Source organism: Thermomonospora catenispora (genome assembly GCF_006363815.1).
In the GTDB taxonomy this organism is placed as follows: domain Bacteria; phylum Actinomycetota; class Actinomycetes; order Streptosporangiales; family Streptosporangiaceae; genus Thermomonospora; species Thermomonospora catenispora.
The window spans coordinates 171,327-228,358 of the sequence record NZ_RRYT01000004.1; the positions used below are offsets into that span (position 1 = coordinate 171,327).

At 71.6% G+C, this 57,032-nt stretch carries 49 protein-coding genes, 1 pseudogene and 1 riboswitch (2 of these 51 cut by a window edge); of the genes and pseudogenes, 23 read left to right on the forward strand and 27 right to left on the reverse strand.

Annotated elements, in window-relative coordinates; all coding sequences use genetic code 11:
- On the reverse strand, window positions 1-1,013 hold the 5' portion of the coding sequence (locus EIO00_RS05360; protein WP_140175890.1) for a sensor histidine kinase. Its footprint begins 148 nt before the window's first position; the window shows 1,013 of its 1,161 coding nt (coding positions 1-1,013); it begins with the start codon at window positions 1,011-1,013; its stop codon lies beyond the left edge, outside the window.
- Window positions 1,014-1,334: 321 nt separating this feature from the next.
- Between EIO00_RS05360 and EIO00_RS05365 the strand changes: the two genes are divergently transcribed.
- From EIO00_RS05365 to EIO00_RS05390, 6 genes are all read left to right on the forward strand, one after another.
- Entirely contained in the window at window positions 1,335-2,729 is a 1,395-nt protein-coding gene (locus tag EIO00_RS05365; RefSeq protein WP_241661126.1) for an MFS transporter, read from the forward strand.
- A gap of 51 nt (window positions 2,730-2,780) precedes the next feature.
- Window positions 2,781-3,245: a cupin gene (locus tag EIO00_RS05370; RefSeq protein WP_206664039.1), complete on the forward strand. Its 465-nt coding sequence runs from the start codon at window positions 2,781-2,783 to the stop codon at window positions 3,243-3,245.
- Window positions 3,242-5,074, forward strand: a complete 1,833-nt coding sequence (locus tag EIO00_RS05375; protein ID WP_140175800.1) for an ABC transporter ATP-binding protein — start codon at window positions 3,242-3,244, stop codon at window positions 5,072-5,074. Before EIO00_RS05370 ends, EIO00_RS05375 begins: the two co-directional genes overlap by 4 nt.
- Entirely contained in the window at window positions 5,071-6,783 is a 1,713-nt protein-coding gene (locus EIO00_RS05380; protein ID WP_140175801.1) for an ABC transporter ATP-binding protein, read from the forward strand. Before EIO00_RS05375 ends, EIO00_RS05380 begins: the two co-directional genes overlap by 4 nt.
- A 314-nt stretch (window positions 6,784-7,097) precedes the next feature.
- Complete coding sequence (locus EIO00_RS05385) at window positions 7,098-10,145, forward strand: tetratricopeptide repeat protein (protein WP_206664040.1); 3,048 nt, start codon at window positions 7,098-7,100, stop codon at window positions 10,143-10,145.
- Window positions 10,027-10,425: a phosphotransferase gene (locus EIO00_RS05390; RefSeq protein WP_140175802.1), complete on the forward strand. Its 399-nt coding sequence runs from the start codon at window positions 10,027-10,029 to the stop codon at window positions 10,423-10,425. Before EIO00_RS05385 ends, EIO00_RS05390 begins: the two co-directional genes overlap by 119 nt.
- Window positions 10,426-10,664: 239 nt before the next feature.
- Here the strand turns inward: EIO00_RS05390 and hypF are convergent, their stop codons facing one another.
- The 7 genes from hypF to EIO00_RS05425 all read right to left on the reverse strand — a co-directional run bounded on the left by hypF (window position 10,665) and on the right by EIO00_RS05425 (window position 16,612).
- Window positions 10,665-12,911 carry a carbamoyltransferase HypF gene (hypF, locus tag EIO00_RS05395; protein ID WP_241661127.1) on the reverse strand — a complete coding sequence of 749 codons (2,247 nt, stop codon included), beginning with the start codon at window positions 12,909-12,911 and terminating at the stop codon, window positions 10,665-10,667.
- Window positions 12,912-12,954: 43 nt separating this feature from the next.
- Window positions 12,955-13,602 (reverse strand): D-sedoheptulose-7-phosphate isomerase, encoded by a 648-nt coding sequence (locus EIO00_RS05400; protein WP_140175804.1) that lies wholly within the window; start codon window positions 13,600-13,602, stop codon window positions 12,955-12,957.
- Entirely contained in the window at window positions 13,599-13,805 is a 207-nt protein-coding gene (locus tag EIO00_RS05405; protein WP_140175805.1) for a HypC/HybG/HupF family hydrogenase formation chaperone, read from the reverse strand. The genes EIO00_RS05400 and EIO00_RS05405 overlap by 4 nt, the downstream gene beginning before the upstream one ends.
- Complete coding sequence (locus EIO00_RS05410) at window positions 13,802-14,371, reverse strand: D-sedoheptulose-7-phosphate isomerase (RefSeq protein ID WP_140175806.1); 570 nt, start codon at window positions 14,369-14,371, stop codon at window positions 13,802-13,804. The genes EIO00_RS05405 and EIO00_RS05410 overlap by 4 nt, the downstream gene beginning before the upstream one ends.
- Window positions 14,368-14,760 (reverse strand): PadR family transcriptional regulator, encoded by a 393-nt coding sequence (locus EIO00_RS05415; RefSeq protein WP_241661128.1) that lies wholly within the window; start codon window positions 14,758-14,760, stop codon window positions 14,368-14,370. Before EIO00_RS05415 ends, EIO00_RS05410 begins: the two co-directional genes overlap by 4 nt.
- Before the next feature lie 554 nt (window positions 14,761-15,314).
- On the reverse strand, window positions 15,315-15,527 hold the full coding sequence (locus EIO00_RS05420; RefSeq protein WP_140175807.1) for a DUF397 domain-containing protein: 213 nt from the start codon (window positions 15,525-15,527) through the stop codon (window positions 15,315-15,317).
- 209 nt (window positions 15,528-15,736) lie between these two features.
- A complete protein-coding gene (locus EIO00_RS05425) occupies window positions 15,737-16,612 on the reverse strand; it encodes a helix-turn-helix domain-containing protein (protein WP_140175808.1) in 876 nt (291 codons plus the stop codon).
- A 1,130-nt stretch (window positions 16,613-17,742) separates the two neighbouring features.
- On the opposite strand from EIO00_RS05425, the gene EIO00_RS05430 reads away from it, so the two are divergent.
- Window positions 17,743-19,191: a Crp/Fnr family transcriptional regulator gene (locus tag EIO00_RS05430; RefSeq protein ID WP_161602655.1), complete on the forward strand. Its 1,449-nt coding sequence runs from the start codon at window positions 17,743-17,745 to the stop codon at window positions 19,189-19,191.
- A 356-nt stretch (window positions 19,192-19,547) separates the two neighbouring features.
- Here the strand turns inward: EIO00_RS05430 and EIO00_RS05435 are convergent, their stop codons facing one another.
- The 5 genes from EIO00_RS05435 to EIO00_RS05455 all read right to left on the reverse strand — a co-directional run bounded on the left by EIO00_RS05435 (window position 19,548) and on the right by EIO00_RS05455 (window position 25,225).
- Window positions 19,548-20,543, reverse strand: a complete 996-nt coding sequence (locus tag EIO00_RS05435) for a LacI family DNA-binding transcriptional regulator (RefSeq protein WP_206664042.1) — start codon at window positions 20,541-20,543, stop codon at window positions 19,548-19,550.
- Window positions 20,540-21,940 carry a GH1 family beta-glucosidase gene (locus EIO00_RS05440; protein ID WP_140175811.1) on the reverse strand — a complete coding sequence of 467 codons (1,401 nt, stop codon included), beginning with the start codon at window positions 21,938-21,940 and terminating at the stop codon, window positions 20,540-20,542. Before EIO00_RS05440 ends, EIO00_RS05435 begins: the two co-directional genes overlap by 4 nt.
- Before the next feature lie 89 nt (window positions 21,941-22,029).
- The gene (locus tag EIO00_RS05445; protein WP_140175812.1) at window positions 22,030-22,899 is read right to left on the reverse strand and encodes a carbohydrate ABC transporter permease; all 870 of its coding nucleotides are present in this window, start codon (window positions 22,897-22,899) and stop codon (window positions 22,030-22,032) included.
- Window positions 22,896-23,861, reverse strand: coding sequence for a carbohydrate ABC transporter permease (locus tag EIO00_RS05450; RefSeq protein WP_140175813.1), 966 nt, complete (start codon window positions 23,859-23,861; stop codon window positions 22,896-22,898). Before EIO00_RS05450 ends, EIO00_RS05445 begins: the two co-directional genes overlap by 4 nt.
- On the reverse strand, window positions 23,858-25,225 hold the full coding sequence (locus tag EIO00_RS05455; protein ID WP_140175814.1) for an ABC transporter substrate-binding protein: 1,368 nt from the start codon (window positions 25,223-25,225) through the stop codon (window positions 23,858-23,860). Before EIO00_RS05455 ends, EIO00_RS05450 begins: the two co-directional genes overlap by 4 nt.
- Before the next feature lie 241 nt (window positions 25,226-25,466).
- Here EIO00_RS05455 and EIO00_RS05460 point away from each other — a divergent pair, with 241 nt between their 5' ends.
- A complete protein-coding gene (locus EIO00_RS05460; protein ID WP_140175815.1) occupies window positions 25,467-26,918 on the forward strand; it encodes a carbohydrate-binding protein in 1,452 nt (483 codons plus the stop codon).
- 64 nt (window positions 26,919-26,982) lie between these two features.
- Here the strand turns inward: EIO00_RS05460 and EIO00_RS05465 are convergent, their stop codons facing one another.
- From EIO00_RS05465 to EIO00_RS05475, 3 genes are all read right to left on the reverse strand, one after another.
- Window positions 26,983-27,447, reverse strand: coding sequence for a four-helix bundle copper-binding protein (locus EIO00_RS05465; protein WP_241661129.1), 465 nt, complete (start codon window positions 27,445-27,447; stop codon window positions 26,983-26,985).
- A 203-nt stretch (window positions 27,448-27,650) separates the two neighbouring features.
- Window positions 27,651-28,373 (reverse strand): hypothetical protein, encoded by a 723-nt coding sequence (locus EIO00_RS05470; protein WP_140175816.1) that lies wholly within the window; start codon window positions 28,371-28,373, stop codon window positions 27,651-27,653.
- A gap of 425 nt (window positions 28,374-28,798) precedes the next feature.
- Window positions 28,799-29,833 (reverse strand): LacI family DNA-binding transcriptional regulator, encoded by a 1,035-nt coding sequence (locus EIO00_RS05475; protein ID WP_140175817.1) that lies wholly within the window; start codon window positions 29,831-29,833, stop codon window positions 28,799-28,801.
- 183 nt (window positions 29,834-30,016) lie between these two features.
- On the opposite strand from EIO00_RS05475, the gene EIO00_RS05480 reads away from it, so the two are divergent.
- From EIO00_RS05480 to EIO00_RS05525, 10 genes are all read left to right on the forward strand, one after another.
- Window positions 30,017-31,312, forward strand: a complete 1,296-nt coding sequence (locus tag EIO00_RS05480) for an extracellular solute-binding protein (protein ID WP_241661130.1) — start codon at window positions 30,017-30,019, stop codon at window positions 31,310-31,312.
- A 320-nt stretch (window positions 31,313-31,632) separates the two neighbouring features.
- Complete coding sequence (locus EIO00_RS05485; RefSeq protein WP_140175818.1) at window positions 31,633-32,574, forward strand: carbohydrate ABC transporter permease; 942 nt, start codon at window positions 31,633-31,635, stop codon at window positions 32,572-32,574.
- Window positions 32,571-33,515, forward strand: a complete 945-nt coding sequence (locus tag EIO00_RS05490; RefSeq protein ID WP_241661131.1) for a carbohydrate ABC transporter permease — start codon at window positions 32,571-32,573, stop codon at window positions 33,513-33,515. Before EIO00_RS05485 ends, EIO00_RS05490 begins: the two co-directional genes overlap by 4 nt.
- 40 nt (window positions 33,516-33,555) lie before the next feature.
- Window positions 33,556-34,986 carry a glycoside hydrolase family 5 protein gene (locus EIO00_RS05495; RefSeq protein WP_140175819.1) on the forward strand — a complete coding sequence of 477 codons (1,431 nt, stop codon included), beginning with the start codon at window positions 33,556-33,558 and terminating at the stop codon, window positions 34,984-34,986.
- 181 nt (window positions 34,987-35,167) lie between these two features.
- Window positions 35,168-35,323: riboswitch (cyclic di-AMP (ydaO/yuaA leader) on the forward strand.
- 2 nt (window positions 35,324-35,325) lie between these two features.
- Window positions 35,326-36,351: a CHAP domain-containing protein gene (locus EIO00_RS05500; protein ID WP_140175820.1), complete on the forward strand. Its 1,026-nt coding sequence runs from the start codon at window positions 35,326-35,328 to the stop codon at window positions 36,349-36,351.
- Between the two features lie 233 nt (window positions 36,352-36,584).
- Window positions 36,585-36,953, forward strand: a complete 369-nt coding sequence (locus EIO00_RS05505) for a DUF1330 domain-containing protein (RefSeq protein ID WP_140175821.1) — start codon at window positions 36,585-36,587, stop codon at window positions 36,951-36,953.
- A 393-nt stretch (window positions 36,954-37,346) separates the two neighbouring features.
- Window positions 37,347-37,988, forward strand: coding sequence for a nucleotide exchange factor GrpE (locus EIO00_RS05510; protein WP_140175822.1), 642 nt, complete (start codon window positions 37,347-37,349; stop codon window positions 37,986-37,988).
- Complete coding sequence (locus EIO00_RS05515; RefSeq protein ID WP_140175823.1) at window positions 37,985-40,465, forward strand: Hsp70 family protein; 2,481 nt, start codon at window positions 37,985-37,987, stop codon at window positions 40,463-40,465. The genes EIO00_RS05510 and EIO00_RS05515 overlap by 4 nt, the downstream gene beginning before the upstream one ends.
- Window positions 40,462-41,346: an OmpA family protein gene (locus tag EIO00_RS05520; RefSeq protein ID WP_140175824.1), complete on the forward strand. Its 885-nt coding sequence runs from the start codon at window positions 40,462-40,464 to the stop codon at window positions 41,344-41,346. The genes EIO00_RS05515 and EIO00_RS05520 overlap by 4 nt, the downstream gene beginning before the upstream one ends.
- 3 nt (window positions 41,347-41,349) lie before the next feature.
- Window positions 41,350-42,882, forward strand: coding sequence for a hypothetical protein (locus tag EIO00_RS05525; RefSeq protein ID WP_140175825.1), 1,533 nt, complete (start codon window positions 41,350-41,352; stop codon window positions 42,880-42,882).
- A 159-nt stretch (window positions 42,883-43,041) separates the two neighbouring features.
- Here EIO00_RS05525 and EIO00_RS05530 read toward each other — a convergent pair whose 3' ends face one another.
- The 7 genes from EIO00_RS05530 to EIO00_RS05555 form a co-directional block, all read right to left on the reverse strand.
- Window positions 43,042-43,407 carry an STAS domain-containing protein gene (locus EIO00_RS05530; RefSeq protein ID WP_140175826.1) on the reverse strand — a complete coding sequence of 122 codons (366 nt, stop codon included), beginning with the start codon at window positions 43,405-43,407 and terminating at the stop codon, window positions 43,042-43,044.
- A gap of 42 nt (window positions 43,408-43,449) precedes the next feature.
- Window positions 43,450-44,148: an ABC transporter ATP-binding protein gene (locus tag EIO00_RS05535; RefSeq protein WP_140175827.1), complete on the reverse strand. Its 699-nt coding sequence runs from the start codon at window positions 44,146-44,148 to the stop codon at window positions 43,450-43,452.
- Complete coding sequence (locus EIO00_RS24740; protein ID WP_241661132.1) at window positions 44,142-45,086, reverse strand: ABC transporter ATP-binding protein; 945 nt, start codon at window positions 45,084-45,086, stop codon at window positions 44,142-44,144. The genes EIO00_RS05535 and EIO00_RS24740 overlap by 7 nt, the downstream gene beginning before the upstream one ends.
- Window positions 45,083-45,976, reverse strand: a complete 894-nt coding sequence (locus EIO00_RS24745) for an ABC transporter permease (RefSeq protein ID WP_206664044.1) — start codon at window positions 45,974-45,976, stop codon at window positions 45,083-45,085. Before EIO00_RS24745 ends, EIO00_RS24740 begins: the two co-directional genes overlap by 4 nt.
- On the reverse strand, window positions 45,973-46,947 hold the full coding sequence (locus EIO00_RS05545; RefSeq protein WP_206664045.1) for an ABC transporter permease: 975 nt from the start codon (window positions 46,945-46,947) through the stop codon (window positions 45,973-45,975). Before EIO00_RS05545 ends, EIO00_RS24745 begins: the two co-directional genes overlap by 4 nt.
- Window positions 46,944-48,488, reverse strand: a complete 1,545-nt coding sequence (locus EIO00_RS05550; protein WP_206664046.1) for an ABC transporter substrate-binding protein — start codon at window positions 48,486-48,488, stop codon at window positions 46,944-46,946. Before EIO00_RS05550 ends, EIO00_RS05545 begins: the two co-directional genes overlap by 4 nt.
- Before the next feature lie 645 nt (window positions 48,489-49,133).
- Window positions 49,134-49,769: an alpha/beta hydrolase gene (locus EIO00_RS05555; protein ID WP_422100028.1), complete on the reverse strand. Its 636-nt coding sequence runs from the start codon at window positions 49,767-49,769 to the stop codon at window positions 49,134-49,136.
- A 139-nt stretch (window positions 49,770-49,908) separates the two neighbouring features.
- Between EIO00_RS05555 and EIO00_RS25045 the strand changes: the two genes are divergently transcribed.
- The 3 genes from EIO00_RS25045 to EIO00_RS05565 all read left to right on the forward strand — a co-directional run bounded on the left by EIO00_RS25045 (window position 49,909) and on the right by EIO00_RS05565 (window position 51,784).
- Window positions 49,909-50,055 (forward strand): hypothetical protein, encoded by a 147-nt coding sequence (locus EIO00_RS25045; protein WP_241661144.1) that lies wholly within the window; start codon window positions 49,909-49,911, stop codon window positions 50,053-50,055.
- Between the two features lie 20 nt (window positions 50,056-50,075).
- The gene (locus EIO00_RS05560; protein WP_241661141.1) at window positions 50,076-50,468 is read left to right on the forward strand and encodes a PaaX family transcriptional regulator C-terminal domain-containing protein; all 393 of its coding nucleotides are present in this window, start codon (window positions 50,076-50,078) and stop codon (window positions 50,466-50,468) included.
- Window positions 50,469-50,632: 164 nt separating this feature from the next.
- A complete protein-coding gene (locus EIO00_RS05565) occupies window positions 50,633-51,784 on the forward strand; it encodes an acyl-CoA dehydrogenase family protein (protein WP_140175830.1) in 1,152 nt (383 codons plus the stop codon).
- 42 nt (window positions 51,785-51,826) lie between these two features.
- On the opposite strand, the gene EIO00_RS05570 is transcribed toward EIO00_RS05565, so the two are convergent.
- On the reverse strand, window positions 51,827-52,780 hold the full coding sequence (locus EIO00_RS05570) for a DUF5996 family protein (protein ID WP_140175831.1): 954 nt from the start codon (window positions 52,778-52,780) through the stop codon (window positions 51,827-51,829).
- 127 nt (window positions 52,781-52,907) lie between these two features.
- Entirely contained in the window at window positions 52,908-54,152 is a 1,245-nt protein-coding gene (locus EIO00_RS05575; protein WP_140175906.1) for a PP2C family protein-serine/threonine phosphatase, read from the reverse strand.
- Window positions 54,153-54,314: 162 nt separating this feature from the next.
- Between EIO00_RS05575 and EIO00_RS05580 the strand changes: the two genes are divergently transcribed.
- A complete protein-coding gene (locus EIO00_RS05580) occupies window positions 54,315-54,935 on the forward strand; it encodes an L-threonylcarbamoyladenylate synthase (RefSeq protein WP_140175832.1) in 621 nt (206 codons plus the stop codon).
- Between the two features lie 25 nt (window positions 54,936-54,960).
- Here the strand turns inward: EIO00_RS05580 and EIO00_RS05585 are convergent, their stop codons facing one another.
- Window positions 54,961-55,254: a hypothetical protein gene (locus tag EIO00_RS05585; protein WP_140175834.1), complete on the reverse strand. Its 294-nt coding sequence runs from the start codon at window positions 55,252-55,254 to the stop codon at window positions 54,961-54,963.
- 1,098 nt (window positions 55,255-56,352) lie between these two features.
- On the opposite strand from EIO00_RS05585, the gene EIO00_RS24750 reads away from it, so the two are divergent.
- Complete coding sequence (locus EIO00_RS24750; RefSeq protein ID WP_206664047.1) at window positions 56,353-56,631, forward strand: hypothetical protein; 279 nt, start codon at window positions 56,353-56,355, stop codon at window positions 56,629-56,631.
- A gap of 378 nt (window positions 56,632-57,009) precedes the next feature.
- Here EIO00_RS24750 and EIO00_RS05595 read toward each other — a convergent pair.
- Window positions 57,010-57,032, reverse strand: a pseudogene (locus EIO00_RS05595) (epoxide hydrolase family protein); it runs 1,147 nt beyond the window's last position.

Sequence of the window (57,032 nt, forward strand, 5' to 3'; positions counted from 1 at the left end):
GCCGTGCCGTCGTCGTCGACCTGCACGATGAGCTCCTCGTCGGTGTAGTCGATGCGCACCGTCGCGGCCGCCCCGCCGGCGTGCCTGGAGACGTTGGTGAGCGCCTCCTGGACGATCCGGTACGCGGCCCGGTCCACCTCGGCGGGCAGCCTCCGCCGCGCGCCGGAGATCGTCACCGTCGCCGGCAGCCCGGCCGAGCGCGCCCTCCGCACCAGATCGTCGAGCCGGTCGAGCCCGCTGGCCCGGGCCTCGCCGCCGGAGCCGTCGGGATCGTCGTCGGAGCCGTCGGGGGCGCGCAGCACCTCCAGGGTGGCGCGCAGTTCGCGCATGGCGTCGCCGCTGGCCTCCTGGATGGCCAGCAGCGCGGGAGGCACCTCCTCGCCGCGGCTGCGCGCCAGATGGACGGCCACCCCGGCCTGGACCTTGATGACCGAGATGCTGTGGGTGAGCGAGTCGTGCAGCTCCCTGGCGATGCGCAGCCGCTCCTCGCCCGCGCGGCGCAGGGCCGCCTCCTCGCGGGTGCGCTCGGCCTCGGCGGCCCGCCGCTCGGCCTCCTCCAGGTACGCCTGCCGGTGCCGGGACACCGTCGCCGCCACCCCGGCCGCCACGAACCAGCCGAGCAGCAGCGAGGCGTACTGGAGATCCTCCAGATCCTGCGGGACGCCGTCGCCGGGCGGGCTCACCGCCAGCTCGACCCCCAGGTAGACCGCGCCCGCCAGCGCCGCGGCCGCCCGGTGACCGGCCCTGACCGCGGCGAACACCGACACCAGCACGGGAAAGGACGCCGGCGGGCCCGGCTGGACGCGCACCGCGACGACGAGCATGCAGGCCGTGCCGACCACCAGCGACACCAGGGGCGCCCGCCGCCAGGCGACGAGCGCGAGCGAGCCGGCGAGGGCGGCCGCGAGATCCACCGCGCCCGCATGCGGGACGACGGCCACGACGACCGACAGCCCGAGGGCCATCGTCACGGCGAGCAGGCCGTCCTGGACGAGCGGCCGTTCCCGGAGCATTGACCTCACCCGCGTAGGTTAAGCGGCTTTTCCGGCGGGATCCTCGGCACCGAGGCGGAGAAGCGCACTACTCCCCGCGTAGTAGCCGGACCGTTCCTACTCCGCGGGTGCCGGGCGAAGGTGTCTTCCCCTGCACGACGACCGCAGGCCGGAGAGGACCCCACGATGTCCGGCATGCGCACGATGCGAATCGGAAACGGGCCCCGCCGCACGGGCCCGGGAAGCCGCCGCCCGTCGCCCGCCGCACACGGGCCCGCGACGAGCGGAGAGACGTCGGCCGCCGACCCGGCCGCCGTCCGGCCGGGCCTCACCCTCGCCGCGGTGGCCGTCGTCCAGTTCATGGTGTCGCTGGACCTGTCGGTGGTGAACGTGGGGCTGCCGCAGATCGCCACCGGTCTCGGCTTCGGCGCGGTGGGGCTGACCTGGGTGATCCACGCCTACGCCCTCACCTTCGGCGGGCTGCTGCTCCTGGGCGGCAAGGCCGCCGACCGGTACGGCCGCAGGCGGGTCCTGCTGCTGGGGCTCGGGCTGTTCGGCCTGGCGTCCCTGGCCGGGGGATTCGCCCGGGAACCCGGACACCTGGTCGCCGCCCGGGCCGCGCAGGGCGTCGGGGCCGCCGCGCTGGCCCCCGCCGCACTGGCGCTGCTGACCGCGACGTTCCCCGCGGGCCGGGCCCGGATCCGGGCCTTCGGCGTCTGGAGCGCGACGAACGCCGCCGGGGGCGCCCTCGGCGTCCTGATCGGCGGCCTGCTCACCGAGTACGCCGGCTGGCGCTGGGTGATGTGGGTGAACGTGCCGATGGCCGCCTGTGCGCTGGCCCTGGCCCGGCGAGGCGTCGCCGCCGACCCGCCTCCGGCCCGCACCGGCCGCCCGGACGTGCTCGGCGCCGTGCTGGCCACGGCGGGCATGACCCTGCTGGTGTTCGGCATCGTCCGCACCGACCGGTATCCGTGGGGTTCGGCGGTCACCCTGACGACCCTGGCGGTCGCCGCCGCACTGCTGGCCGCCTTCGTCCAGGTCGAACGGACCACCGCGCGCGAACCGCTGGTCCGGCTCGGCCTGTTCGCCAACCGCTCCGTCGCCGGCGCCAACGCCTACAACCTCCTGGTCGGCGCCGCCATGGCCTCGGCCTTCTACTTCATGTCCCTCTACCTGCAACGGGTCCTCGGGAACGGGGCGGCGCTGACCGGGCTCATGTTCGTGCCGTTCGCCCTCGCCGTGGTCGCCGGCTCCGTGCTCGCCGTCAAGCTCGGACACCGCCTCGCTCCCCGGACGCTCCTGGTCATCGGCGGTCTGCTGACCGCGGGCGGGTTCGCCTGGTTCGGGCTGATCAGCCCCGACGGCGCCTTCACCACCGACGTCCTGGGGCCCTCGATCATCGCCGGCACCGGCTTCGGGCTCTGCCTCGGGCCGGTCGCCTCCGCCGCCACCATCGGCGTCGCGGACCAGGAGACCGGCACCGCCTCCGGACTGCTCAACAGCGCACGCCAGATCGGCGCCGCCCTCGGACTGGCCGCCCTCGGCACCGCGGCCGACGACCGCACCGGCCCGACCGTCACGCCCGAGAGCCTCACCGACGGATACGCCTTCGGCCTGACCCTCGGCGCCGCGCTGCTGGCCGCCGCCGCCCTCATCGCCCTCACCGTCCTGCCCCGGACGCGCCCGGCACCGGTCGCCCGAGCCGACGACCGCGATCGGCTCCCCGCCCGGGACTGACCGGCGAGGACCCTCATGGCCCGAGAAACACCACCGAAAGGACGACCCGCCATGCCCGTCGGCCCGATCGACCTCCAGACGTCCTCGTTCCGCCTCCACCGGGGCGGCGAGGTGCACGTCGAGAGGAGGACCGCCGGATCCGGCCGGGACGGCTGGCGGCTGGCGGCCTTCCACGCGAAGACCGACGCCGACGTCGGAGCCGACCACTGGGAGGTCCATCCCGAGGCCGAGACCGTCGTGTCCTGCCTCATCGGGAAGATGCGCCTCTACCTGCGCCCGGAGCGGCCGGGACGGCCCGAGGAGGAGATCGGCCTGACGGCCGGGACCGCCGTCGTCGTCCCGCGCGGCCGGTGGCACCGCATCGAACTGGACACCCCCAGCAGCATCCTGACCGTGACCTGGCCGCAGGGCGGCCGCCGGGAAAGACGCACCGGACTCCGGGAAGGCCCGCGGTCTCCGTCCCCGCCCGCCGCCGGCCCGGAAACGACCAGGACCCCGAAGGCGGGAGCGCGATGAGCACCACCGGCCTCACCCGGACGAAGGAGCGGTCCGCCCCGTCACCGGCTGACGGCTCCGCGGCGGAACCGGGCCCGGCGGGACTGCTGCGCCCCCATGTCGGGAGCTTCACCGCCGTGGTGACCCTGCAGATCATCGGCGCCGTCGCGGGCCTGGTGCCGCTGCTGGCGGTCGTCGAGCTGGGACGGACCCTGCTGACGCCCGGCCCGATCGATCACGGCCGGGTGCGGCTGATCGTGATCGTGGGCGCGGCCGGCCTGCTGGCCCGGTTGGCGCTCACGGCCGCCTCGTCCGGCATCGGGCACCTCCTCGACGACCGGGTGCAGCTGTCGTTCCGCCGGCGACTGGCCGCACGGCTGGGGCGGGTGCCCCTCGGCTGGCTCTCCCGCCGTGGGACGGGCGAGCTCGTCAAGGTCGTGGGCGAGGACGTCGGCGCCGTGCACCCGTTCATCGCGCACACGCCCGGCGAGCTGGTCGCGGCGTTCGTGGTGCCGCTGGTGTCGCTGATCTACCTGTGCACCGTCGACTGGCGGCTCACGCTGATCACGCTGATCCCGGTGGCGCTGGCCCTGACGCTGGTGCCCCTGATGATGACCCCGGCCCGGCTGCGCGAACAGCGGGAGTTCGACACGGCCATGGAACGGATCGCGAACTCGGTCGTGGAGTTCGTCCAGGGCATCGCGGTGGTCAAGACGTTCGGCGGCTCCGAGCGCGCCCACCGCAGGTTCCACGCGGCCGTGGACGAGTTCGTCGGCTCCTTCTCCCGGATGGTGCGCGGCCTCGCCGGGATCGGCGCGGGGATGCAGGTGGTGCTGTCGCCGCCGTTCGTGCTGCTGGTCGTGCTGACCGGCGGCGCCGTCCTGATCACCTCCGGCGGCCTGCCCCCGGCCGACCTGCTGCCCTTCCTGCTGCTGGGACTGGGACTGACCGCCCCGGTGGAGGCCCTCGGCCACGGGTTCGACGACATGCAGGCCGCCCGGCGCGCGGTCGGCCGGATCCGGGAGGTGCTCGCGGTGCCGCCGCTGCCGGCGCCCGCGCACCCGATCACGCCCCGGGGCCATCGGGTGGAGCTGCGCGGCGTCCGGTTCGGCTACGACGCCGAACACGAGGTGCTGCGCGGGATCGACCTGGTGCTGGAGCCGGGAACGGTCACCGCGATCGTCGGGCCGTCGGGAAGCGGGAAGTCCACGCTGGTGCGACTGCTGCCGCGGTTCTTCGACCCCGCTCACGGCACGATCACCCTGGGCGGTGTCGACCTGCGCCGGATCGACGACCGGGAGCTGTACCGGAGGGTCTCCTTCGTCTTCCAGGACGTCCGCCTGCTGCGCGCGTCGGTCGCCGACAACATCGCGCTGGCGGTGCCGCACGCCGACCGCGACGAGGTGATCCGCGCCGCCCGGCGGGCGAACATCCACGACCGGATCCTGCGACTGCCGCGCGGCTACGACACGGTGATCGGCCAGGAGGCCGAACTGTCGGGCGGCGAGGCGCAGCGGATCGCGCTCGCCCGCGCGCTGCTGGCCGACACGCCCGTTCTCGTGCTGGACGAGGCGACCGCCTTCGCCGACCCGCAGACCGAACAGGCGGTGCGCCGGACCCTCACGAGGCCGACGGGCGACCGGACGGTCCTGGTCATCGCCCACCGTCTGGAGACGATCGCCGACGCCGACACCGTCGTGATGCTGGAGAACGGGACGATCGTCGAGCGCGGCGGGCTCACCGAACTGCTGGCGCGCAACGGCAGATTCGCCGAGTTCTGGCGTTCCCACCGGCCGGCGACGGCCGACGAGACCGGAGGACGCGGCCCGCACGGGGAGGGACTTCGATGATCCGCATGCTGCTGCGCGTGCTCGGGAACGAGCACGCCCGGCCGGTGCGCCGCACCGTGGCCCTGATGACGATGACCGCGGTGGCCGAGGGACTGTCCTACGCGCTGCTGGTCCCCGTGCTGCGGGCGCTGCTGGGGAACGCCCCCGAGGACGCCCGCCCCTGGCTGGTCGCGTTCGGGGCCGCGGTCGCGGGCTACGGGGTGCTGCGTTACGTCAGCGACCTGTCGGGGTTCCGCGTCGGGACCACGCTGCTGCACGGCATGTACCACCGCATCGGCGACCACCTGGCCCGCCTGCCCGTCGGCTGGTACGGCCCGAGCCGCATCGGCGAGGTGTCGGTGCTGGCGAGCCGCGGGGTCCTGCAGGCGATGAGCGTGATCGCGCATCTGCTGGCGCCGTTCATCTCCGCCTGCGCGACCCCCCTGACGATCGTCGTGGTGATGGTCGCCTTCGACTGGCGGATGGGGCTGGCCGCGCTGGCCGCCGCACCCGCCGTGGCGGCGATCCAGATCTGGACGGGCCGCCTGCTGGCCGCCGCCGACGCCGAGCGCGCCGCACGCGACCACGAGGCCACCGCGCGTGTCATCGAGTACCTGCAGGCCCAGCCGGTGCTGCGCGTCGGCGGCCGGACCCGCGAACGCTTCCGGCTGCTGGACGACTCGCTGCGCGAACTCCGGCGCGCCTCCCGCCGCACCGTGCTGTCGACGCTGCCCGGCGTCGTGGGCCTGACGCTCACGGTGCAGGCGGGATTCACCGTGCTGCTGGCCCTGGGCGCCCACCTCGCCCTGGACGGGGAGATCGGCGCGGCAGAGGTCCTGGCGATCCTGGTGCTGGCCGCCCGCTGCGCCGACCCGCTGCTGTCGCTGTCCGACCTCGGCGGCAAGCTCCGCATCGCCCGGTCCGAACTGGCCAGGCTCGAGACGCTGCTGAACACCGAACCGCTGCCGGAGCCCCCGGCGCCGATCCGGCCGCACCGCCACGACCTGGAGCTGGAGTCCGTCACCTTCCGGCACGGCGACCGCACGGTGATCGACGGCGTGTCGCTGTCGGTGCCGCAGGGACGGCGGCTCGCCGTCGTCGGGCCGTCGGGCGCCGGCAAGAGCACCCTGCTGCAGCTGCTCGCCCGGTTCCACGACGTGGACGCGGGCGCGGTGCGCATCGGCGGCGTGGACGTGCGCGACATCGACACCGAGACGCTGATGTCCCAGATCGCCATCGTCTTCCAGGACGTCTACCTCTTCGAGGGCACGATCGAGGAGAACGTGCGGCTGGGCCGCCCCGACGCCGACGAGTCCGAGGTGCGGGCGGCGGCCGCCGCCGCCCGGCTGGACGAGGTGATCGAACGGCTGCCCAAGGGCTGGGCGACCGACGTCGGCGAGGGCGGAGCCCTGCTGTCGGGCGGCGAACGCCAGCGCGTCTCGATCGCACGGGCGCTGCTGAAGAACGCCCCCATCGTCCTGTTGGACGAGGTGACCTCCGCGCTCGACCCGGTCAACGATGCCGCCGTCCACGACGGCATCGAACGCCTGATGGCGGGCCGGACCGTGGTGATGGTGACGCACCGGATGCGCACCGCGCGACGCGCCGACCGCGTCGTCTTCCTCGACGGCGGTCGCATCGTCGAAGAAGGCGACCACGACGAACTGCTGCGCCGAGGCGGCCGCTACGCCGACTTCTGGAACCTCGCCATGACCCCGGCGGGCGAATGACCGGGCCGTTCGCCGGCTGTCACATCTGCCGCCGGCGGCCTGGTGAATCTCATCCGTGTCGCATCGGACCCCTGTGCCGTATTGGGCCGAATGACGCTCGAGGCCACAGCGCCGTGTCCACGAGCACGTCTACATTCGGCTGCTGCGGGAGAACGCGGGTGCGGAAACCTCCTCCCTTCCGCTCTTCGCACGGCCTGTGCCTCGCAATGCCGCCTGCCCCGAGCACGGTATGTGGCCTGATGCGGCCCATCTGGGCACGGCTGAGTTTGGTATGTCTCTTACCGGCATGCCCTCCCACGCGACAGGAGTTTTCGATGGCGTTTGAACCCAGATTCCGTCGAGTCGCGGCGCTGGAGCGGCGGTTCGTCGATCGTGAAGGTCCATTGGCGGCGGTGGCCGAGGAGCTGACACGGATCGGCGACGGCCCTCGGGTGCTCAACCTGACGGGAATCGGGGGGATCGGCAAGTCTCGACTGCTGCGAGAGATCCGGGAACGCGTCGAACGGGGCGGGTATCGCACGGCTGTGCTGGACCTTCAGGTACCGGCACTGCGTCAACAGGCGGATGCTCTGGCGGTGCTTCGGGTGCGGCTGGGCGAACAGGGTGTCCGTTTTGACCGCTATGACATCGCCTATGCGGTTCTGTGGCAACGCCTCCATCCCCACCTGCGGATCAATGAGCGTGATCTGCCGTTCGCCCAGGACAGTGAGGTGCTCTCCAGCGTGCTGGACGCCGCCTCGGGCGTTCCCGTCTTCGGGACCGCCATCGGGCTCGTTCGCCTGCTCGAGCGGGCGCGTTCGGGCCAGCGGCGACGACGGGCGCTGAAGATCGACACGACGCTCAAGCAGTTGGACGAGCTGCCCAACGCGGAGCTGGTCGATGCCGTGACGTACTACTTCGCGGAAGACCTGCGCGACGATTCCACCGAACGCCCGTACACGATCTTCATCGATGCCTACGAAGCGATGCGCGGCCAGGACGACGCCTGGTTGCAGGACCTGGTGGCACAACTCGACCGCGGACTGACCGTGATCGCCAGCAGGGAACCCGTGCCCTGGGACGGCGAATGGGAGCAGGTCATACGGACGGAGCCGATCGACGGCCTACCCTTGGAAGCCCGACTGGAACTGCTGGCGGACGGCGGGATCGACGATCCGCAAGAACGGTGGGCGATCGCGACCGCCAGTGAAGGGGTGCCGTTCTACCTGCATCTCGCAGTGGACACCCGGTCGCGGGGCGTGGGAGGGGTCGTGTCCGGAGCAGAGATCTTGCGGCGATTCCTCCAGCATGTGGATCCCGCGGAGATCCGTTTCCTGGAACTGCTGTCGGTGGCGCGGCTGTTCGACTTCGAGGTCTTCCGCAGGCTCGCGGCGGCTTTCGACCTTCCCGGTCACCGAATGGCATGGGAGTCGCTGACCTCCTATTCCTTTGTCTATTCGGCAGGGGCGGATCACCTTCAGCTGCATCAGCTCATGGCCGGAGCGCTACGGGAACGTCTGTCACCGGAAGTACAGCGAGACGTTCACCGGGTGCTGCGCACGATCTGGGACGAGCGCGGGAATCTGCACGAGGCCGCTTATCACGGTCTGGCCTCCGGTGATCTCACTGAGGCCGAACTGCTGGAGTACGCGGACGAGATCAAGACCAGGGGCGGCGCGCGAGGGATCGGGGGGCTGCTCGCCGAGCTGGGCGATCGGCCTGACATGGCCAACGCCGCCCGCTGCCTCAAGGCCGAGCAAGCGATCCTGCTCGGCAACATCGAGCAGGCGGGAGCGCTCACTGAGGGGGTGCCCCTCTCCTTCGGGACGCCAGCCGCCGAGCGGCTGGCCGTGGCGGCAGGGCACGCTCGGCGGATAGCCGGCGACACCGCGGCCGCATTGGACATCTACACCCGTACTCTCCAGCACGCATCCGGCGGGTGCCGGCTCGACGCGGGGCTGTGGGCCGCGGACCTGCACATGGCGCAGGGCCGATTCGACCAGGCCCGGCAGATCGTCGCCGAGATCCAAAGCGATTGCGGCGACCAAGACGCCGAGCTGCGCGGGGACCTGGCCCGGTTGCTCCACCTGGCCGACCGGTTCTGTTACGACTTCGACGGGGCACGCCGTCATCTGGATGAGGCGACCCGGTGGTATGTGGAGGCCCAATCGGTTTTCGGGCAGAGCGCCGTCAAGACCAATGAAGCAGAACTGCTCGCGTGGACGGACCCTCGGGCGGCCGTGCCCGTCGCGGCCGAAGCCGTCGAGGTGCACAGGGAACTGGGGGCACTGCACGAGCTGGGGAAGGCGTACACGGCGCTGGCCCAGGCCCAACTTCTGCTGGGGCGGCTACAGGAGGCGGCAACGTCGCTGGAGCAGGCGTGCGACGCGCTGGAACGGGCGCGCTATCGCTCCGGTCGGGCCCGTGCGGAGCTGTTGCGGGCGTTTCTGCTGGCGCGACGCGGACTGCCGCTGAAGGCGGCGGACTCGGCTCGGCAGGCGGTGGCCGAGCTGCAGGCGGTCGAGGTCTACCCCACCTTGATCCTGCTCGCGGCACGGCTGCTGGAGGAGCTGGGGTTGCCCGACCCCGAGGTGGAGAGGGCCGCGGGACAAGCACGTGCGGTGTTGGGCGAGGCGTTCGACAACGTCACAGCCGAGCGGGTCGACCAGCTGCTCGGGCTGCAACCGACCGCTTTGTACGAGGCGGCGGTGCGATCACCGGAGGCCGCGGCCGGGTTCTACAACCAGAACGTGCGGGTCGGAGACCTGCTCGTCCGGGTGCCCATCGCCGGGGCGGACGGAATGGATCTGAAGATCTGGCCGGAGAACGAGGTGCTGGCGGCGATCGGACCGCACCTCAACGAGGAGACGTGCGAGCGTGTTCCGCGGCTGAGGTTCGCTTCGGCGAACCCGATGTACCAGATCCATGAGTTTGTCGTCGGCGAGGTCCTGGACCAGACCGCCCCGCGCGGGGTTCGGGTGCCTGCGCATGTCCTGGGAGATGTGGCCGAGCTGTTCCGCCTCTTGGCGGAGGTGCCGTTGCGGGAGCTGCCGGCACTGCCGGAGGGCTGGCCTGAGGACGGGGACACCGTCGCGTTCGCGCGGCGGCTGTCAACGGTGACCGGGCAGGTGTACGAGACGTTCCGGCACGACTACGCCATCGAGTTCCGGGAATTGGGCATCCCCGTGGCTCTCCCCGGTGCGGTGGGACACGCTGACTCGTCGTCCGTTCTGCCTGCTGCACTCCGATGTGCACCGGAAGAACATGATCATCACCGAAGGGCGGACTGTCTTTTTGGACTGGGAACTGGCCCTGTGGGGCGATCCGGTGTACGAGCTGGCCGTCCACCTGCACAAGATGACCTACTTCGACGACGAGCGTGACGTGCTGTTGGACCGCTGGCAGCGCACCATGCCGCTGGACATGACCCAGGGGTGGCGTAGAGACCTGCAGACCTACCTGGCCCATGAGCGCGTCAAGTCCGCCGTCGTCGACACCGTCCGATACACCCAGCTGGTCCGTTCGGGGGATCAGACTCAGGAGCAGGAACGCCACCTGCTCGACAAGCTCACCGCAAAACTCAACGCCGCCGGTGCCTACTGGGGTTGGAGCCGTCCCATCGACCGCGACCGGGTGGAACGGGTCGTGCGCGCCGATCACTGACGGGCATCGGGTCACGGGCGTTCCGGAGCATGGGCTGCCGTAGACGAGGTCGGAAGGGCGTGGACGCCGATGACGACCTCGATGTGCAGTGGCGAGAGAGCGGAAAACCGGGCCGCGACGACGGGCAGCGGCGTGGACCATGCCGTTCATGCCCGTGTCGTACGGCCCTGGAGCCCTCCTGCGAACGCACGAACACGCCGTCTATCGTTCGCGGTATTGAGCCTCCTCACCGAGGAGGGTCAGTTCCAGCGGCGGGCCCGGGCGGCGGCCACCGCGGCCTGGCCCAGGGAGATGCCGCCGTCGTTGGGCGGGACCCGGTGGTGGGTCAGCACATGGAAGTTCTCCCGCTCCAGCCCGGTGACCAGACGCTCCAGCAGGGTGATGTTCTGGAAGACGCCGCCGGACAGCGCGACGGTGCGCAGCCCGACGCGGTCGCGGAGCAGGCAGGCGGCGCGGACGGCCGCCGAGGCCAGCCCGTTGTGGAAGCGGGCGGCGACGCGGGCGACGCCGACCCCGGAGGCCAGGTCGCCGATGACCCCGCGGACCAGGTCGGCGGCGTTGACGACGACCGGCGGACCCTTGGTGATGGTGGCGGCGTACCCGCCGCTCTCATTGAGGTCGATGCGCTGTTCGAGCTCGATGGCGGCCTGGCCCTCGTAGCAGATCTCGTCCCGGACGCCGAGGATCGCGGCGACCGCGTCGAAGAGCCGGCCCGCGCTGGAGGTGAGCGGGGAGTTGGTGCCGGTGCGGGCCATCGTCACGACCGCCTGCCAGCGGTCCCGGTGGCGGTGCAGCACGGGCAGGTCCGGCACGCCGTCGCCGTAGAGCGCGTCCAGATAGGCGGCGGCCATCCGCCACGGCTCCCGCACGGCCGCGGTGCCGCCGGGCATGGGCACGGGGGCCAGATGCCCGGCGCGTTCATAGTCGACCAGGTCGGCGATGAGGAACTCACCGCCCCACAGGGTGCCGTCGGGGCCGTAGCCCAGGCCGTCGAACGCGATGCCGATCACCGGCCCGGACACCCCGTTGTCGGCCAGGCAGGAGGCGATGTGGGCGTGGTGGTGCTGGACCCCCACCAGCTCCACGTCGGTGCGCTCCAGCGCGTACTTGGTCGACAGGTACTCCGGGTGCAGGTCGTGCGCCACCGTCTGCGGCCGGATCCCCAGCAGCCGGCAGAAATGCTCGATGCCCTCGGTGTAGGCGCGCAGCGTCGTGTAGTTCTCCAGGTCGCCGATGTGATGGGACACGAACGCGTGATGCTCGCGGCCCAGGCAGAAGGTGTTCTTCAGCTCCGCCCCGCACGCCAGCACCGGATGCGGGAACGGCCACTTCATCGGCACCGGCGAGGGCACATATCCCCGCGAGCGTCGGATCGGCAGCTCACGCCCCCGGAACACGCGCACCACCGAGTCGTCCACCCGCACATGGATCGGCCGGTCGTGGGTGAGGAAGCCGTCCGCGACCTGTGCCAGGCGTTCCCGCGCGTCCTCGTCCCGGTAGGCGATCGGCTCGTCCGACAGGTTCCCGCTGGTCAGCACGAACGGACGGCCCAGCTCCTCGGCGAGCAGATGGTGCAGCGGCGTGTACGGCAGCATCACCCCCAGCTCCCGGCACCCCGGCGCGACCGCGTCGGCCACCCGGGCGATCGGCAGCCGCGGCGCCAGCACGATCGGACGCCGCGGCCCGGTCAGCACCCGTTCCGCCGCCGCGTCCAACCGGACCAGCGAACGGGCCGACGCCAGATCGGGGGCCATCACCGCGAACGGCTTGGCCTCCCGGTGCTTGCGCGCCCGCAGTTCCGCCACCGCCTGCGGGTGGTCGGCCAGCGCGGCCAGGTGGTAGCCGCCCAGCCCTTTGACCGCCAGGATCCGGCCCTCCCGCAGCCACCGCACCGCCTGCTCCAGCGGGTCCCCGGGGACCTCCTGCCATGCGGCGTCCAGCAGCCGCAGCGTCGGCCCGCACGTCGGGCAGCACACCGGCTGGGCGTGGAACCGCCGGTCGTCCGGGTCGCCGTACTCCGCCGCGCAGTCCGCGCACATGGCGAAGTCCGCCATGGTCGTCCGGCACCGGTCATAGGGGACGTCCCGCACGATGGTGAAGCGCGGACCGCACGCCGTGCAGTTGGTGAACGCGTACCGGTGCCGCCGCGCCGCGGGGTCGGCGATCTCGCTCAGGCACTCGGCGCAGGTGGCGGTGTCCGGGGCCACCAGCGCGTCCTGGTCCCCCGAGTCCCGGTCGCTGGGCACGATCCGGAAGCCGCGTTCGCCGATCGGCGTCGTGTGCTCGGTCGTGATCCGCTCCACCACCGCCAGCGGCGGCGACGTGCGGGCCAGGTCGGCGGTGAACTTGGCCACCATCTGCGGCGAGCCCTCCGCCTCCACGAACACGCCTCGCGAGTCGTTGCCCACGAACCCCGCCAGGCCGTACCGATCCGCCAGCCCGTACACGAACGGGCGGAACCCCACCCCCTGAACGATCCCTTCCACACGCAGGCGCACCCGCGTTGCGCTCCGCGAACCGGTCACCGGATCACAGCCCCCCGTCCAGCGCGTGCTGCGTCAGCTCCCACAGCACGTGATAGAGCGTCATCTGAGCCTCTTGAATGCGGTGCACGGACGAGGACGGCACGACGAACAGGTGCTCGACCGTCCCGGCCGTGCTCAGCGCCCCGCCGTCGTAGCCGGCGAACCCGACCGTCACCAGGCCGCGGCGGGCCGCCTCGGCGAACGCGGCCACCACGTTGGCCGATCCGCCGCTCGTCGACAGGCCCACCGCGATGTCGCCGGCCCGCCCGAGCGCGGCGATCTGGCGGGCGAACACCACCTCGAAACCCACGTCGTTGGACAACGCCGTCACCGCGGCCACGTCCTGGGGCAGGCACGTCGCCGGCAGCGGCCGCGCCGGGGCCGGCGGGCGCACGAACAGCGCGGTCAGGGCCTGGGCGTCGGTGCTGCTGCCGCCGTTCCCGAACGCCAGCAGCCGCCCGCCGGCCCGGAACGCCTCGGCCATCCGGCGGGCGCAGGCCGTCAGCCGTTCGCCGTGCGCGGCGGCCAGCGACCGGCGCAACGCGGCGATCTCGCGGGCCTTGTCCTCGGTGGAACGCCGCACCTCGGCGAGCACCTCGTCCAGATCGGCGGGATCCGCCGGGTGCAGGAACGGATACAGCGTCTCGGTCATGACGGCACCACCGCGATCGCCTCCCCGGCGTGCACGAGCACCACGTCGCCCACGTCGGCGTCGACCAGCGCGACGCTGACCCGTTCGGGGCCGGCCTCGGTGTCCACCAGCGCCAGCCCGTCGTCCAGCACCGCGGTGATCCGGGCGCGCACCGCGGTGTCCGAGCAGGTGACGCACACCTCGCCGGTGCAGTGGTCGCTCATCGGATCCGCTCCAGGAAGACGTGCACCAGCTCCCACAGCACGTGGTAGATCGTCACGTGGATCTCCTTGGCCACGGTCGGGTCGGCGCAGCGGGCGACCAGGCGATGGTCGGCTTCGAGGTCGTCGCCGTCGGCGCCGGTCAGCGCCACCGTCAGGGCGCCTCGTTCCCGCGCCGCCGCCAGCCCGTTGCGGACGGCGGGGCAGCTGCCCGTGCAGACGCCCATGACGATGTCGTCCGGCGCCGCCAGCAGCCGGAGCTGGGCGGCGAACATCTCCTCGGGGCCGTCCTCGGAGGTGATCGCGGTGAGCGCGGCCGGGTCGGCGCTCAGCGACATCGCGGGCAGCGCCCGGGTGCCGACGACCACCGGATGCACGAACTCCACCGCGATGTGCTGGGCGTCCGTCGCCGAGGCCCCGCTGCCGAACACCAGCAGCCGGCCGCCCCGGTGGAACCGCCGCGCCATGTCGCGGCACGCCCGCGCCACCGCCTCGGCGTCGTCGATAAGCGCCCGCCCCGGGGCCTCGCGGCGCTGGAACGCCGCCTCCACCAGCGCCGTGCCGCTCATGGCCGCACGGTGACGCGGTCCGGTGCGGGCGCGGTCGCCGGCACGGCCTTCCGCCATCTGCTCAGGCAGGACTCCACGATGTGCCCCAGCCTGGCCAGGCGGGCCATCCATGCCTCCAGCCGCGTCCGGCCCTCGGAGGTCAGCTCATAGCGGCGGCGGGCCGGTCCGGAGGCGGACGGGACCCAGGTCGACACCACCAGCCGTTCCCGTTCCAGGGCGCGCAGCACCCGGTACACCTGCGCGGGCTCCACCCCGCCCACGCCCATCCGCTCCAGGCGCTCGATCAGCTCATAGCCGTGCCCCGGACGCTCGAAGATGAGCAGAAGCAGAAAGGGATGCAGCAGCCCGCGAACCTCGCCGCCCTCCATGAACCCCCCCGTCTGCAGCACTCCGAGACGGGAGGGTCCCTTCCCTCCGCCCTGGCCCCCGACACCCGGCGACCCGATCCCTTACAGCCCTCTGGATCGCTCTTTTCTCACCTCGGCGTGTCGTCCCGCTCCGGTCGTTGTGCGCCGAACGCCCGCGAGTCTCCGCTGTGTGTCGAACACCCGCGAGTTTCCGCAGCCGTTCGGCGAACCGGAGCATCGCACGCCGCTTCCGGCATGCCGGATCCGCCCGCCGTCCGGGGAGCCGCTCGGCGTCCGGCGAGAGGTCCACCGTCACGCCCGACGGACGGCAGGGCATGGTCCCGCCCGGCGGCGTCGGCCGCCCGGGCGGACGACGGGCGAGGGCATGCCCGTGCACACCCGGAAGCCCGGAGAACGGATGCGGGTTCCGGGAGTCAGGGCATTTTTGTTAAGAGGACTTCACTGGACTGTGTCACATGACACAGTCCAGTGAAGAAGGCGTGCTAACGGTGTGCTAACACGGGCCGATGAAGGACGGGCTGGGCACGGGCGGGCCGGGCATCGGCGAGATCCTGCGATGAAGTCATGACGCCCGGTCAGCGACGGAGGTCCAGATCACCGCGCCGGATGCGGAGCATCAGCTCCGCCCACCCGGCCAGCGAAAACGCAAGGCGGGGCCCGCCTGGATCCTTGGAGTCCCTGACCAGGAGAAACGACGGCAGGCGCGCGATTTCGACGCAGCCGCCCACATCACTGGTGCTGCTCTTGCGCCACGTGACAGCAGCGTGCTCCTTGAACTGGTCACCCATCCAGCAACCTCCCGTTCGCCGCAGCTCCCGGTACTTGCGCGGCGAACCAGACAAGGTCGTCCGACCGGCGAGGCGGCGAGAGCGTAAACCACGACCTTGTGGACGATTCCCGTCAAAGAGTGTAAGCGGTCAGGCTTTACTCGCCTATACGGGCGACGTGGGAACCGTGTGCACAAGGCCGCTGGACGGGTGCGGCCGGACGGGTGACCTCAGCTCATTTCTTCGATGACAGTGCGGATCAGCTCCAACGACTCTTCTGCGGACAGGGCTTCTTCCAGCAGCGACTCGAACGAGGCCGCGTAGTCGGTGACCCGCTCGTCGGGCCCCTGAATCAAGGCCTGGGTTCCCTCCGGCCCCCACTCCAGGTAGAGGACGTCGGACAGATCGCCTTCGAACTCCAGCAGGGTGAAAGGACCGAACATGCCGGCGTGGGCACCCGCCTGGAACGGGATGATCCGCACGGTGACCAGCTCGCGCTCCTCCTCGATCACGTTGGCGATGTGCTCGAGCTGGCGCGGCATGATTCCAGGGTCCTTCTTGATCCCTACATGCCGGCGGATGACCGCCTCGTCCATGACGAAGTACCGCCGCGGCGGCTTGGCCCGCTGGGCGAGCTCCCTCTGTCGCTGTGTCCGGAGGTTGATCAGCGGTGACAGCTCGGCGGGATCCACGGCCTGGGAGGTGAGGACCTCGGAGTACTCCCTGGTCTGGAGCAGACCCGGCACCACCGTGCTCTGGAAGGCCCGAATGAAGGAGGCGCCCGCCTCGTAACCGATGAAGTTGAGGTAGCCGCTGGCCACCTGTCCTCGGTAGGCGCTCCACCAGCCGGCGCTGCGCGCACCTCGGTTGAGGGCGTGCAGGCGGTCCCGCTGACTTTCTGAGCTGATCCCGTACTCGTTGAGCAGGGCGTCCAGGTCGGTCTTGGTGATCGAACTTCGACCGCCTTCGAGCCGGATCAACTTGGAGGGGGACCACTCCAGGGACTTGGCCACCTGTTCTTGGGTCAGCCCTTTGGCCTTACGGAGCTTGACCAGTTCGCTGCGGAGCAACGCGCTCTGGACGACTGGTCCCTGGTCCGAGGCCATCTGATCCTCCGTGGCTAGATGACGGTCTCAAGTTGGAAGGTTCTGTTCTGCAAGCTTGCAAAGGGCGCGGACTCATCTTAGAGCAACCTGAGGCGCCAGGTGCCAAAGAGTGGCGAAGTGATCGTCATGAAGTGGTATGCGGGCTCGTCATGGGCCTCCTGGTGGGCTCACTCGGCTGTTCTTCTGGGCTGACAAGGTGGGAAGCGTCTCCAGGGAGAGGAGGGTGAACCGGTCGATGCGTCACATCCTACTCCGTCTGGTCCTACTCGGCTCGGTCTTACTCTGATCGGTCTTGCTGTGGTCGGTATCGGTCAGCTCGGTCCTGCTCTGATGGGTCTCGCTCGGCAGCGTGACGCTTGGCTGGGTACCGGTTGGCTCGCTGCCTCTTGGCTCGGTTCCGTACGGACCGGTGTCGCACAGCATGATGGCTGATGGTCCGATAGCTCATGGAACTATGGCGCAAGGCTCGGTCGTGATCTGATCGGTCTCGCTCAGCTCGGTCCTACTGTGACCGGTCTCGCTCGGCTGGGTTACGCTCAGCCGGGTTCCGCTAAGGACGGAGGCCATACACGACGGCGCAGAATGCAACATTGCAGTCTGACTACTGGTGCATCGGCTTACGCCAAGTTACACTGGGGCTCAATCGGAGGTAGATCGCCCAAAGCGATCGCCAGGCGCGGAACGTCCCTCCGGGGCGAGGTCCACCAGAAGGGGACAGGCCGCCGGGCGGGGCCGAACGCGGAACGTCCGACGGGGATGGTTGAAGGAGGATGCTAGACGAGGCGCGCGCAACGCTAGGGCCGTCGCCAGATTTCCGATCTCATGGCTGGCAACCGGACGAATCGGATAACTGGCAACGGCCCTGACCTGGCCACTAGTGCACGTTCACCTGGTCGGCCGTGTGGGCCGACCTGGTCAATTGCCTCCAGCGGCTCCCTCCAGTCTAGCTGCGAAGCAGTTGCAGACCAAGAGGGCGTCCGCTGGGTGGACACTCCACCGCCGTCACCTGCGTTTTCGCTGGTGGATCGGCTGGTGCCGCGTTCATCGGACAGTTGCAAGGGATGCGGGCGATGTCCTCGCGCAACGCTAACGCAGCGGACCAAGATCCGAACATTGAATTCTTCCACCGGGTGCCCGGAGCCCTCGCCGTCCGGCGGGACACCGCTCCGGCGATCCGGCGGACGGCGGCCCTCTCCGGGAGGGTCGTCGGACTCTCGGCCGGTCATCTGATCGCTCGGGACGTCGGCAGATCCCAGACCATTCTTGGCGGTCTGTTCATCGTCGGAGTGGTGCTGGTCGCCTCGGTCGTGGCCGCCGGTGTCACCGGAGTCGCCGTCGCCGGAGGGGCGATGGTGCTTCTGACGGCGACGTTCGGTCTCATGGCGGTGCTGTTGGCGCTGATTTGCCGGCAGGGGACCGTCATCGGACCTCCGCCGATGACGGCGGCCAGAGGAGCGGACCCGATCTGGCGGAGGTCCCGGCTCGACGGAGAAGGCGCCGCCCACGGTCGCCGGTGGTCCCCTTCCTTCTGGGAGTCCCTGACCGAGGAGGAACGCCGGATCCTCGACCGGCGCGGCGTGCTCCGGACGTTCCCGCGAGGAGCGGTGCTGTTCCGTGAGGGCGACGACGCCGACCACGTCATCGTCATCCGCAGAGGCCGGGCCAAGGTGTTCGTCTACGAGGACGGCCGGGAGCGGGTCCTCGCGACTCGGGCGGCTGGTGATCTTGTCGGGGAGCGGGCGGCGCTGCGGTACAGCGTCCGCTCGGCGAACGTGGTCGCGCTGGAGACGGTGCAGGCGCTGGTGCTGAGCACCGAAGACTTCACGCGGTTCATCGAGGAGCGCCCCCATGTGCTGCACATCCTCGAGGACCAAGTCTACGACCGCCTCATCGAACGGGACGATCCCCCGCACCGGATCCCCGACATGTCCCGGCGGGCGGCTCCCGCGCAAAGCGGCCGCGGCGAGCCGGAGACGCGCGAGACGACCCGGCCGCGGTTCGACGAGGACCACTGCACCGTGGTGCTGCTGGACGTGGCGGAGTTCGGGGCGCATGAGCGGACCGACGGGGACCGCGCGATCGTGCGGCGCGAACTGCAGCGCATGGTGTGGAAGGCGTTCGCGGAGGCGCCGTTCGACGGGCTGGACCGCTGCCACTGGGAGGAACGCGGTGACGGCTTCCTGATCGTCGTGCCGCCTCAGATCAGGACCCGGTGGGTGGTGGAGCGCCTGCCCGACCGGCTGGCGGCGGCCGTGCGGCAGCACAATCGGCGCTCCACCGAGCCGGTGCGCATCCGGCTCCGGCTCAGCGTGCACGTCGGGCCGGTGACCTCCGACGACACCGGGGTCAACGGCAGCGCGATCATCCACGCGGCCCGGCTCGTGGACGCCGCCGAGTTCAAGGAGCGGATGAAGGCGGCGGACGCGGCGCTGGGCGTCATCGCCTCCCCGTACGTCTACGAATACGTGGTCCGCCACGGCGAGCGATTCGAAAGCGGGTCTTATGAGCGGATCCAGGGGCAGGTGAAGGAGAGCGCGATCGACGCCTGGGTGCGGCTGATCGGGCCCGCCTCGTACTGAGGCCCGCCTCTCGATGAGAGGGCCTTATCTCAAGGACCGGACCCGGAGCCGGCCACGGCTCCGGTCCGGTCCGCGCCGCATGACCGGTCATCGCCGACCGGTTCCGGCCGGCGCGGCGACCCCGGAGATCGTCATTCCTCGGTCGAAGCGCCCTGCACGGTGATGCAGGTCGGCGCATCCGTCGGATCGTCGCCCCAGCGTGGCCCCGTGAACCATGTCGTCGCGGACGAGAAATGCCACGGGTGAGGAGCGCTCCGGCTCAGGCCGCCGCGGGACGAGGAAGGTTTCCGGCCATGCCGTCGTGAGCGAGGGACGCCGCCGAGAAGGCGCGGGCGAGGGGCGCCGCATGCGAGGAGCTAGCTGGAGTCGCGGACGATCAGTTCGGTCGGCAGGATGACCGGCTCCGGCCGCTGTCCCGGCTCCAGCGCCAGCAGCATCCGCACGATCGCCTGGGCGACCTCCGCGATCGGCTGGCGGACGGTGGTCAGCGGCGGGTCGGTGTACTGGGCGGCCTCGATGTCGTCGAACCCCACCACCGCCACGTCGTCCGGCACCCGCCGTCCGGCCTTGCGCAGCGTGTGCATCGCCCCGATCGCCATCAGGTCCGAGGCCGCGAACACCGCGTCCAGGTCGGGGTCGTCCTCCAGCAGCTGCCGCATCGCCGCCGCCCCCGACTCGCGGGTGAAGTCGCCCATGGCCACCAGCGAACGCCGGTCGGCCCTGGACACCACCTCCCGGTAGCCGGCCAGCCGGTCCAGCCCGGCCGTCATGTCCGGCGGTCCCGCGATCGTCGCGATGCGCCGGCGTCCCCGTTCGACCAGGTGCTCCACGGCCGCGCGGGCGCCGCCCACGTTGTCGCAGTCGCAGTAGGGCGGCCGGACCGTGGAGATCGGACGCCCGTGCGAGACCACCGGCACCCCGGTGCGGGACAGCGCGGCGGGCAGCGGGTCGGAGCCGTGCAGGGACAGCAGGATCACCCCGTCCACGTGCCCGCCGGCCACATAGCGCTCCACCCGGGCGTGCCCGGCCGGGGAGGAGGCCAGCATCAGCACGAGCTGCTTGCCGGCGCTCTCCAGCTCCTGGCTGACCGCCCGCACCACGATGGAGAAGAACGGGTCGTCGGAGAACACCCGGGACGCGGGCTCGGACACCACCAGCCCGATGGAGTCGGTGCGCTGGGTGACCAGGCTGCGGGCCGCCGAGTTGGGCACGTACCCCAGTTCCTCGATCGCCTTCAGCACGGCGGCGCGGATCTCCGGCTTGACGGTGTCCGACCCGTTCACCACCCGCGACACCGTGGCCCGGGAGACCCCCGCCCGGGCCGCGACCGCCTCCAGAGTCGGCCGTTTCAAGAAGCCTCCAGTCCGTTGCGCGCGATGACCCCCGCATACCATCGTGCGCTGTCCTTGGGCAGACGACGCTGGTCGGTGTAGTCGACGTAGACGATGCCGAACCGCTTGGCGTAGCCCTCGGCCCACTCGAAGTTGTCCAGCAGCGACCACACCAGGTAGCCGCGCAGGTCCACGCCCGCCGCCAGCGCCGCGTGCGCCGCCCGCAGGTGCCCCTCCAGGTAGCCGATCCGCTCCGGGTCGGCCACCCGGCCGTCCGGTCCGACGACGTCGTCGAACGCCGCCCCGTTCTCGGTGACGATCAGCGGCGTCCCCGGGTGGTCGCGGTGCAGCCGCAGCAGCAGCTCGGTCAGCCCGTCCGGGACGATCGGCCAGCCCATCGCGGTCGTCGGCAGGTCCACCGAGGGGAACGCCACGCCCGCCGAGCCGGGGAACGCCGGGTTCTCCGGCGCCCCGGGCGAGGCCTGCACGTAGGTGGGGTTGTAGTAGTTGACGCCCAGCAGGTCGATCGGCTGGGCGATGGTCGCCAGGTCCCCGTCGCGGACGTGCCCGAGCCGCTGCGCGCGCTCCAGCACCGCCTCCGGGTACGAGCCGCGCAGCGCGGCGTCGAGGAACTGCCGGTTGAGCAGCGCGTCCACCAGGTCGATCGCCGCCAGGTCCGCCTCGCCGGGGGTCGGCGCGGGGCACAGCACGGGCGCGAGGTTGAGGGTCAGCGAGATGCGCTCCGCCCCCGCCTCGCGCAGCCGCCGCGTCGCCAGCCCGTGCGCCAGCAGCAGATGGTGCGCCGCCCGGAACGCCGCGTCCGCGTCGGTCCGTCCGGGCGCGTGCACGCCGGCTCCGTAGCCGAGGAACGACGCCACCCAGGGTTCGTTGATCGTCGTCCAGGTGTCGACCCGGTCGGCCAGGCGGTCGTGCACCAGGCCAGCGTATTCGGCGAACCGGTGGGCCGTGTCGCGCGCCGTCCAGCCGCCCGCGTCCTCCAGGGCCTGGGGGAGGTCCCAGTGGTAGAGGGTGACGTAGGGGGTGATCCCCGCCTCCAGCAGCCCGTCCACCAGGCGGTCGTAGAAGTCCAGCCCGCGCGGGTTGGCCGGGCCGGTGCCGTCCGGCTGGATCCGCGGCCAGGACACCGAGAACCGGTAGACGCCCAGCCCCAGGGAGGCCATCAGCGCGATGTCCTCCCGCCAGCGGTGGTAGTGGTCGCAGGCCACCTCTCCGGTGTCCCCGCCGGCGATCGCGCCGGGCCGGCGGGTGAAGGCGTCCCAGATCGACGGTCCCCGGCCGTCCTCGCGCGTGGCGCCCTCGATCTGGTAGGCCGCCGTCGCCGCGCCCCACAGGAAGCCGGGCGGGAAGGTCAGGGCGTCGGTCCGGGCGGTGGTGGCGGTCGAGCCGACCGTGGTCATGCGTGCAGTCCCTCCGATGCGGCGTGCCGGGTCCCGGCCGCCGGAAAGTGATCGTTGCCGATGAGCGGGCCGATGAGCGGGCGGGCCGGTCACGCCTTGAGGGCGCCGTCCATGATGCCGCTGATCAGCTGGCGTCCGCAGAGCAGGAAGATCACCAGCAGCGGGAGCGTGGCGACCGCCGTGCCGGTGAACATCAGCGAGTAGTCGGTGTAGTAGGCGCCGTTCAGCAGGTTCAGCGAGTACTGCACGGTGGGGTTGTCGGGGTCGAGCACCGCCAGCGGCCACAGGAACTCGTTCCAGGTCTGCATGAACGTGAACAACCCGAGCACCGCCATCGCCGGCCGCAGCACCGGCAGCACCACGCTCCAGTAGATCCGCCAGGTGGAGCAGCCGTCGATCCGGGCCGCCTCGATCAGCTCGTCCGGCAGCGCCTGCAGCGTGTACTGGCGCATCATGAACACGCCGAACCCGGTGACCAGGAAGGGCACGATGACGGCCTGCAGCCGGCCGGTCCAGCCGATCTCGGCCATCAGCATGTAGAGGGGGATGATCCCCATCTGCACCGGCACCATCATCGTCGCCAGCATCACCAGCAGCAGCGCGTTGCGGCCGCGGAAGCGCAGCTTGGCGAACGCGAACCCGGCCAGCGAGGCGAACAGCAGCGTCGACACCGTGACGGTGGAGGCCGCGATGGCCGAGTTGATCAGGCCGAGCCCGAAGTGGGCCTGCTCGTTGCCGAACAGCCGGGCCAGGTTGCGGCCCAGCTCGCCGCCGGGGACGACGGGCGGCGGCACCGAGCCGACCACGTCGTTGGTGCGGGTGGCGACCACCAGCATCCAGTACAGCGGGAAGACCGACAGCACGATGGTGGCGGCCAGCATGATCCGGGTGAGCGGGCCCGCGCCCCACAACGTCGCCAGGGGGCCGCCGCCCCGCCGCCGGGAACCGATGGGGATCATCGGGCGCCTCCGCCGACCCGACGCAGCCACAGGAAGTTGAGCAGGGAACCGACCAGGATGATCAGGAAGAGCATCCAGGAGACCGCCGAGGCGTAGCCGTAGTCGAAGCGGCCGAAGGCGTTCTCGAACATGTACATGGTCACCGTCTGGAACTGGCGCAGTGAGCCGCCCGCCATGTCCCCGTTGCCGAACAGCAGCGGCTCGGTGAACAGCTGGAAGCCGCCGATGGTGGAGATGATCGCGGTGAAGATGATGGTGGGCCGCAGCATCGGCAGCGTGATCGTCCAGAACTGCCGGCGCCGCGAGGCCCCGTCGATGGCCGCGGCCTCGTACAGGTCCTTGGGGATGGACTGCATCGCGGCCAGATAGATCAGCGCGTTGTAGCCGGTCCACCGCCAGTCGACCATCACGCTGATCGCCAGCCAGGAGGACCAGCGCTCGGCCGTCCAGTCGATCGGATCCGCCCCGAACCAGCCGAGCACGTAGTTGATCAGCCCGAAGTCCCGGCTGAACAGCTGGCTGAACACGATCGCCACCGCGGCCACCGAGGTCACCATCGGGGCGAGCACGCCCATTCGCAGCAGCGTCTGACCCCGCATCCGCCGGTTGAGCGCGTTGGCCAGCATCAGCGCCAGCAGCAGCTGCGGGACGGTGGCGACCACGAACATCCCGGCGGTGTTCCACACCGCGTTCCAAAACTGCGGGTCGCTCAGCACCATCCGGAAGTTGGCCGGCCCCACGAAGTCCCGCGAGCCCACCAGATCCCAGTCGTGCAGCGCTACCCACAGCGTGTAGAGCATCGGGAACGCCCCGAACGCCGCGAACAGCAGGAAGTAGGGGGACACGAACAGGTAGGGGGAGAACTTCATGTCCCAGCGGGCCAGCCGCCCGGCCGACCGCTTCGCGAGAAGGCGGCCGGCCAGGGCGGGCTTGACGCGGCGGAGGCGGGTCGAGGCGGTCATCGGGCCTCGCGCTCGGCGTCGCCGAGCGCCTTGCTCCAGGCGGCGTCCGGGGTGAGCTTGCCCTGCTCGACCGCCAGCAGCGCGTCCTCGAACCGCTGGTTGACCGGGTTGGTGTTCTCACCCAGGTACAGCGGCTTGAGGGCCTTGGCGCCGCTGGCGTAGATCTCGCCGACCGGCGCGTTGTTGAAGTACTCGTTGCGGAACGACTTCACCGCCGGGTCGTCCAGGGCCTGCGGGGAGGACGGCAGGTTGTTGCGGGCCTTGAACGCCGCGATCTGGCTCTGCGGGCTGGTCAGGAACTTCACCAGCTCGACGGCCTCCTTGGGGTGCTCGGTGCCCTTGGGCACCGCCAGGAACGATCCGCCCCGGCTGCCGGAGCCGCCCGGGATGGCCGCCACGTCCCACTTGCCGGCCGCCGCCGCGCCGGCGTTCTCCTTGATCACGCCGAGCATCCACGACGGGCAGGCGATGGTGGCGAACTTGGCCTCCTTCAGTCCCGTCCCCCAGCTCGGCTCGAACGACTTCAGTCCGGCCGACAGCCCGGCCTGCTGGATCTTGAGGGTGGTGTCCCAGGCGGTCCGCACCGCCGGGTTGCTGGAGGCGACGAGCTTGCCGGAGGGGTCGAAGTAGGTGTGGCCGACGGTCTGGCTCGCCTGCTGGGCGAGCATCGAGTTGTAGAGGTTGACCGCGCCGTCGACGAACTTGGCGTCGGTGACCTTGGCCGCGAACCTCCGGCCGGTGGCGATGTAGTCGTCCCAGGTGGGCCACAGCTTGCCGACCTGCTCCCGGTCGGTGGGCAGTCCGGCCTTGGCGAACAGGTCGGTGCGGTAGCACATGGCCAGGCCGCCGACGTCGGTGCCGAGCCCGACCAGGTACCTGCCGTCCGGGGTGAGGGCCTGCTTCCACTTCCAGTCCAGGAAGTTGCCCTGCAGTGAGCCGGCCCCGTGGTCCAGGAGGTTCACGAACCGGTCGGGCCGGGCCATGAACTTGGTGAGGATGCCCTCCTCGATGGCGACCACGTCGCCGGCTCCGCGGCCGGCGGCGATCCACTTCTCCAGCCGGGGCAGGTAGTCGTCGAGCTGCACCACGTTGCGGTGCCGGATCCGGATGTTCGGGTGCTGCGCCTCGTACTGCTTGAACAGCTCCTCGTACCCGAACGTGCTGAAGGTGTCGACGGTCAGCGTGATCTTGCCGTCGTCGGCGCCTCCGCCGCCGCATCCGGCGACGAGCATGAGCGCGGCGATCCCGGCGCCGAGCCGGACGCGCCGGCGGGCGCGTCCGCGGGGCCCGGAGCGGCGGGCGCCGCGGGGCGGGGCGGGCTCGTCGTGGGATGCGTCGAAGCGCCGCAAGTGGGGTGCGGGCATGGTCCGTCCTCGGGGTGGGTCAGTGGACTGCGTTGAGAGAGCGCTCTCACGAGAGAGTGGTGTCTGGGCCATCGACCTGTCAATACCCGCCCTGAAAAGGGCTCTGCTCGAGCCGGTGCTTTGAAAGAGCGCTCTCACAAATGGGACCGGAAGGGTTGACAGCCCCCCGGCGGCGCGGCGACAGTGACCGGCACGCGGACGTTCGCACGGTCCCCCGCCCCTGCGAGTGGAAGGCTCAGCCATGCCCGACACGGCACGACCTTCGGCGCCCGCGCCGACGCCTCCGGGCGCGTCCCCGTTCCGCGCCCGGATCCGTCGCTGGCGCAAGGCCGCGTTCGCGGCCGTCACCGCACTGGCGCTCCCCGCCGCCGCGCTCGTCGCGGCGCCCGCCCCCGCCGCCGCGTCGATCCCGCCTCCGCCCTCGGGGTGGAGCCTGGTGTGGGGCGACGACTTCGACGGCCCCGCCGGAGCGCTCCCCTCCGCCGAGAATTGGATCATCGATCTCGGCCACGGCTATCCCGGCGGTCCCGCGAACTGGGGCACCGGGGAGATCCAGCGGTACACCGACGACCCGGCCAACGTGAGCCTGGACGGCCAGGGCAACCTGCGGATCACCCCGCTCAGGACGGCCTCGGGGGAGTGGACCTCGGCGCGGATCGAGACCCGGCGCGCCGACTTCAAGCCCGCCGAAGGCCGCATCCTGCGGATCGAGGGCCGGATCCAGATGCCGAACGTCACCGGTGACGCGGCGCTGGGCTACTGGCCGGCGTTCTGGGCGCTCGGCTCGCCGTACCGGGGCCACTACCACAACTGGCCGGCCATCGGCGAGTTCGACATCATGGAGAACGTCAACGGGCTCGACACGGTGTGGGGCGTGCTGCACTGCGGGGTCAACCCGGGCGGCCCCTGCGACGAGAGCAACGGGATCGGCGCCGGCCGCGCCTGCCCCGGCTCCGCCTGCCAGTCGGCGATGCACACCTACCGGTTCGAGTGGGACCGCAGCGTCACGCCCAACCAGCTGCGCTGGTACGTCGACGGCCGGCTCTACCACACCGTCAGCCAGAGCCGGTTCGACGCCGGCACCTGGGAGGCCATGACCGGCCACGGCGGCTACTTCCTGCTGCTGAACGTGGCGATGGGCGGGGCGTTCCCCGACGGGGTCGCCGGGTTCGGCACCCCGACCGCCGCGACCGTCCCCGGCCACCCGATGATCGTGGACTATGTGGCGGTCTGGCAGAGCGGCGACGGCGGCACCGCGCCGACCGACCCGCCGCCGGGCGGCTTCGACGCCCGCTCCGTCATCCAGGCAGAGGACCACTCGGCCCAGAGCGGCGTGCAGGTGGAGGCCACCACCGACGTCGGCGGAGGGTACAACGTCTCCCACATCGCCGACGGCGACTGGATCCGGTTCGACGACGTCGACTTCGGGGCCGAACCGGTGCGGCGGTTCCAGGCCCGGGTCGCCTCCGGCGCCGCGGCCGGGATCAGCGGCCTGGTGCGGGTCCGGCTCGACAGTCCCACCGGTCCGGTGCTCGGCGACTTCGCGATCGCCGACACCGGAGGGTGGCAGAACTGGCGGACCGTGCCGGCCGACATCACCCCCACGACCGGCAGGCACACCCTCTACCTGACGTTCGAGAGCGGCCAGCCCGCCGACTTCGTGAACCTCAACTGGTTCACCTTCACGAGCTGATCCGCCGAACGCCGGGGCGGCGCCTTTCGACCGAAAGGCGCCGCCTCCGCGTTCGGCGGACTTCTCAGCCCTGCTGCTGCGGAGCGGTCCGGCTGGGCGGGGACGGCGCCCGGCCGGACGGCTGCAGCTCGGGCAGCAGACCGGTCATCGCCTCCTCGGCCTCGCGGCACGCCTGCATGCAGATGCGGCAGTGCTCGTGCGCCTCGGCGTGCTCGGCGCAGGAGTCGCCGCACGTCGTGGTCGCCTGGACGGCGGCCTGGACCTGGGCGTGGGTGAGCGAGGCGTCATAGCCGGTGTGCCGCGACAGCACCGCCGCGGTGGCGTGGCAGATGTCGGCGCAGTCCATGGTGTCGCGGATGCACCGGGCCAGCCGCGGCAGCTCCTCGGCGGGCTCGGACAGACAGGCGTCCGCACAGGCCGCGCACGCCTGGGCGCACGCGGTCAGGCGGTCGATCACGGACGCCAGCCGCCGATGGTCCAGATGGACGTCGGCCGGATAGGTCTCCAGCATCTGAGCCGTGTACGTCATGACGGGACTCCCTCCCTGACGGAGTGCTCGGTCCCGAACCGGCGTACCCGGTGCCGGCCGGCCATGCATGCCGGGCGCGACGTCGTGCGGGAAAAGAGAGGAAGAAGTGCGGAGCGGGCGGCACGCCGCGAATGTGCAGACCCGCTCCGCGGGGAGACACTGTACTCTCCCGCTACCGGAGGCTCACCCGGGGTGGCCGGTCGCTAGCCGGCCAGCTCCTCGGTCAGGTCGGAGTCGGCGGACGGCGCCGCCACGGTCAGCGGACGGGTGACGGCCGCCAGGTGCACCGCCTCGGTGAGGTCGGCGACCGGCTGCCCGTCGCGGACGATGACATAGGTGCCCGCCGAGGGACGGATCGCGACCTGCCCGGCGGTCTCGGTGGACTGCTCGTCGGCCACGGTGCAGCGCAGCCGGTCGGTGCCCTCCTCCAGCGACAGCACCACGGTGGTCCCGGCCGCGGGCTCGACGGCGCGGCCGTCCAGCCGGATCTGCAGCCGGGCGTCGTCGCCGAGCGGACGCAGCGCCACGGCGGTCAGCGCGGCGTCGACCAGCTCCTCGCGCTCGGTCATGCCGATCACGGCGCGGATCGGCTCGACGTCGTCCTCCCGGTCGATCAGCAGCGGGCAGTCCAGCAGCGCCGCCAGGCGATAACCGTCGCCGTCACGGCGCGTGACGTCGATGAGCAGCTCCACGTCCTTGGCGAACCGACGCAGATCGGCAAGGGCGTTGCGGCGACGCAGCACGGGCGGTATATCCACGGTGGACAGGCCGCGGGCCGCCAGCACCCGGCGGAGCTGGTCTCCGCGCGTGCGACCGGCGCGCCCGTAACCGCGGACGATGCCGACCTTGCCGACGGGCGACAGCAAGGCGGCGGCCTGGTCGCCGAGACGTACGAGCTTGCTGGTCGGCAAGGTGCCGAGGGTCATGGGACCTCCTGGGGGTTCGGTGGTCTGCGTGACGGGGCCGATACGTGGGGCGGCGCTCAGAGCGGCCCGGCCGACAGGGGCCCGGTCAGATGATCGAGTGCGGGCAGGCGGCCGGGACCGGACGTGATCCGGTGCGGTCGGTTCGGCACGCCCTCACTCCTGTCGGAACGTCCTGACAAGCTGGGAGGTAGGGCATTCTAACGTCACGTTAGATTAGGGTCACAGGCGGGGTCCCTGTTACGGCCGTGCTCCCGGTGCCCTCCCGGGACGCCGCGGCCGGGCCGGCGTCCGGGCCGGTGGTCGCGCCGGCGTTCGGGCCGGTGGGGAGGTCCGGCCCCGCGGACGGGGAGGGGTCCCGCGGGGCGAGGGCGGGCGCCCGGGCGGGCGTTCGGGCCGGTTTCCCAGACGGGCGGCCGCGCCGGCGTTCAGGCCGGTGCGGCGCCGGGCGGGGCGGTGCTCTCCCGCACCACCAGCTCGGTGGCCAGCTCGACCCGCTGGGTCTCCAGCGTCTCGCCGTGGGCCAGCCGGAACAGGATGCGGACGGCCAGCGAGCCCATCTCGGCCAGCGGCTGGCGGACCGTGGTCAGCGGCGGGGAGAACCAGCGGGACACCGGCAGGTCGTCGAAACCGACGATGCTCAGATCCTGGGGGATGCGCAGACCGCGCTCCCGGGCCGCCTCACAGGCCCCGAACGCCTGCTGGTCGGAGCCGGCGAAGATCGCGGTGGGCGGGTCGGGCAGTTCCAGCAGCTGGGCGGCCTGCACATAGCCGCTCTCCAGGTGGAAGTCGCCGTGCCTGATCAGGCGCGAGTCGACCGGCAGCCCGGCGGTCTCCAGCGCGCCCCGGTAGCCGTCCAGCCGGGCGCGGCTGCACAAGACGTCGGCCGGCCCGCTGATGATGCCGATCCGGCGGTGCCCCAGCTCGACCAGGTGCCGGGTGGCGGCCAGCCCGCCGGCCCAGTTGGCGGCGCCGATCGAGGGGACCTGCGGGTCCGGTTCGCCGCGCGGGTCGATGATCACGCAGGGCACCCGCAGCGCCTCCAGCCGGGCCCGCCGGGCCTCGTCCAGCTCCTCCAGCACCAGGATGACGCCCTCGGAGCCGCGTCGTTCCAGGTTGTCCAGCCATTGGCGGGCGGGCTCGGAGCCGGCGTGGATGGCCGACACCACGGTGCCGACGCCCTGGGCGTGCGCGACCTCCTCGGCGCCGCGGATGATCTCCACCGCCCACGGGCTGTCCAGCTCGTCGAAGACCAGGTCGATCAGTCCGGTCCGCTCGGCGTGCGCGCCGCGGCGGCGGTTCCGCGGATAGGCGTGCTTGGTCAGCAGCTCCTCGATCCGGGAGCGGGTACTCTCCGCGACATCGGCACGCCCGTTGAGCACCTTGGACACCGTGGAGACCGAGACCCCGGCCTCCCGGGCGATGTCGGTGATCGTGACGCGCCCGCGGCTCCGATTCGACAAAGCAGACCTCGCCTTCTCCGCTCCCGGGACATGCTACATCGAAAAGTTTCGAAACGAGAACCTCTGTGAATCAGGACACTTTTGGGTATTGACAGGGCCTTCTGCGTCCTCCTAGTTTCCGAAACATATCGGCAAAGTTTCGAGTGCGGCGGTCCGGGGGTGTCGCCGTGGGAGGTGCAAGAGGTGCTCAGGGTTCGTCGCGGAGCCAGGTACCTGGCCCTGGTCGCCGCGTCAGCGTTGGCGCTCAGCGCGTGCGGGAGCTCGGGTCCCGCCGGAGGCGGTTCCGGCGAGCTGCGGGTCTGGTCGCTCCAGGACGGGGTCAACAGGGCCGAGCGGCAGGCGGTGGAGGCCTACAACAAGACCGCCACCCCCAAGGTGAAGATGGAGACCTTCCTCAATGACCCCTACAAGCAGAAGCTGCAGGTCGCCATGGGGTCGCCGCAGGCGCCCGACGTGTTCATGAACTGGGGCGGCGGCAACCTCAAGCAGTACGTGGACGCTCGGCAGGTCTACGACCTGACCGACGACCTCAACGCCGACCCCGCCTGGCGCGACAAGTTCCTGCCGGTGGTGATGAAGACCGCCCAGATAGGCGGCAGGTACTACGGGGTGCCCGAGCGCGGCATGCAGCCCATCGTGCTCTTCTACAACAAGGACGTGTTCGAGAAGGCCGGGCAGCAGCCCCCGAAGACCTGGGACGACCTGCTGCGGCTGGTCGACGTCTTCAAGTCCCGCGGCGTCACCCCGTTCGCGCTGGCCGGCTCCCAGGCCTGGACCGAGCTGATGTGGCTGGAGTACCTGCTGGACCGCATCGGCGGTCCCGAGCCGTTCCGGGCCATCGTCGAGCGCAAGCCGGGCGCCTGGAAGGACCCGGCGGTGCTGCGCGCGCTGACGATGATCCGCGAGCTGGTGGACCGCGGGGCGTTCGGCACCAACTACGCCTCCGTCGACTACGACGTGGGCGGCGCCTCCACGATCTTCGCCCAGGGCAAGGCCGCCATGCACCTGATGGGCTCGTGGGAGTACGCCACGCAGCTGGAGCAGAACCCCGACTTCGTCAAGAACGAGCGGATGGGCTGGGTGGCGTTCCCCACCGTGCCGGACGGCAAGGGCGACCCGAAGAACATCGTCGGCAACCCCTCCAACTACATGTCCATCAGCTCCAACGCCAAGGACAAGCAGGCCGCGGTGCGGTTCCTGAAGGAGGCGCTGACCTCCGACGCCTACATCCGCGGAATGATCTCCGTCGGTGAGGTGCCGGCCATCAAGGGCGTGGAGCCCCAGCTGCGCAGCGGACCCGCCCCCGACTACGGCGCCTTCATCTACCAGCTGGTCTCCCAGGCGCCCGAGTTCACCCAGTCGTGGGACCAGGCGCTGCCCCCCAACGTCGCCGAGGCGCTGCTGACCAACCTCTCGAAGCTGTTCCTCAAGGAGATCACGCCGCAGCAGTTCGCCGACGCGATGGACAAGGTCAACTGACGCCCTCCCCTCCCTGCCCCCGCAGGGAGGGGAGGAGCCCGCGGACCCGGGCCTCCTCGCGCCGTCGCCGGCCGTCCCGGAAGGACGCCGCTTCGGGAGCGGCGACGGAGACGACGCTCGACCGGCGTCGCGCCCCACCGGGCGCACGCCCCGGGCGCAGGGCTCGGACCGCCCTCGGGTCCGAGCCCGCCCGGCGCCCGTCGCCGCCCCTGTCAGATCACGCCGACGGAAAGAGAGCACATGAGCAACGACACCGGGCAGCACAGCCTCGTGCCCCCGCACCGCCCTGCAAGGCAGGGCCCGCACGCTGCGAGTCCGCGATGAAAGTCCGTGCAGCGCAGGGAGCCGGCCCGGCGCGGGCCGGCCGGACCCGTGACCGGAGCTCGGTGCACCAGCGCCCCGGGGTGATCTGGGCCCTGCCCGCGTTCGCCTACTTCCTGGTGTTCGCGGTGGTGCCGCTGATCTTGGTCGTCGGCCTCAGCTTCACCCACTGGAGCGGGCTCGGCACGCCCCGCTGGGCCGGCGCCGCCAACTGGTCCCGCCTCACCGAGGACGCCACGCTGGGCTCCTCGATCAAGCTCTCGCTGATCCTGACCACGGTCGCCTGGCTGGTGCAGACCCCCCTCAGCCTGCTGCTGGGGGTCTGGGCGGCCGCCCCCGGCCGCGGCCGGGCGGTGCTGAGCGCGGTGTTCTTCGTGCCGCTGCTGATGTCCAACGCCGCGGTGGCGCTGCTGTGGCAGTCGCTGCTGGACCCCAACTTCGGGCTGGCCGAGCTGATCGGCCCGCTGTTGGGCGCCTCGGACGGCAACATCCTCGGTGATCCGGACCGGGCCCTGGCCGCGATGGCGCTGGTGGTGTCCTGGCAGTTCATCCCGTTCCACATGCTGCTGTACCAGGCGGCGACCCGGCAGATCCCGCAGTCGCTGTACGAGGCGGCGGCCATCGACGGGGCCGGGCGGGTGCGCCAGTTCTTCGCGATCACGCTGCCGCAGCTGCGGCACACGATCGTCTCCTCCAGCGTGCTGATCGTGGTCGGCTCGCTGACCTACTTCGAGACCATCCTGCTGATCACCGAGGGCGGCCCGGGCACCGCGACCCGCGTGCTGCCGCTGCACATGTACATCACCGGTTTCCAGGCCTTCGAGATGGGCTACGCCAGCGCGCTGGCGGTGCTGCTGGTCGTGGCGGGCACCGCGCTGTCGATCGGCATCGTCCGGATGACCGGTTACTGGCGGATGGACAGCAGCCGGGAGGGGATGTGACGACCCGACAGCAGATCCGCGGGACCCGCACCGGCTCGACCGGCGCGCACGCCCGCCCCGGAGCGCACGAGCGGCCGGAGCCGGACCGGATCGTCCCCCCGTCGGGGACGTCGCTGCGCCGGCTGCTGCGGCGGACCAACCCGCTGGCCGCCCTGGGCGCCCTGGCGTGGCTCGTGGTCGTCGGCATGCCGCTGTACTACCTGGTCACGGTGAGCCTGCGGACCCGCGCCGACTACCTGACCGCCGGTCCGCTGGCCCCGCCGACCTCGCCGACGCTGGACAACTACCGGATGGTGCTGACCGGGGAGTTCGGCCGGTACTTCGTCAACACCGCGATCGTCACCGTGGTGTCGATCGTGGCGGTGCTGGCCCTGGCGCTGCCCGCGGCGTACGCCATCGTGCGCGGACGGCATCCGCTGATCCGGATCGGCTTCTCGATGATGCTGCTCGGGCTGGCCATCCCGTCCCAAGCGGTGATCGTCCCGATCTACCTGCTGATCACCCGGATGCACATGTACGACTCGCTGGCCGGGATCATCCTGCCCACGGTGGCGTTCCTGCTGCCGGTGGCGGTGCTGGTGCTGACCAGCACGCTGCGGGAGATCCCGGGCGAGCTGTACGAGGCGCTGGCGATCGACGGCGGCGGCCCGATGGAGGCGCTGCGCACGCTGGTGCTGCCGCTCAGCCGGCCGGGCCTGATCACCGTCGCCGTCTATGTGGCGGTGAACGCCTGGAACGGCTTCCTGTTCCCGCTGGTGCTCACCCAGTCGCAGGACCAGCGGGTGCTGACGATGGGGCTGTGGAGCCTCCAGGGCCAGTACACCTCCAACGTCCCGGCGCTGATGGCGGCCATGACGCTGTCGGTGCTGCCCGTCCTGCTGTTCTACGCGATCGGCCGCCGCCGTCTGGTGAGCGGGCTGACCGCCGGATTCGGCAAGTGACGCCTCTTGCCGGAGAACCAGTTCGAGAAACGGAGTGCTCATGACCGATGATCAGCGTTTCCTCCGGGTGGACGGCTCCCGGCTCGTCGACGGCTCCGGAACCCCGGTACGGCTGCGCGGCGTCGGGCTCGGCGGCTGGCTCAACATGGAGAACTTCATCACCGGCTATCCGGCCAACGAGACGCTGATGCGCCGGGCGGTGCGGGAGGTGCTGGGAGAGGAGCGCTATCACCGCTTCTTCGACCGGCTGCTGACGGTGTTCTTCGGCGAGGAGGACGCGGCGTACCTGGCCTCGCTGGGGCTGAACTGCGTGCGGATCCCGCTGAACTACCGGCATTTCGAGGACGACCAGACGCCGTTCGAGATCATCGAGGAGGGGTTCGCGCACCTGGACCGGGTGGTCGACGTCTGCGCCCGGCACGGCCTCTACACGGTGCTGGACCTGCACGCCGCGCCCGGCTGCCAGAACCACCACTGGCACAGCGACAACCCCACCCACCTGCCGGCGTTCTGGGAGCACCGGCACTTCCAGGACCGGCTGGTCAACCTGTGGCGGGTGATGGCCGAGCGGTACGCCGACAACCCCTGGGTGGCCGGGTACAACCTGCTGAACGAGCCCGCCGACCCGACCGGGGAGATCATCGGACCGTTCTACGCCCGGCTGGTGCAGGCCGTCCGCGAGGTGGACCCCCGCCACATCCTCTTCCTGGACGGCAACACCTACTCCACCCGGTTCGACATGTTCGGGGAGCCGTGGGAGAACACCGTCTACACCTGCCATGACTATGCGCTGGCGGGGTTCGTGTACGGGGGGCCGTACCCGGGTTACACCGAGGGCGTGTGGGTGGACCGCGACCAGTTGGAGCGCAAGTTCTTGGAGCGGTCCGAATACCAGCGCCGTACCGGGACGCCGATCTGGGTGGGGGAGTTCGGTCCCGTCTACACCGGCGATCCCGAGCGGGACGAGCAGCGGTACCAGATCCTGCGCGACCAGCTCGACATCTACGACGCCCACGAGGCGGGCTGGTCGCTGTGGACCTACAAGGACGTGGGGCTGCAGGGCCTGGTGCACCTCGCGCCGGACAGCCCCTACGCCCGGCGGTTCGGCGACTTCATGGCCAAGAAGGCGCGGCTGGGCGCCGACCACTGGGGGTCCACCGACGAGGGCATCAAGCACATCATGGACCCGCTGCACGCCTTCATGGACGAGCAGTTCCCCGATTACGACCCCTATCCGTTCGGGCGCCGCAAGTACACCGAGGACCTGGTGCGGCACATCCTGTTCTCGCAGCCGCTGACGGTGGAGTACGCCGAGCTGTTCCGCGGCCTGGGCGAGGAGGAGCTGGACGAGCTGGCCGACTCGTTCGCGTTCGCCTCGTGCGTGCGCCGGGAGCGGCTGGCGGAGATCCTGGCCGAGCGGTGCAGGCCGCAGCAGGAGGCCGATTCGTCCGGCGCGCGGCGCGCCGGCTGAGACGCACGGGGACGGCCGGACCGGTGGTGCACCGGTCCGGCCGTTTCGCTTACCCGGAGCGATGTGATCGATGCGCTGAGTGATTTTACCTTGTGAACCCTTTGATCACGGTTGTCCACTTTTTAAACGGTCTGTACCTTTCCGTGGTACCGGTCCGTCGGTAACCGCCATCCGGGGCGGTGCGGACCGGACGCCGAATCCCGGCGGCGCGGAACCCCTCACCTGCGCGCCGCGGGAGCCGGGGACCCACGTTTCCGGGGTGAATCCGCCGTGCGCGGTAGGGCGACTCCTGGCCCGAACCCGTCAGCTAACCCGGTAGGCGGTCTCGAAGGAGAGCGCATGGATCCCATCGGGGAAAAGCTGCTCGACGTCGCCAAGGCCGAACTCGGTTACAAAGAGAAGCCGGGAGGATACACAAAGTACGGCGACTGGTACGGAAAGAACGTCGACAACAGCCCGTATTTCGCCACCGCGCCCTGGTGCGACATGTTCCTGGCCTGGGCCGCCGACAAGGCCGGCGTGACCGACTGGGTGGGCCAGTTCGCCTACACGGTGGCCCACGCCCGCTGGTTCGCCCGCCGCGACGCCTGGGGCGCCGAGCCGGAGCCCGGCGCGATCGTCTTCTTCGACTGGTCGGGCACCAAGAGCATCGACAACATCGACCACGTGGGGATCGTCGAGAAGGTCGCCGGCGATCGGATCCACACCATCGAGGGCAACGCCGACGGCGTCCACCTCAAGCGGAAGGTGCGTCACGCCTCGACCGTCGTGGGCTACGGCTATCCGGCCAAGGTGCAGGTCCCCGGACGCTCCCTGGAGGAGGCCCTCGGCGGCTCCGACGGCGCCGCCGCGGACCGGCCCCGCCAGGCCGCCTCCGGGCGGACCGACGGCCACGCCGGCATGACGGCCGTGCACGGCGTCCCGGTCCGGGACGGCGGTCCCATCCCCCTCCCGGAGGCGCCGGGATTCGCCGACCTCCTGACCGTCGCCCTCGTCGGCGGCCTGGCGCTGGTCGTGGGCAAGAGGGCGCTCGGCGGCCTTCGGCTGCCGGCCCTGCTAACCGCGGGCGTTCCGGTGCGGCTCCCCGCGATCTCCGTGCCGAGGCTTCCGGCGAAGTCCCCGGTGCGGATCCGCAAGCGCGGCCGCCATCACCGCACCCCGGTGGCGCTGCCCGCCGACGTCACCCCCGCCGACCTCGCCGCCGCCTCCGCCGAGACCGTGGCCATGCCGCAGGTCAGCGCGGCCGTGGCGGCCGAGGCCGAGGACCGCGAGTTCTGGGGGCAGGTCTCCCGGCTGGACGCCGCGGACCTGGAGTACTGGAACGAGATCATCGAGGAGACCGAGCACGGCGTGCCCGCCCACTGACCGGTCGGCCCGGCCGGGCCCCCTTCCCCGTCAGGTCCGGCCGGGCCGGCCTTCGGGCGACGTCCGTCCCCGGGGGCCGCGGCGGCGCGCCCGTGCTGTGCCGGCGCACAACGCGCCGGCCGCCCTCGTTGCGAGGTCGTCCACATCCGGCCCGCGCCCCGGTGCGCGGCACGGCCCGCCCCCTCCCGCCATGCCAGACTGAACGACGTTCGGCGGAATGTGAGGAGGGCGTCATGGCGATCCACCCCAGGGGCGAGGACCTCAAGCGGCTGCTGGAGGAGGACCCCGGCGGCCCGGTGGTCATGCTCAACCTGCTGCGCTTCGCCCCCGGCGGCGAGAAGCACTACCGGGAGTACACCCGCCGCACCGCTCCCTTCCTGAAGAAGTACGGCGGCGAGCTGCTGTACGCCGGGCAGGGCTCCACCGCCCTGGTGGCCGAGGAGGGGCAGGCGTGGGACGCGGTGCTGGTGGTCCGCTACCCCAGCCGCGAGGCGTTCAGCCGCATGGTCGCCGACCCCGAGTACCGGGAGGTCGCCGAGCTGCGCACCAAGGCGCTCACCGAGGCCGTGCTCCAGGCCACCGTGCCCTGGGGCCGCTCCTGAGGGCCGCGCACCGCCGGACGGCGCCGTCCGCGGCGCGGGCGGCCGGAGGTTTTTTCGGGAACGTCGCGGAATCCCCGCGTGAGCTGCGGAGACGGCACCGCGGGCGTTCTCTGTGAAACGCGCCCCGCGAAGGGCGGCGGCGCCGTCGGCGGTCCGGACACAAGGGCCCGCCCGCATATCCGGCCATGACGATCCCGCATTGCGGTCGGCTCGCATCGGGCCCGAAAGCCGGATGACGGCGCCGTTCGCCTCCGGCGCCGGTGAATCGGCGGCACAGCGTGTGTGTAAATTTCCGCATTCACAGTTTCTGATTTTCCCTGGACGTTATGCGGATCCGGCTGCGAGGATGGAGCCGGTACACAGGGTCACCGGACGCGGGGAGTGCCGCCGGGTATGCAGCTGGGGCGTGTTCGAGCCGGCATCGGCGCGGCATTCCGGCAATGGCGACAGCCCCGAGAATTTCGGATCGCCCCCGCCGCCTGGCCGCAGGACGCGCTGACCGCGCTGGAGAAATGGGCTTTCGCGCTCGCCCGGGCGGCATCGCCGCCCGCCGACGCCGCCCGAGGGGACACCGCGCCCGCCGAGCCGGCCGAAGCCGGATCCGACGCGCCGCGGACCGCCGAGCCCGAGACCGCCGAAGAGGTCCCCGAGACGCTGCCGGACCGGGCGGTGGCCGAGGTGGCGACCAATGTCTGGCGGCTGCACCAGCGGCTCGGCCGGGACGAGGACACCCCTCGGATCGTCATGCGGCATCTGGAGGGCGCGCTGGACGCGCTGACCGAGGCGGGCGTGGAGATCCGCGATCACCTGGGCGAACCGTACGACCCGGGACTCACCCTCCAGGTGCTGGCCCTGCAACCGACCCCCGGCCTCACCCGGGAAGAGGTGATCGAGACCCTGCGCCCCAGCGTTTATGTGCGCGATCGAGCGATTCAGCGCGCCGAGGTGATCGTGGGGATCCCGCCGAAATCCGACCAGCCCGACCGGCCCGACGAGCCCGGCCTGCCGCAACCCACGGGGGAGTCACGCCCATGACGCAGCACACCATCGATTTCGGTATCGACCTCGGCACCACCAACAGCGCCATCGCCCGGTTCGCCGGAGTCGACGCCGAGGTCATCAAGAACAATCAGGGGCACGAGACCACGCCGTCGGCGGTATGGGTGGACCGCCGCAACCGCATCCACGTCGGTCAGGCCGCCAAGATGCGCTCCGAGGCGGACCCGGACAACACCTGCACCGAATTCAAACTGCGGATGGGCACCTCCGGCATGGCCAAGCACTTCACCGCGGCCGGCCGGTCGATGGAGCCGGAGGAGATGTCGGCAGAAGTCCTCAAATCACTGCGGCGGGACGTCGCCCAGCGGCTGGAGGAGGACATCACCGCCGCCGTCATCACCGTGCCCGCCGCGTTCGAGCTGAGCGCCTGCGACGCCACCAAACGAGCCGCCGAACTGGCCGGGCTGACCCAGGCCCCGCTGCTGCAAGAGCCGATCGCCGCCGCGCTGGCATCCGGGTTCCAAAGCGCCGCCGACAACGCCTTCTGGCTGGTGTACGACCTGGGCGGCGGCACCTTCGACGCCGCGGTGATCAACCTGCGGGACGGCGAGTTCAACGTGGTCACCCACCGAGGCGACAACTTCCTCGGCGGCAAGCTGATCGACTGGCAGATCGTCGAGCGGCTGCTGATCCCGGCGATCACCGAACAGCACCCGATGAGCGGGCTGGGCCGCGGCAACCCCCGCTGGTTCGCCACCATCGCCAAGCTCAAACAGGCCGCCGAACAGGCCAAGATCCAGCTGTCCCAGCTCCAGGTCGCCGAGGTGGCGCTGGAGCTCACCGACGAGCACGGCCGGCCGTTGGACTTCTACCACGACGTGCACCGCGCTGATGTGGAGCGATTGTTCGAACCGTTCATCGTGCGGTCGATCAACCTGTGCCGCACCGCACTGAGCGAAAGCGGACTCGGCCCCGGCGACATCGAGAAGGTGCTGCTGGTCGGCGGCCCCACGCTCTCGCCCTACCTGCGGCAGCGGCTGGCCGACCCGCGCGAGGGGCTGGGCATCCCGCTGGACCACACCCAAGACCCGATCACCGTGGTCGCCCGGGGCGCGGCCATCTTCGCCGCGACCCAGCGGCTGGAGACGCCGGCGGCACCACCGCCGCCCGCCACCGGCCAGTACACCGTGCAGCTGGAGTATGAGCCGATCGGGCCGGACCAGCAGCCGTTCGTCGGCGGCCGGGTGTCCGGGCCCGACCTGGCCGGCTACTCGGTGGAGCTGATCCGAGACGACGCCCGCGACCCCTGGCGCAGCGGCCGGATCACACTGGCCCCCAACGGCACGTTCGGCGTCACGCTGCTGGCCGAACGCGGCCGCCCCAACACCTACCGGATCGAGCTGACCGACCCGACCGGCACCCCGCACGACATCACCCCGTCCACGCTGACCTACACCGTCGGCGTGGTCGACACCCGGCCCCCGCTGACCCACTCGATCGGGGTGGGCCTGGCCGACAACGAGGTCGAGTGGCTGCTGCGGCGCGGCACCCCGCTGCCGGCCAAGCGCAGGGTGAACCTGCGCACCACCATCCCGGTCCGGGCGGGCGGAGGCGAAGGCGTGATCCGCATCCCGCTGCTGGAGGGGGAGCACGAGCGGGCCGACCGCAACCGGCGGATCGGACGGCTGGAGGTCTCCCCCACCCAGGTGCGCCGGGACGTGCCCGAAGGCAGCGAGGTCGAGGTCACCTTGCGGATCGACGAGTCCCGGCTGGTGGTGGCGCGGGCCTATGTGCCGATCCTGGACGAGGAGTTCGAGCAGGTGGTCAACCTGCAGACCGAGACCGTGCCGGAGCATGCCGAGCTGGCCCGCGAGGCCGTCGCCGAGAAACGCCGCCTGGCCGCGGCCCGGCGGGAGGCCGAGGAGCTCAACGACCGGCCCGCGCTGGCGGTGCTGGCCCGGATCGACGCCGAGCGGATCGTCGCCGACATCGACGAGATGGTAGAGGCCGCCAAGGTCGACCCCGACGCGGCCACCATGTGCGGCAAGCGGCTGCTGGATCTCAAGGCCGCCGTCGACGAGGTCGAGGACGCGCTGGAGTGGCCCCGGCTCACCCTGCAGGCCCACGAGCTGCTCCGGGTGACCCGTGAGGTCGTCGCGGCCAAGGGCACCCCGCGGCACCACCAGACGCTGCAATCGATGGAGACCGCCGTGCAGGAGGCGATCACCGCGCACAATCCGCGCCTGCTCCAGCAGCGTCTCGACGAGCTGCGCTCGCTCGCCGTACAAGTGCTGGACGAATCCGGCGACCTGCAGTTCATGGCGTTCGAGGAGCTGCGCGCCATGCGACCGCAGATGCGCGACCAGGCCGAGGCGGGCCGGCTGATCGAGGCCGGGCGACAGGCGATGAACCGAGGCGACGCCGACACCCTCCGGCACATCAACATGCAGCTGCGGGAGATGCTGCCCAGCCCGCCACCGCCCCCCGACCCGTTCTCGACGGTGCGGCGATGACGACACCGCTCACGGCGCAGGCCGCCGTCCGCGAGATCGTCGTGGCGCAGGCCCGCACCCTGGCCCGCCACGGCCGCTACCTGGAGGCCGAAGGGCTGCTGCGCGGACTGACCCGCGACGGCGGCGAGCCCGATGCGGGCGTGCTGGACCTGCTCGCCCGCGTGTACGCCCAGCAGGGCCGGCTGGAGGAGGCCGACCGCTGCTGGGCCGAGGCCGAGCGGCTGGCCCCGGGAGCCCCGCAGATCGCCGCGGGCCGCCGCCGCATCGCCGCGCTGCGCGACTCCCCGCCCCGCCGGATGGCCCCGGGGCTGTTCGGCCGGGCGGGCGCGCCGCCGGTCGCGGTGCCGGTCGCGGTGCTGATCGTGGTGCTGCTGGTGGACATCCGCGGTGCGGTCCGCGAACGGCCGGCGGTCACCGCGCCGCCCGCACCGCGCCCGACCGCGACCGTCGACCCGCTGTCCGAGCTGGCCGTCCGGCTCGGCGACCTGCGGGGCGTGCGGGTGGAACGGCTGCCCGGCGAGCTGGTCGTCACGTTCTCCCGGGGACTGTTCCGCAGCGGCGCGACCCCGACCGGGAACGGCCGGGCGGTGCTGGAGGACGTGGGCGGGCGGCTGCGGGCCTACGCCGATCAGATCACCGTCACCGTGGTCGGCCACACCGACCCCCGGCCGATGCCGCCGGGTGGGGAGTTCGCCGGCAACGCCGAGCTGGGCCTGGCGCGCGCCACCGTCGTCCGGGAACTGCTGCGCCCGGTGACGGGCCTGCCCACGGCGGCGCTGCCGGTGTCCTCGATGGGCGATCTCTCGCCCCCGTTCCCCGATGGTGACCGGTCCCGGAACCGGACGGTGAGCCTGCGGATCTCCGCAGCGCGCGGGGGGTGAACGATGACGGGCACGGCGGCGGAGTCGGTGTTCGGCGAGACGGGGCCGGACCTGTACCGGGGCAACCCGTTCCGGATCACCGGGCTGCCGGTGCGGGCGACGGCCCGCGACGTCCGGCGGCGGGCGGACCGGCTGCGGGTGATGGAACGGCTGGGCATGGACGCCGGAGCAGAACCGCAGCTGCTACCGCTGGACCCGCCGCCCGATGAGACGGCGGTCGAGGAGGCGATGCAGCGGCTGCGGGATCCGCGGCGCAGGCTGGTGGATGAGTTCTTCTGGTTCTGGCCCGCGCCCGGCGGCGGCTCCGACGAGGCGCTGGAGGCGCTGCGCCGCGGCGACCCCGATGCCGCGGCCGGGATATGGCGCCGGCTGCGGGAGGCCTCCTACGGGGATGCGGCGGCGGTCGCCCTGCACAACCTGGCGGTGCTGGCGCACGCCCGCGCTCTGGACGCCGAGCACCGCGGCGACGGCGAGCAGGCCGAGGAGCTGTGGCCGCAGGCGTTCGAGCACTGGCGGACGGTGGCGCTCGACGACGATGTGTGGGACCTGCTCGACGATCGGGTCCGGGAGCTCGCCGATCCCCGGGTCACCCTGGGCGTCGCCCGCCGGATGCGCGCCGAGCTGCCCGCCATGCTGATGTCCGTCAACGCTCACCTGGCGGTCCGCGCCGCCCGGGACGGCGCCCGGGAACGGGTCGCCGCACAGCTGTCGCTGATGGGCCGTTCGCTGTTCGGCGGCCCGGTGATCGACAAGGCGGTGGCCGATGCGGTCGAACCCGAGGCGGCCCGCATCCGCGCGCTGTGCCAGACCGCCGAACGCACCACCGAGGCCGACCCCGAGCGCGGCGCCGAGGCCGCCCAGGAGCTGCTGGAGCGCAGCAGGGCCCCGCTCGAGGTGCTGGAGCTGATGCTGCCCGTCGACGACGCCCTGCGGCAGGGCGCCTCCGACGACGTGGCCACCTGGACGATGCGCTGCACCGTCGCCTACGGCAACAAGACCGGGGATTGGCCCGCCGCCGAGCGGCTGCTCCGCGCCGCCCGGCCGCTGGCCGCCACCGACACCGTCCGCTCCCGCATCGACGCCAACCTGATGACCGTCGAGCAGAACGTCGTCCACTCCCGCTGCCACTTCTGCAAGCAGAACCCCGCCGATGCCGCCAGCGTCTTCTCCTTCCCGATGCACGGCGACGTCCGACGCACCAACTTCCAGGTCACCTGGCGCACCCTCACCGTCGAGGTCCCCCGCTGCGCCTCCTGCAAACAGCGGCACGGCCGGCGCGGCCTCGCCCTGCAGACTCTCGGCTGTGCGGGCAACCTCATCGTCCTCGCCTGGGCGGTCGCCCTTTGGGCCACCGGGTCCATCGGCTGGGGCATCGTCTTGCTGATCGTCGATGTCCTCGCCTTCTTCTTCGTCCTCGGCCTCAGCATGTGGGGGATGCCCTCCACCCAGTTCGCCACCGTCCGGGAGTTCGACACCGTCCGCCGGCTGCTCGACGCCGGATGGCGGTTCGGCGAGCGACCGCCCAACGTCAACTGACCCGGGCGTCGACCGACCCGCCGCCCGGGACGGCGTTCGCGGGTGGCGGCGGGCGCGCGCCCGGGCGCCGGTGCGGCACGGGGATCACGAAGATCGCGGGGGCCGCGGGGAGAGGCAGGGGCGGGAGGTGCGAGGGCGGCCGCGCCGGAGGCGGACGGGTCAGCCGGCGGCCTGCTTCGCCGCGGCCGGCCGCACGTTGAGGCGGCCCGCCAGCCCGGTACGGGTCAGCAGACACAAAGGCTGGCCGTGCAGACCCGTCAGGACCAGGCGGCCGCCGCCGGCGTCCAGCCGGCGGTGCATGGCCACCAGGACGCCCAGTCCGCTGGAGTCGCAGAACTGCAGGTCGGCCATCTCCAGGATCAGCCGGCGCACGGGGTGGGCCAGCAGCAGAGTGGTGATGTGCTTCTCCAGCCGAGGAGCGGTCGCCAGGTCCAGTTCACCTGCGACGCGGACGATCGTCCAGCCGTCCCTTTCGGCCTGTGTGCTGATGTCCAGCTGCGCCCACTCGCTCAGCACCGTCCTCACATCCCGTCCGCCTTGGTGAAGGTCACGGAGTGTACCTACCCCTCACTCCCGGAACATGCCTGCGACGGGTGCCCGATTCCGGCCGTGGGAGACGGCCTCGGACGGCGTCGAGGTGAGCTCGTGCCAGCGCAGCGTCTGGTCGCAGCAGGCGTCCAGCAGGTCGGCGTCATGGCTGACCATGAGGACTCCCAGATCCCGCCGGGTGCGGATCAGATGGACCAGCGCGGCGGCGCTGGAGGCGTCCAGCATCGCCGTCATCTCGTCGCACAACAGGTAGCGGGGACCGGAGCCGAGAGCGCGGGCGAGGCAGGCGCGTTGCAGCTGGCCGTCGCTGACCTCGTGCGGGCGGCGGCGCAGCAGGTCCGGGGTCAGCCCGACCTGCTCGGCCAGCCGGTCGGTCTCCTCGGGCGCGGCCCCGGCGGGCAGATGGGCCGCCACGATCCGCCGCAGCGTGTGCCGGGGGTCGACGGACGCCCGCGGATGTTGGAACACCACCCCGATCCGCCGGCGCAGCTCGGCCGGCGCCGCATACCGGAACCGCCGCACCGGCTCCCCGTCCAGATGGATCTGCCCGGCGTCGGGTTTGTGCAGCAACGCCAGCACGCGGATCAGCGTGGACTTGCCGCAGCCGCTCGGCCCCAGCACCCCGATCGTGCGGCCGGGCTCCAACGTCAGCGACACCCCGTTCAGGACGGGGCGATCCTTGCCGTATCCGGCGACCAGGCCGGTGGCGCTCAGCACGAGACCTCCTCGGTGGCGGGATGTGCGCAGGCCAGCATGCGTCCCGCCACCCGGCGGGGGGCGGGATCGTCGGTGCAGGTGTCGCGTCGCGGGCAGCGGGGCCGGAACGCACAGCCCTCCGGCAGCGCCGACAGGTCCGGCGGGTGGCCGGGCAGCGGCCGGAAGCCCCGGGCGGGGGTCGCCTCCAGCAGGCCGCGGGTGTAGGGGTGCCACGGGTCGGTGAACACCTCTTCGGCCGGGCCGTGCTCGACGATCCGGGAGGCGTACATGACCGCGACGTCGGTGGCGACCCGTTCGGCGGCGGCCAGGTCGTGGGTGATGAGCAGCACCGCCCGCCCGTCGTCGGCGAGTTCGCGCAGCGCGTCGACGGTCCGATCGACCAACGGCCGGTCCAGCCCGGTGGTGGGCTCGTCGGCCAGCACCACCTGTGGGTCACCGGCCAGGGCGAGGGCCAGCACGACCCGCTGCGCCATCCCCCCGGACAGCTCGTGCGGATACCGGTCCAGGTCGGCGGGCGGCAGCCCGACCCGCTCGGCCAGCCGGTCCGCCTCGGCGTCCAGGTCGCGAACGTCCGGGCGGAGCGTCTTGAGGGTCTCCACAAGCTGGCTGCGGGCGGTGCGCACCGGGGTCAGCGCGGTGGCGGCGGACTGCGGCACCAGCGCCACCCGGCGGCCCCGCACCCGCCGGGCCAGGGTCCGTTCATCCGCCGCCGACAGGTCCTCCTCGCCCAGCAGCACCCGCCCGCGGACCTCGGCATTGCCCGGCAGCAACCCCAGCAGCGCGGCGGCCAGCACGCTCTTACCGCAGCCGCTCTCCCCGACCAGCGCCAGCAGCCGTCCCGGCGCCAGCTCGAACGACACGTCGGTGACCGCCTGCACGATCGCGTCCCGCAGCCGGAACCGCACCGACAGGTTCTGCACGCTCAGCACCGCGGTCACAGCACCAACTCCGAACGTCGCCGGGGGACCAGCCGGTCCCGCCACCAGCCCGCCAGGCCCGCCACCGCCAGCGTCACCGCCACCAGTACTCCGGCCGGCGCGGCGATCGTCCACCAGGCGCCCAGCAGCACGTCGTCCCGGCTGTCGGAGACCATCGTGCCCAGGCTCGGCAGATGCGGCGGCATGCCCAGCCCCAGGAAGCTCAACGCCGTCTCGTGCCACACCGCGTGCGGCAGCAGCAGCGTCGCGGCCAATGCCGACTGCGGCAGCACGGCGGGCAGCAGGTGCCGGGTCAGTACCGTCCACCGGGACGCCCCGCCGGAGATCGCCGCGTCCACATAGGGGCGGGTCCGCAGCGACAGCACCTGCGCCCGGGCGATCCGGGCCACCGTGGTCCAGTGGGTCAGCGCGATCGAGGCGATCACCGCAAGCAGCGACCCCCGGTACAGCGCCACGATCAAAATGCCCAGCAGCAGGTGCGGCACCGCGTTGACGCCGTCCACCAGCCGCATCGCCACGGCGTCCACCAGCCCTCCGGCGGCGCCCGCGACCGCGCCGACCAGGGTGCCGAGCACGGTCGCCACCAGCGCGCAGACCACCGCCACCACCAGCGAGACCCGGGCGCCGAGCGCGACCCGTATCAACACGTCCCGGCCCCCGTCGTCGGTGCCGAACAGATGGCCCGGCCCCGGAGGCAACAGCACCGTGTCGTAGTCGACCGCACCCGGGTCGGTGTCCGCGGCGACCATCGGCAGCACGATGACCGCGGCGACCACCGTCACCAAGACGCCCATCGCCGCGCCCAGCCGGACCTTGGCGGGCACCATGGCGCCGGTTCCGCCCGCGCCGCCGGGCCGCCGCCCGGCGGCCCGCCATGCGTCGGTCGTCATCTCCGCACCGTCCTCGGGTCGAGCAGCACCACCGCCATGTCGGCGAGCAGGTTTCCGGCCAGGACCGCGGCGGTCGCCAGCAGGGTGAGGGCGACCAGCAGCGGATAGTCGACGCTCAACCCGGCCTTCACCATCGCCTCGGCGACCCCCGGCCAGGAGAACACCTCCTCCACCAGGACCACCCCGGTGACCAGCTCCGGCAGGCGGGTGCCCACGGTCGTCACGAACGGCAGCAGCGCCACCGGCAGGCCGTGTCGCAGCACCACCGTGCGTTCGGGCAGGCCACGGGCGCGCGCCGCGGTCACATGGTCGTCGGCGAGGGAGACCAGCAGCTGCTGCCGCAGGGTGAGGATCAGCCACGGCAGCTGGGCGACCGCCAGCACGAGCGCGGGCAACGCCAGATGCCGCAGCGTGGCGGCGACACCGCCCTGGCCGGTGCCGTCGGACACTCCGCCGGCGGGCAGCAGCGGCAGCGCCACCGCGAACGCCGCGATCGCCCCCAGCCCCAGCAGGAACGTCGGCAGACCCTCCAGCGAGTGCGCCACGGCGACGACGGCGCGGTCCACCCAGCCGCCCGGCCGCCATGCTGTGATGATCCCCAGGGCGAGGGCGATGAGGACGGCCAGCGCAAGGCCGGCGCCGGCCAGCAGCAGCGTCCACGGCAGCCGCTGCGCCACCACCTCCGCGACCGGCTGGCCGAAGGTGCGGCTGATGCCCCAGTCCCCGGTGATCGCGCCGTGCAGCCAGTCCAGGTACTGTCGCCAGACCGGCTCATCCAGCCCCAGCGCCTCCCGGGTGCGGGCGACGTCGGCCTCGGCGGCGGTGAAGATCCGGGTGCCGTAGTACTGGTAGATCGGGTCGAACGGGGACGCCGCCCCCAGCAGGAACACCACCGCCGACACCGCCAGCAGCAGCGGCACCGCCACCGCCAGCCGGACCAGCGCCATCCGCCGCAGCGCCCGGAGCCTCATCGGCGCCACTTCTCCAGGTTCCACCAGGGACCCCAGGTGAGGACCCCGTGGACGTGCGGGTCCACCACCGGCTGGTAGCCGGACCATCCGTCACGCATGACGTAGGTGTGTTCCAGGAAGACCAGGAACACCCACGGCGGATTCTCGATCAGGCGGCGCTGCATCGTCCGGTAGGCGTCGGCGCGTTCGGACGGGTCCAGGCTGGCGCGGCCCCGTTCCAGAGCCTTATCGACGACCTCGTCGCGGTAGGAGCCGGGGTTGTTGAACCCGTCCTCCGCCCGGGAGGAGTGCAGCAGGCCGTGGGCCACCAGGTCCGGGTCGAGGGGGGTGCCGCCGCCCATCAGCACCGCGTCCCGGTCCATCCGGGGCTCGATCGCGTCCCAGCCGAGCCCGGCAAGGTCGACCTTGATCCCGACTCGGCCGGCGTCGCTGGCGAAGGCGTCGGCCAGCATCTTGCGCACCGAGTCGCCGGCCGGGTACATCAGGGTGAACCGCGCCTGGCGCCCGTCCTTGACGCGGATCCCGTCGGGTCCGGTCCGCCAGCCGCCGGCGTCCAGGATCCGTGCGGCCTCATCGGGGTCGAACCGGAAGACGGCGCCGGGGTCGGCGTACTCGCGCAGCGCCGGCGGGACGGGCGTGTAGGCGGGAGTGCCGCGCCCGGCCAGCAGTGCCTTGATCATCCCTTCGCGGTTGACGGCGAAGTTGAGCGCGCGTCGGATCGCCAGGTCGCCGGTGACCGGGTGTTTCTGCGGCAGCATCACGCCCCGGTAGTCGGCGCTGTCATGACCGTGGACGGTCATCCCGTCGCGTCGGGCGAAGGTCCCGGCGAGCGCGGGCGGCAGCACCGTCCCGTCGAAGTCGCCGCGCCGCATCCGCTGCGCCCGGGTGTTGTCGTCGGGGACGAACAGCACCGTGACGCGCTTGATCGCCGGGGCGCCGCCCCAATAGCGCTCGTTCGCGGTGAGCACCAGGCGTTCTCCGCGCCGCCACTCCGCCAGCCGGTACGGCCCGGTCCCCACCGGTCGGGTGTTCAGCGGCGAGGACTCCAGCGGCCCGCCGGTCAGCTTCTCCGAGGGCACGATCCCCAGCACGAGTTTGTGCGGGAACGGTGCGTACTGGTGCCGCAGCCGGAACTCCACCGTGTCCGGTCCGGTCTGCCGCACTTCCTTGAGCATCTGGTACGACGACGCCAGCGGCGAGGCGGCGGCCGGGTCCAGCAGCGTCCGGTAGGTGGCCACCACGTCTTCCGGGCCGAATGTCGATCCGTCGTGGAAGACCACCCCGCTGCGCAGCCGCACCGTCCAGGTCAGCCCGTCTTGCGACGGCTTTGGTGCCTCGGCCGCCAGCGCGGGCACCACTTTGCGCTGTGCGTCGTGCGTCACCAGGCCGTCGAAGATCTTGCTCATCCCGTCCTCGGCGAACCCCATCAGCGGGTTGAGCGTGTCGTCTTCGTAGGGGTCCGCCAACACCAGTGAGTCACCGGCCGGCTCATCCGACGCCGAGCACGCCGTCAGCGCCCCCAGCCCCACCGCCAGTGCCACCAGAGAACGCGACAAACTTCGCAAAGGGCTGCGCATGGTCTAGGACAGTAAGAGATCACCAGATGTTGTTGCAAGTGAGTTGCAGGTAATAGTTATGTGCGAAGCGCTGCCCCAAGGAGCCGCGAGGGACACGACGCCCGCTCGGGACCGAGGTCGGCGACGGATCGGTCCGGCATCATCGGCGCTCTTCGGTGAGTAGGCTGTCAGGCGTCTCCGACCGGTGTTTCCCCGCGACAAGCTGCGGAGCGAACTACATTCGGCCGGGCGGAGAAGAAGGCCGCGCGACCCGACCGTCGCGCGGCCTCCTCGTCAGGCCGTCGTGCCGGAACGGCGATCGGCATGGGCGGCTTCTTGTGCGCCGCCGGCGTCCGTCCGGCGGCTAGGGCGGTTCCTCCTCACCGGTGAGCCGCGTTCCGCCCGGCGCAGCGGGATGCGGGGGTTTCGCCCTGGATGGTGCAGGGTGGAGGCCGCAGGGCGGTGCTTGTGCCGCCCACCGGTCGGCGCGGATCGGGCGGCCCTGCACACCCAGATCGTGACCGTCACGGTTTCAGGGATCTGCGGAGAACGTCTCGCCGCAAGCGGGCACAAGGAAACGGTGGGGCGCTCGCCCCACCGTTCCCCCCGGTGCGCCGGGACCTTGGGGTGTCAGGACGGGTTCTTTTGCATGACGTCCCACTCGGTGGAGCACAGACCGCAGTTCGGCCCGACGAACAGCTGCTCGGCGGTGGTATCGCCCTTGAGCCGCCCCCTCAGCCATGCGGAGCCGACCCGGCCGAACTCGCCGCCGTTCGGCTCGCTGAACGTCCCGAAGTGGCCGACGTCCAGGTTGCCCATGAAGGCGGGCAGTCCGGCGGGCGGCCGGCGCCAGTCGTCCATCGCGTTCGGGTAGGCGATGTCCGAAGGACCGCCGATGAAGTAGGCGATCGGGGCGTGCAGCCTGGACAGCCGCCAGTTCTCCGCGTCGCTCCGCAGGCCGCTGTTGTAGAGGACGGTGGTGGTCACCCGCCGGCCGGCGGACGCCTCGTAGGCTTCCAGACCACCGCAGGACTGGCCCATCATCGCGATCTTGGTGGTGTCGATCTTGCCGCGGTACTTGCCGTCGATCCGGCTGTTCTCCCTGATGGCCCAGTCGATGGCCTCGGTCAGCATCGAGGCGTCGGTCCGTCCGCTCCCGCCCGGCCGACCGTTGGCGATCACCAGGAAGCCGTGCGAGGCGAACTCTTTGAGGATGTTCTCGAACCACGTCCCATCGGCCCGGCATGCGCCGTTGCCCCAGGTCACGATCGGCAGCCGGATGCCCGAGGGCAGGACCTGCGGTCGGTAGGCGGTGTGGTTCCGCAGGCGGACGGTGGTCTCATGGTCGGCCGGACAGGGGCCGGAGCCGCCGGGGGCGGCGTGCGCCGCCGGTGTGTGCAGCAGCGTGCCGAGCGGCGTGAAGGCGGCGGCCCTGGTCGAGCTGCTCGGCGAGCTCGGCATCCGCGCCCACACCGTCATGACCGCCCAAGCGGTGCCGAACGTCCCCCAGGGGATCGACCCGATCGACGCCTGGGACCCCTGGGGGAGCTGAGGAGCCGCTACGACGCCTTCATAGCCGCCTGGGAGCCGGTCCTCCGTCAGGTCCGGGACGGCGCCGTCCCCGCCGCCGCGTTGCGCGTCCGCACCGAGCTCATGTACGCCTGGCCGCCCTTCCCCGGCCTCGACCCCGAGCTCCCCGCCGAGCTCCTTCCCGCCGATTGGCCCCGTGGCCGCGCCCATCAGGTCTTCGCCGAGCTGTACGACTCGCTGGGGCCGCCGACCGAGCGGCGGGTCCGGGACATCGTGGCCGCGCACGCTCCCGACTTGGCCCTTTGGTCCGCCACCACACCCATCGCCGCCCCTGCTGACCGGTCGCGAAGCCGTCGGGCCGAAGCGAGGGCGCCTCGGGTGGTCGACGAACGCGCTGTGGCGTGGGCGGCGCCCACCATGTTCCGCATGCCCTGAGGAAGACCCGGTCTTGGGGCTCTTCAGGGGTCGAAGTCCCAACCGGCATCTCCGAAATGCGGAGCCGCCGGAAACAGGCCTAGAAGAATATTCTAGAATTTTGTTCGACGAGGTCGGTGTCCCGCCGGCCACACCTGCACCCAGCCATAGGAAGGGAGCGCGCCGTGCGCCGGACGCTGTTCAACGAGGACCACGAGGCCTTCCGGCAGACCATCAGGGACTTCATCGAGGCCGAGGTCGCCCCCGTCTACCACGAGTGGGAGGCCGCCGGTCATCCGCCGCGCGACTTCTACTACAAGCTCGGTGAGCTGGGCGTCTTCGGTATTCAGGTGCCCGAGGAGTACGGCGGCGCCGGCGAGACCAGCTTCAAGTACCAGGCGATCATCTCCGAGGAGTGCGCCCGCGCCGCGGTGAGCTTCGGCGGCTACGGCGTGCACGTCAACCTGGTGCTCCCCTACCTGCTCAAGTACGCCAACGAGGAGCAGAAGAAGCGCTGGCTGCCGCCGTTCGTCACCGGCGAGACGATGTTCGCCATCGCGATGACCGAGCCCGGCACCGGCTCGGACCTGGCGGGCATCCAGACCACCGCCGAGCGAGACGGCGACCACTACATCCTCAACGGCGCCAAGACCTTCATCACCGGTGGCGTGCTCGCCGACCGGGTGCTGGTGGTGGCGCGCACCTCCCCGCCGAGCCCGGAGAACCGCCGCGCGGGCCTGTCGATCCTGGTGGTGGACACCAAGAGCGAGGGCTACTCGGTGGGCCGCAAGCTGGAGAAGATCGGGCTGCGCAGCTCCGACACCGCCGAGCTGTCGTTCAACGACGTGCGCGTCCCGGTGGAGGACCTGCTCGGCGAGGAGGGCCGCGGGTTCGAATACCTCACCCACAACCTGGCCGAGGAACGGCTGGGCATCGCGGTCTCCGCCTACGCCTCGGCCGCGGCCGCCGTCGAGTTCGCCAAGAAGTACGTCCAGGAGCGCACCGTCTTCGGCAAGCCGGTCTCCTCGTTCCAGAACACCAAGTTCGTGCTCGCCGAGTGCGCGACCGAGGTCGAGGCCGCCCGTTCGATGGTGGACCGGGCGATCGAGGCCCTGGACGCCGGTGAGCTCACCCCCGCCGACGCCGCCATGACCAAGCTGTTCTGCACCGAGGTGCAGGCCCGGGTCGTCGACAAGTGCCTGCAGCTGCACGGCGGCTACGGCTACATGCTCGAGTATCCGATCGCCCGCCTGTACACCGACGCCCGCGTCACCCGGATCTACGGCGGCACCAGCGAGGTCCTCAAGACCATCATCTCCAAGTCGATCGGCGTCTGAGCACGGCCGACCTCCACCGCCCCCGCCGCCGGGCACGCGCCCTCAGCGGCGGGGGCCGTTCTCCAGCGCCGCACGATCCCAGCCGCCCAGATCGGCGGCCGCGGCATAGGTGGCGTCCAGAAAACGCGCGACCGTCTGCTCAGGATCCGCTGCGTCGGCCACCGCCTCGTACGGCAGCAGGAACTGGCGGTACTGCGGGCTGTAGAACGCTGCCGCCGGACCGGCGGGCCGGGCGGCGTAGCCGTCCGGCTCAGGGTAGGCGTAGGCGTAGAACGCGCCCTCCTCCCCGCCTCCGGGCCAAAAACCGCAGCTGGCCACCTCGTGGGAGTAGCTCTCGGTCATCACCCAGTCCGGGCAGTTGGGGAAGCCGCCGGGATGCGGCGGGGCCGGCCGCCCGGAGAACCGGGTGCAGGCCAGGTCGAACGAACCCCAGAAGAAGTGCACCGGGCTGACCTTGCCGACGAAGCCCGAGCGGAAGCGGCCGAGGACCCGATGGGCCTGCACCAGCTGCCGCCAGAACGCCTGCGCCGCCTCCGGGTCGTAGGCGGCGTGCAGACGATCCTCGGCGAAGGGAATGGCCCGTTCCACCTCGTTGGGCCTGGCCCGGATGCGGGTGGGGATCCCCAGCTCCCGCAACGCGGCCATGACCTCGGCGTAGAACCGCGCGACCGGCATCGGCTCCAACGCCAGCCGGCGGACCTCCCCGTCGCTGACGCGGATGAGCAGCCGGTGGTCGAGGAAGTCGAACTCGATCTCAAAGAGCCCGCGCTCGCACGGGATCGCCGACGTGGTCAGCCCGCGCGGGCCGACGTACAGGGTGACGTGCCACCAGTGGTTGAGCGGCGGCGTGCGGACCATCCGGATCTTGCCGACGATCTGGGTCCACATGTGCAGCGTGTCGCGGGTCTCGGTCCACTCCGCCGTCCGCAGCCGCGGCCACGCCGACGCTCCGGTCCCGTTCCGGGACGCCGTCCGCTCGCTCTTCGTCTCGCTCATCGTCCCTCCCCCCGGCCGGGGGCGGCCCTCGCGTCGCCGTCGTCTTCCATGCCCCGCACCAGGAGACGAACCCTCGACCCGACCACGCCCTCGGCCGCGTCGGCGTCCCGGACCGCGAAGGGGGCGGTCAGCCCGCCGGGATGACGAGGCGGCTGGCGTCGCCGCCGCGCCATTCGACCAGCAGCAGCGTCGCGTCGTCGGTGGTGACCCCGCCGCGTTCCCGCATGAGGGTGTGGGAGAACGTCCGCACCGCCTCCCGCACGTTCGCGCCGCCGGGCGAGACCCGTTCGATGACCTCGATGAGGCGGTCCTCGCCGAACTGCTCCCCCTCGGCCCACCGCTCCTCGACGAGCCCGTCGGTGAAGAACAGCAACCGGTCGCCCGGCTGCAGGTCCAGCTCGCTGATCTGCGGCTGGGCGCCGCCGAAACCGACCGGCAGCGTCCCGGGACCCTCCAGCCGCCGGATCACCTTTCCGCCGCGCAGCAGAAGCGGCGGGGGATGACCGGCGTTGACCCACTCCAGCCGACCCGTGGCGATGTCCAGCCGCGACATCTGTGCGGTGACGAACTGCTCGGGACCGAACTGCTGGTCGATGGCCTTGTCCATGTAGGCGTACAGCTCGGCCAGCCCGATGTCGGTCCGCCGGGCGTGCCGGTAGGCGCCGATGGCGACGGTGGCCAGCACGGCGGCGTTCAGCCCGTGCCCCATCGCGTCGATGACGGCCAGGTGCAGGATGTTCTCGTTGAGGACGTAGTCGAAGCTGTCCCCGGCGATGTCGTAGGCGGGTTCGAGGATCCCGGCGACGGCCACCCGGGCGGCGGTCATGGACAGCGGAGGCAGCAGCGACCACTGGATCTCGGCGGCCACGGTCATCGCCTCCCGGCGCCGCACCCGGGAGAACAGGTCGGTGTAGCCGTTCTTGGCCGCCATCAGAGCGCCGACCAGACCGGCCAGCCGCCGCAGCAGCCGCCGGTCGTCGTCGGAGGGGGAGTCGAGGGTCAACGCCAGCACCCCGACGTGGTCGCCGCTGTTGAGCAGCGGCAGATACACCCGGACGCCGTCGTCCATCGGGCTCTCGACGGACTCCCCCCGCAGAAAGGCCCGGCCCGCCGGGGAGCCGTCGATGTCCTGGGGCTCCCCGAGCACCAGCCTGCTGCCCGGCAGCGGCGTCAACGTCAGCTGGTCGTAGTCCTGCAGGAGAATGGAGACGTCCCGGCCCCCGATCTTGGCGATCTCCTCGGCGACCAGCGGCGCGAGCAGCCGCGGCGGCAGGTCGTGCGCCTGGTCCAGCAGCGCGCCCGACAGCTGCTCGCCGAAACCCTCCGGATGATCCCCCGACTCCTCAGGCGACCGTCGTTCGCCATCCGCCATGACCACGTGATTCCCCCTTGCCGGCCGTTCTACGATCCCCCGACCGCGAAGGTGCGAAGATCATCGGTCTCGACCATCGGCACAGCACCTCATCGTCAGGCGATCAAGGACCGGATGTCCGAATCGACGGTCGGCGAGCGCATCCGCCCCTAGGCTGCAGTCATGGCGAAGTACTTCGACGTTCACCCCGACGACCCCCAGCCCCGGGCGCTCCGTCAGGTGGTCGACCTGCTGCGCGCGGACGGGCTGATCGTGTACCCGACGGACTCGTGTTTCGCGCTCGGATGCCGGCTGGGCAACAAGAAGGGCATCGACCGGATCAGGGAGATCCGCGACCTGGGCAGCGGCCACCACTTCACCCTGGTGTGCAAGGACTTCGCCCAGCTCGGACAGTTCGTCCAGATCGGCAACGCGCTGTTCCGCTCGATCAAGGCGGCGACCCCCGGCGGCTACACGTTCATCCTGCCGGCGACCAAGGAGGTGCCGCGCCGGCTGCTGCACCCCAAGAAGAAGACCGTCGGGGTGCGCATCCCCGACCACACCGTCGCGCAGGCGCTGCTGGCCGAGCTCGGAGAGCCGCTGCTGTCGAGCACCCTGATCCTGCCCGGCGAGGAGGAGCCCATGACCCAGGGCTGGGAGATCAAGGAGAGGCTCGACCACGCGGTGGACGCCGTGGTCGACTCCGGCGAGTGCGGCTCCGTGCCGACCACGGTCGTCGACTTCTCCCGCGGCGAGGCCGAGATCGTCCGCACGGGCACCGGAGACCCGTCGCTCTTCCTGTAAGGCGGATCGCACGCGCCGCCGCCCCTCACAGCGGCTCGGTCACCCACCGCCAGCCGGCGTCGTCGCACACCATCCGGATGAGCCGGGCGCCGCCGACATCGTCCAGCTCGGACACCGCCCGGACCAGCCGGCGGTGGAAGTCGGAAGGCGGACGCCTGCCGGCCGTCCCGTCGATCAGCGTCACGCTCTGTCTCGCCTCGTCGCGGAGCTGGGCCGTCAGCCTGTCGCCGTCCAGCCGCACGATGACGATCGCATCCGCTCTGACCATGTCACGGCCGTCGGCCGTCGCGATCCACACCCCGGCACCGGTGCCGCTCATGGGGACCACCTCCAACCTGGGAATTCGGGGTCCCGATCCCCAGGATCGCACGCCGGGCGGCCGCTCTCACCCGCCGGGACGCCGCGGCGCCCTCGGCGACGCCCCGCGGGACCCGGCCGGTCGCCCAGGCGGAACGATCTTTCGGTGCAGGGAAGGGGAACCGGCTTTTCCGGAGCGAGCACGACTGCGCGGCCGTGAAGAACCTCTCTATGCATTGCGGGGTGTCCCGGCCTTGCCCCGCTCGGGATGTTGGTTTCAGGAGCCTTCGCTCTGCTTCTTCCCTGCTCGCAGGATCGACCGATCCTCAAGACGCGCTCCTGAACGGTTCGAGTCCGTCCATGTCGGCACGGTTGCGCGCCGCACAAGAGTTCGCCGAGGCCCCGAGGAGTGGCGGATGAGGCGCGGCATGGCGAGTACAGGAGGGTCTCCACAGAGGTGCGGATGTCCAGGATCCCTCGGCTCTTCCCACGGCGACGGTCATGGCGGTGACGGCGGCCGTCACGGTGTTCGCCGCGGGGGCACCGGCTCAAGCCGACCAGGCCGCGTGCATGAAATGCCTGGTGTACGAGGGCTGCATCATCGGGCCTGGTGTGACGAAGGCGTGTGCTCGAGGCCACGATCCCGGGAGGTGCGAGAGCGAGTTGAGGGCCCTGGGGGTCCGCTCGGATCACGCCAGGACCGCGTGCCGGTCGGCCGGCAATTAGAGCGTTCCCCGAGGGGGGACGGAGGCGTTCGCCGAGGCGCACAGCCGGACGGGCGAGCGAGGCCGGCGGTCGTCAAGGGCGCTGACGCCGGCGGTGAGGAACCGAGGGCGGCGGCCTTCTCATTCACCGCCTTCAGCGCAGCCGAGGCCCTGGAGCGCTGTCAGTGGGACGGGCCGTCGTCGGCGACCGATCGATGACCTGGTGATCTCCGGACCGGAGGGGCACGGGGCGGCCGGCGGGCGTGAAAGCGGTCGCCGGTCCCGCGGGGGCGCCCGCACGGCGAGGGGTCTTGTGCCGGTCGTGTCGGTTGCGAGGACTGCTGGGAGTGGGAACGGGGCCTGTGACACCGCCGCGGCCGGCGAACGTGGCCGAGGCATCCCCGGAGCTGGCCGGTATGGCCACGCGGCTGCACCCTCGTCCGGGGACGCCGACGGTGCACGACGGCTCGGTGGGCGGGCCGTTGCTGTGGCCGGCCGATGAGCTCGCCGAACGCGTCCGCCTGTGGGCGAAGCGGGAGGGTCTGAACTACGAAGGGGACGTGGCGACGGCGCCCGGCTGGAAGGTCGGCGGATGGCCCGCGCCATGGACTTTCTGCGGCCCTCCCGAGCCGGGAGAGCTGCACTGCGGCTGCGGTGCTCCGCTGGGGCCGCTGCTCACCATCGACAGCAGCTAATGGGACGGCGGCACCAGGAGCTGGCGGCCGATCGAGGAGGACGGCAGCCCGTCTCGGCATGGGAGACCGACCGAGGCGGTCATCGGCCGCGGCTACCGGCTGCAGATCTACCGGTGCGCAGTCTCCTCCGAGCACCCGCCGGTCGCCGAGATGCAATGAGGCCCCTCGGCGGGAGGGGAGCGCGGTCCACGGGCCGATCCTCAGGGCCCGCCATGGCCGCACACCGCGCTATGCCCGGAGCGGCCGACGGCGGGCCCGGCGAGGGCTCTGCGGACGGGAGCGCCGAGGGCGTCCGTTGCCGGGACCTTCCAGGTCCCGGCAGCGCCCCTGATCGCGACGCCCCCGTCCCCACCCGTGGACACGGCGTGTCGGCAAGGTTCAAGGCCGGAGCCCGCCGAAGA

Coding starts and splice junctions, on each gene's coding strand:
- EIO00_RS05370 (WP_206664039.1), top strand. CDS start 2,781: ATGCCCGTCGGCCCGATCGACCTCCAGACGTCCTCGTTCCGCCTCCAC.
- EIO00_RS05375 (WP_140175800.1), top strand. CDS start 3,242: ATGAGCACCACCGGCCTCACCCGGACGAAGGAGCGGTCCGCCCCGTCA.
- EIO00_RS05380 (WP_140175801.1), top strand. CDS start 5,071: ATGATCCGCATGCTGCTGCGCGTGCTCGGGAACGAGCACGCCCGGCCG.
- EIO00_RS05385 (WP_206664040.1), top strand. CDS start 7,098: ATGGCGTTTGAACCCAGATTCCGTCGAGTCGCGGCGCTGGAGCGGCGG.
- EIO00_RS05390 (WP_140175802.1), top strand. CDS start 10,027: ATGATCATCACCGAAGGGCGGACTGTCTTTTTGGACTGGGAACTGGCC.
- EIO00_RS05400 (WP_140175804.1), bottom strand. CDS start 13,602: ATGACCGAGACGCTGTATCCGTTCCTGCACCCGGCGGATCCCGCCGAT.
- EIO00_RS05405 (WP_140175805.1), bottom strand. CDS start 13,805: ATGAGCGACCACTGCACCGGCGAGGTGTGCGTCACCTGCTCGGACACC.
- EIO00_RS05410 (WP_140175806.1), bottom strand. CDS start 14,371: ATGAGCGGCACGGCGCTGGTGGAGGCGGCGTTCCAGCGCCGCGAGGCC.
- EIO00_RS05420 (WP_140175807.1), bottom strand. CDS start 15,527: ATGGGTGACCAGTTCAAGGAGCACGCTGCTGTCACGTGGCGCAAGAGC.
- EIO00_RS05425 (WP_140175808.1), bottom strand. CDS start 16,612: ATGGCCTCGGACCAGGGACCAGTCGTCCAGAGCGCGTTGCTCCGCAGC.
- EIO00_RS05440 (WP_140175811.1), bottom strand. CDS start 21,940: ATGACCACGGTCGGCTCGACCGCCACCACCGCCCGGACCGACGCCCTG.
- EIO00_RS05445 (WP_140175812.1), bottom strand. CDS start 22,899: ATGATCCCCATCGGTTCCCGGCGGCGGGGCGGCGGCCCCCTGGCGACG.
- EIO00_RS05450 (WP_140175813.1), bottom strand. CDS start 23,861: ATGACCGCCTCGACCCGCCTCCGCCGCGTCAAGCCCGCCCTGGCCGGC.
- EIO00_RS05455 (WP_140175814.1), bottom strand. CDS start 25,225: ATGCCCGCACCCCACTTGCGGCGCTTCGACGCATCCCACGACGAGCCC.
- EIO00_RS05460 (WP_140175815.1), top strand. CDS start 25,467: ATGCCCGACACGGCACGACCTTCGGCGCCCGCGCCGACGCCTCCGGGC.
- EIO00_RS05465 (WP_241661129.1), bottom strand. CDS start 27,447: ATGACGTACACGGCTCAGATGCTGGAGACCTATCCGGCCGACGTCCAT.
- EIO00_RS05470 (WP_140175816.1), bottom strand. CDS start 28,373: ATGACCCTCGGCACCTTGCCGACCAGCAAGCTCGTACGTCTCGGCGAC.
- EIO00_RS05485 (WP_140175818.1), top strand. CDS start 31,633: ATGAAAGTCCGTGCAGCGCAGGGAGCCGGCCCGGCGCGGGCCGGCCGG.
- EIO00_RS05495 (WP_140175819.1), top strand. CDS start 33,556: ATGACCGATGATCAGCGTTTCCTCCGGGTGGACGGCTCCCGGCTCGTC.
- EIO00_RS05500 (WP_140175820.1), top strand. CDS start 35,326: ATGGATCCCATCGGGGAAAAGCTGCTCGACGTCGCCAAGGCCGAACTC.
- EIO00_RS05505 (WP_140175821.1), top strand. CDS start 36,585: ATGGCGATCCACCCCAGGGGCGAGGACCTCAAGCGGCTGCTGGAGGAG.
- EIO00_RS05510 (WP_140175822.1), top strand. CDS start 37,347: ATGCAGCTGGGGCGTGTTCGAGCCGGCATCGGCGCGGCATTCCGGCAA.
- EIO00_RS05515 (WP_140175823.1), top strand. CDS start 37,985: ATGACGCAGCACACCATCGATTTCGGTATCGACCTCGGCACCACCAAC.
- EIO00_RS05520 (WP_140175824.1), top strand. CDS start 40,462: ATGACGACACCGCTCACGGCGCAGGCCGCCGTCCGCGAGATCGTCGTG.
- EIO00_RS05525 (WP_140175825.1), top strand. CDS start 41,350: ATGACGGGCACGGCGGCGGAGTCGGTGTTCGGCGAGACGGGGCCGGAC.
- EIO00_RS24745 (WP_206664044.1), bottom strand. CDS start 45,976: ATGACGACCGACGCATGGCGGGCCGCCGGGCGGCGGCCCGGCGGCGCG.
- EIO00_RS05545 (WP_206664045.1), bottom strand. CDS start 46,947: ATGAGGCTCCGGGCGCTGCGGCGGATGGCGCTGGTCCGGCTGGCGGTG.
- EIO00_RS05570 (WP_140175831.1), bottom strand. CDS start 52,780: ATGAGCGAGACGAAGAGCGAGCGGACGGCGTCCCGGAACGGGACCGGA.
- EIO00_RS05575 (WP_140175906.1), bottom strand. CDS start 54,152: ATGGCGGATGGCGAACGACGGTCGCCTGAGGAGTCGGGGGATCATCCG.
- EIO00_RS05580 (WP_140175832.1), top strand. CDS start 54,315: ATGGCGAAGTACTTCGACGTTCACCCCGACGACCCCCAGCCCCGGGCG.
- EIO00_RS05585 (WP_140175834.1), bottom strand. CDS start 55,254: ATGAGCGGCACCGGTGCCGGGGTGTGGATCGCGACGGCCGACGGCCGT.
- EIO00_RS24750 (WP_206664047.1), top strand. CDS start 56,353: ATGGCCACGCGGCTGCACCCTCGTCCGGGGACGCCGACGGTGCACGAC.